The sequence below is a fragment of the Neoroseomonas oryzicola genome (genome assembly GCF_012163135.1).
Classification (GTDB): Bacteria; Pseudomonadota; Alphaproteobacteria; order Acetobacterales; family Acetobacteraceae; genus Neoroseomonas; species Neoroseomonas oryzicola.
On sequence record NZ_JAAVUP010000007.1, the window covers coordinates 112796 to 158156 of the forward strand.

Annotated in this window: 45 protein-coding genes and 1 tRNA gene (1 of these 46 only partly in view); 27 read left to right on the forward strand and 19 right to left on the reverse strand. The window is 72.3% G+C overall.

Translation table 11 applies throughout. The features are described 5' to 3' along the window. The 3 genes in view from dapD to GWK15_RS19300 are tightly spaced (at most 29 nt apart) and all read left to right on the forward strand, a layout consistent with a single transcriptional unit that may run on beyond the window. Nucleotides 1–435 carry the 3' portion of a 2,3,4,5-tetrahydropyridine-2,6-dicarboxylate N-succinyltransferase gene (gene dapD, locus GWK15_RS19290; RefSeq protein ID WP_168043009.1) on the forward strand. 402 nt of this gene lie to the left of the window's left edge, so only the last 435 of its 837 coding nucleotides appear in the window; its start codon lies beyond the left edge, outside the window; the stop codon is at nucleotides 433–435. An 8-nt stretch (nucleotides 436–443) separates the two neighbouring features. After that, the gene (gene dapE, locus GWK15_RS19295) at nucleotides 444–1583 is read left to right on the forward strand and encodes a succinyl-diaminopimelate desuccinylase (RefSeq protein WP_338147289.1); all 1140 of its coding nucleotides are present in this window, start codon (nucleotides 444–446) and stop codon (nucleotides 1581–1583) included. Nucleotides 1584–1612: 29 nt separating this feature from the next. Further along, nucleotides 1613–2164, forward strand: a complete 552-nt coding sequence (locus tag GWK15_RS19300; RefSeq protein ID WP_168043010.1) for a hypothetical protein — start codon at nucleotides 1613–1615, stop codon at nucleotides 2162–2164. On the opposite strand, the gene truA is transcribed toward GWK15_RS19300, so the two are convergent. The 3 genes from truA to def all read right to left on the reverse strand — a co-directional run bounded on the left by truA (nucleotide 2165) and on the right by def (nucleotide 4438). Next, nucleotides 2165–2926, reverse strand: a complete 762-nt coding sequence (gene truA, locus GWK15_RS19305; RefSeq protein WP_168043011.1) for a tRNA pseudouridine(38-40) synthase TruA — start codon at nucleotides 2924–2926, stop codon at nucleotides 2165–2167. Further along, on the reverse strand, nucleotides 2926–3831 hold the full coding sequence (gene fmt / locus GWK15_RS19310; RefSeq protein WP_168043012.1) for a methionyl-tRNA formyltransferase: 906 nt from the start codon (nucleotides 3829–3831) through the stop codon (nucleotides 2926–2928). The genes truA and fmt overlap by 1 nt, the downstream gene beginning before the upstream one ends. A gap of 79 nt (nucleotides 3832–3910) precedes the next feature. Continuing rightward, on the reverse strand, nucleotides 3911–4438 hold the full coding sequence (gene def / locus GWK15_RS19315) for a peptide deformylase (RefSeq protein ID WP_168043013.1): 528 nt from the start codon (nucleotides 4436–4438) through the stop codon (nucleotides 3911–3913). A 191-nt stretch (nucleotides 4439–4629) separates the two neighbouring features. Between def and GWK15_RS19320 the strand changes: the two genes are divergently transcribed. Together GWK15_RS19320 and GWK15_RS19325 are read left to right on the forward strand one after the other, a co-directional pair. Beyond that, nucleotides 4630–5028: an Hsp20 family protein gene (locus tag GWK15_RS19320; protein WP_168043056.1), complete on the forward strand. Its 399-nt coding sequence runs from the start codon at nucleotides 4630–4632 to the stop codon at nucleotides 5026–5028. A gap of 79 nt (nucleotides 5029–5107) precedes the next feature. Beyond that, on the forward strand, nucleotides 5108–5371 hold the full coding sequence (locus tag GWK15_RS19325) for a DUF1150 domain-containing protein (RefSeq protein ID WP_245211754.1): 264 nt from the start codon (nucleotides 5108–5110) through the stop codon (nucleotides 5369–5371). A gap of 12 nt (nucleotides 5372–5383) precedes the next feature. On the opposite strand, the gene GWK15_RS19330 is transcribed toward GWK15_RS19325, so the two are convergent. The 8 genes from GWK15_RS19330 to GWK15_RS19365 all read right to left on the reverse strand — a co-directional run bounded on the left by GWK15_RS19330 (nucleotide 5384) and on the right by GWK15_RS19365 (nucleotide 13372). After that, a complete protein-coding gene (locus GWK15_RS19330) occupies nucleotides 5384–7402 on the reverse strand; it encodes a hypothetical protein (RefSeq protein ID WP_168043014.1) in 2019 nt (672 codons plus the stop codon). After that, entirely contained in the window at nucleotides 7371–7949 is a 579-nt protein-coding gene (hpf, locus tag GWK15_RS19335) for a ribosome hibernation-promoting factor, HPF/YfiA family (RefSeq protein ID WP_168043015.1), read from the reverse strand. Before hpf ends, GWK15_RS19330 begins: the two co-directional genes overlap by 32 nt. A gap of 101 nt (nucleotides 7950–8050) precedes the next feature. Continuing rightward, on the reverse strand, nucleotides 8051–9526 hold the full coding sequence (gene rpoN, locus GWK15_RS19340; protein ID WP_168043016.1) for an RNA polymerase factor sigma-54: 1476 nt from the start codon (nucleotides 9524–9526) through the stop codon (nucleotides 8051–8053). Nucleotides 9527–9607: 81 nt separating this feature from the next. Then, nucleotides 9608–10360 (reverse strand): LPS export ABC transporter ATP-binding protein, encoded by a 753-nt coding sequence (gene lptB, locus GWK15_RS19345; protein ID WP_168043017.1) that lies wholly within the window; start codon nucleotides 10358–10360, stop codon nucleotides 9608–9610. Beyond that, the gene (locus tag GWK15_RS19350) at nucleotides 10357–11313 is read right to left on the reverse strand and encodes an LptA/OstA family protein (protein ID WP_168043018.1); all 957 of its coding nucleotides are present in this window, start codon (nucleotides 11311–11313) and stop codon (nucleotides 10357–10359) included. The genes lptB and GWK15_RS19350 overlap by 4 nt, the downstream gene beginning before the upstream one ends. Next, the gene (gene lptC, locus GWK15_RS19355) at nucleotides 11310–12014 is read right to left on the reverse strand and encodes an LPS export ABC transporter periplasmic protein LptC (RefSeq protein WP_338147290.1); all 705 of its coding nucleotides are present in this window, start codon (nucleotides 12012–12014) and stop codon (nucleotides 11310–11312) included. The genes GWK15_RS19350 and lptC overlap by 4 nt, the downstream gene beginning before the upstream one ends. Continuing rightward, nucleotides 12011–12994 (reverse strand): KpsF/GutQ family sugar-phosphate isomerase, encoded by a 984-nt coding sequence (locus GWK15_RS19360; RefSeq protein WP_338147291.1) that lies wholly within the window; start codon nucleotides 12992–12994, stop codon nucleotides 12011–12013. Before GWK15_RS19360 ends, lptC begins: the two co-directional genes overlap by 4 nt. Before the next feature lie 87 nt (nucleotides 12995–13081). Continuing rightward, complete coding sequence (locus GWK15_RS19365) at nucleotides 13082–13372, reverse strand: hypothetical protein (RefSeq protein WP_168043020.1); 291 nt, start codon at nucleotides 13370–13372, stop codon at nucleotides 13082–13084. A gap of 88 nt (nucleotides 13373–13460) precedes the next feature. Between GWK15_RS19365 and GWK15_RS19370 the strand changes: the two genes are divergently transcribed. The 17 genes from GWK15_RS19370 (at nucleotide 13461) to rfaE1 (ending at nucleotide 31591) form a co-directional block, all read left to right on the forward strand. Beyond that, nucleotides 13461–15497 (forward strand): protein-disulfide reductase DsbD family protein, encoded by a 2037-nt coding sequence (locus GWK15_RS19370; RefSeq protein WP_168043021.1) that lies wholly within the window; start codon nucleotides 13461–13463, stop codon nucleotides 15495–15497. Between the two features lie 3 nt (nucleotides 15498–15500). After that, nucleotides 15501–15692 (forward strand): hypothetical protein, encoded by a 192-nt coding sequence (locus GWK15_RS19375; RefSeq protein WP_168043022.1) that lies wholly within the window; start codon nucleotides 15501–15503, stop codon nucleotides 15690–15692. Nucleotides 15693–15881: 189 nt separating this feature from the next. Continuing rightward, nucleotides 15882–17081: a hypothetical protein gene (locus GWK15_RS19380; RefSeq protein WP_168043023.1), complete on the forward strand. Its 1200-nt coding sequence runs from the start codon at nucleotides 15882–15884 to the stop codon at nucleotides 17079–17081. A gap of 59 nt (nucleotides 17082–17140) precedes the next feature. Further along, on the forward strand, nucleotides 17141–17470 hold the full coding sequence (locus GWK15_RS19385) for an ArsR/SmtB family transcription factor (protein WP_168043024.1): 330 nt from the start codon (nucleotides 17141–17143) through the stop codon (nucleotides 17468–17470). Nucleotides 17471–17679: 209 nt separating this feature from the next. Continuing rightward, the gene (gene coxB / locus GWK15_RS19390) at nucleotides 17680–18588 is read left to right on the forward strand and encodes a cytochrome c oxidase subunit II (protein ID WP_168043025.1); all 909 of its coding nucleotides are present in this window, start codon (nucleotides 17680–17682) and stop codon (nucleotides 18586–18588) included. Nucleotides 18589–18610: 22 nt separating this feature from the next. Then, complete coding sequence (ctaD, locus tag GWK15_RS19395) at nucleotides 18611–20206, forward strand: cytochrome c oxidase subunit I (protein ID WP_168043026.1); 1596 nt, start codon at nucleotides 18611–18613, stop codon at nucleotides 20204–20206. Between the two features lie 25 nt (nucleotides 20207–20231). Then, on the forward strand, nucleotides 20232–21191 hold the full coding sequence (locus GWK15_RS19400) for a heme o synthase (RefSeq protein WP_168043027.1): 960 nt from the start codon (nucleotides 20232–20234) through the stop codon (nucleotides 21189–21191). Then, complete coding sequence (locus tag GWK15_RS26375; protein WP_272870068.1) at nucleotides 21188–21316, forward strand: hypothetical protein; 129 nt, start codon at nucleotides 21188–21190, stop codon at nucleotides 21314–21316. The genes GWK15_RS19400 and GWK15_RS26375 overlap by 4 nt, the downstream gene beginning before the upstream one ends. Nucleotides 21317–21355: 39 nt before the next feature. After that, nucleotides 21356–21961 (forward strand): cytochrome c oxidase assembly protein, encoded by a 606-nt coding sequence (locus tag GWK15_RS19405; protein WP_168043028.1) that lies wholly within the window; start codon nucleotides 21356–21358, stop codon nucleotides 21959–21961. A 149-nt stretch (nucleotides 21962–22110) separates the two neighbouring features. Further along, nucleotides 22111–22968: a cytochrome c oxidase subunit 3 gene (locus tag GWK15_RS19410; RefSeq protein WP_168043029.1), complete on the forward strand. Its 858-nt coding sequence runs from the start codon at nucleotides 22111–22113 to the stop codon at nucleotides 22966–22968. Between the two features lie 136 nt (nucleotides 22969–23104). Further along, entirely contained in the window at nucleotides 23105–23434 is a 330-nt protein-coding gene (locus GWK15_RS19415) for a DUF983 domain-containing protein (RefSeq protein ID WP_338147292.1), read from the forward strand. Between the two features lie 6 nt (nucleotides 23435–23440). After that, a complete protein-coding gene (locus GWK15_RS19420) occupies nucleotides 23441–24121 on the forward strand; it encodes an SURF1 family protein (RefSeq protein ID WP_168043031.1) in 681 nt (226 codons plus the stop codon). A gap of 7 nt (nucleotides 24122–24128) precedes the next feature. Next, entirely contained in the window at nucleotides 24129–25616 is a 1488-nt protein-coding gene (locus tag GWK15_RS19425; RefSeq protein WP_168043032.1) for a carboxypeptidase M32, read from the forward strand. A gap of 189 nt (nucleotides 25617–25805) precedes the next feature. Further along, on the forward strand, nucleotides 25806–27203 hold the full coding sequence (gene thrC / locus GWK15_RS19430) for a threonine synthase (protein ID WP_168043033.1): 1398 nt from the start codon (nucleotides 25806–25808) through the stop codon (nucleotides 27201–27203). 142 nt (nucleotides 27204–27345) lie between these two features. Continuing rightward, on the forward strand, nucleotides 27346–28617 hold the full coding sequence (locus GWK15_RS19435) for a M16 family metallopeptidase (RefSeq protein ID WP_272870069.1): 1272 nt from the start codon (nucleotides 27346–27348) through the stop codon (nucleotides 28615–28617). Nucleotides 28618–28726: 109 nt separating this feature from the next. After that, nucleotides 28727–30052, forward strand: a complete 1326-nt coding sequence (locus GWK15_RS19440; protein ID WP_168043034.1) for a TldD/PmbA family protein — start codon at nucleotides 28727–28729, stop codon at nucleotides 30050–30052. A 78-nt stretch (nucleotides 30053–30130) separates the two neighbouring features. Further along, a complete protein-coding gene (rfaE1, locus tag GWK15_RS19445) occupies nucleotides 30131–31591 on the forward strand; it encodes a D-glycero-beta-D-manno-heptose-7-phosphate kinase (RefSeq protein WP_168043060.1) in 1461 nt (486 codons plus the stop codon). A 235-nt stretch (nucleotides 31592–31826) separates the two neighbouring features. Here the strand turns inward: rfaE1 and GWK15_RS19450 are convergent, their stop codons facing one another. The 7 genes from GWK15_RS19450 to GWK15_RS19480 all read right to left on the reverse strand — a co-directional run bounded on the left by GWK15_RS19450 (nucleotide 31827) and on the right by GWK15_RS19480 (nucleotide 39934). Beyond that, nucleotides 31827–32288, reverse strand: coding sequence for an MmcB family DNA repair protein (locus tag GWK15_RS19450; RefSeq protein WP_168043035.1), 462 nt, complete (start codon nucleotides 32286–32288; stop codon nucleotides 31827–31829). A 30-nt stretch (nucleotides 32289–32318) separates the two neighbouring features. Continuing rightward, nucleotides 32319–32843: a dihydrofolate reductase family protein gene (locus GWK15_RS19455; protein WP_168043036.1), complete on the reverse strand. Its 525-nt coding sequence runs from the start codon at nucleotides 32841–32843 to the stop codon at nucleotides 32319–32321. Further along, nucleotides 32840–33415: a hypothetical protein gene (locus GWK15_RS19460; RefSeq protein ID WP_168043037.1), complete on the reverse strand. Its 576-nt coding sequence runs from the start codon at nucleotides 33413–33415 to the stop codon at nucleotides 32840–32842. The genes GWK15_RS19455 and GWK15_RS19460 overlap by 4 nt, the downstream gene beginning before the upstream one ends. Nucleotides 33416–33424: 9 nt before the next feature. Further along, nucleotides 33425–35086, reverse strand: coding sequence for a glucans biosynthesis glucosyltransferase MdoH (gene mdoH / locus GWK15_RS19465; protein WP_168043061.1), 1662 nt, complete (start codon nucleotides 35084–35086; stop codon nucleotides 33425–33427). Nucleotides 35087–35156: 70 nt separating this feature from the next. Beyond that, nucleotides 35157–35489 carry a thioredoxin TrxA gene (gene trxA / locus GWK15_RS19470; protein WP_168043038.1) on the reverse strand — a complete coding sequence of 111 codons (333 nt, stop codon included), beginning with the start codon at nucleotides 35487–35489 and terminating at the stop codon, nucleotides 35157–35159. Nucleotides 35490–35568: 79 nt separating this feature from the next. Beyond that, nucleotides 35569–38742, reverse strand: coding sequence for an efflux RND transporter permease subunit (locus GWK15_RS19475; RefSeq protein WP_168043039.1), 3174 nt, complete (start codon nucleotides 38740–38742; stop codon nucleotides 35569–35571). Between the two features lie 4 nt (nucleotides 38743–38746). Beyond that, on the reverse strand, nucleotides 38747–39934 hold the full coding sequence (locus tag GWK15_RS19480) for an efflux RND transporter periplasmic adaptor subunit (protein WP_168043040.1): 1188 nt from the start codon (nucleotides 39932–39934) through the stop codon (nucleotides 38747–38749). A 173-nt stretch (nucleotides 39935–40107) separates the two neighbouring features. Here GWK15_RS19480 and GWK15_RS19485 point away from each other — a divergent pair, with 173 nt between their 5' ends. From GWK15_RS19485 to GWK15_RS19500, 4 genes are all read left to right on the forward strand, one after another. Further along, entirely contained in the window at nucleotides 40108–40782 is a 675-nt protein-coding gene (locus tag GWK15_RS19485; RefSeq protein ID WP_168043041.1) for a lysophospholipid acyltransferase family protein, read from the forward strand. A 7-nt stretch (nucleotides 40783–40789) separates the two neighbouring features. Further along, nucleotides 40790–42103, forward strand: a complete 1314-nt coding sequence (locus GWK15_RS19490) for a 3-deoxy-D-manno-octulosonic acid transferase (protein WP_338147294.1) — start codon at nucleotides 40790–40792, stop codon at nucleotides 42101–42103. 64 nt (nucleotides 42104–42167) lie between these two features. Continuing rightward, nucleotides 42168–43157, forward strand: a complete 990-nt coding sequence (gene lpxK / locus GWK15_RS19495) for a tetraacyldisaccharide 4'-kinase (RefSeq protein WP_168043043.1) — start codon at nucleotides 42168–42170, stop codon at nucleotides 43155–43157. 61 nt (nucleotides 43158–43218) lie between these two features. Next, nucleotides 43219–43304, forward strand: a tRNA-Leu gene (locus GWK15_RS19500). A 20-nt stretch (nucleotides 43305–43324) separates the two neighbouring features. Here GWK15_RS19500 and GWK15_RS19505 read toward each other — a convergent pair. Further along, on the reverse strand, nucleotides 43325–43750 hold the full coding sequence (locus GWK15_RS19505) for a hypothetical protein (protein ID WP_168042922.1): 426 nt from the start codon (nucleotides 43748–43750) through the stop codon (nucleotides 43325–43327). Between the two features lie 119 nt (nucleotides 43751–43869). Here GWK15_RS19505 and GWK15_RS19510 point away from each other — a divergent pair, with 119 nt between their 5' ends. Further along, the gene (locus GWK15_RS19510; RefSeq protein ID WP_168043044.1) at nucleotides 43870–45273 is read left to right on the forward strand and encodes a phenylacetate--CoA ligase family protein; all 1404 of its coding nucleotides are present in this window, start codon (nucleotides 43870–43872) and stop codon (nucleotides 45271–45273) included. The last annotated feature ends 88 nt before the right edge of the window (nucleotides 45274–45361 follow it).

Genomic DNA, 45361 nt, shown 5'->3' on the forward strand with positions numbered 1-45361 from the left:
GTCGACGAGGGCACCATGGTCGACACCTGGGCCACCGTCGGGTCCTGCGCGCAGATCGGCAAGAACGTGCACATCTCGGGCGGCGTCGGCATCGGCGGCGTGCTCGAACCCCTGCAGGCCAACCCCGTGGTGATCGAGGACGACTGCTTCATCGGCGCCCGGTCCGAGGTCGCCGAGGGCGTGATCGTCGAGAAGGGCGCGGTGCTGTCCATGGGCGTCTTCATCGGCGCCTCGACCAAGATCATCGACCGCGCGACGGGCGAGGTCTTCATGGGCCGCGTCCCGTCCTATTCGGTGGTGGTGCCGGGCTCGCTGCCGGGCAAGCCGCTGCCGGACGGCTCGCCGGGTCCCTCGCTCTACTGCGCAGTGATCGTGAAGCGCGTCGACGCCCAGACCCGCGCCAAGACCGCGATCAACGAGCTGCTGCGCGACTGATCCGCGCCGTGAGCACCGATCCGGTCCCGATCGCCCAGGCGCTGATCCGCTGCCCCTCCGTCACGCCCGCCGACGAAGGCGCGCTGGACGTGGTGCAGCGGCTGCTCGAACCGCTCGGCTTCGATTGCACGCGCCTGGTCTTCGGGCCGGAGGACTACCGGGTCGACAACCTCTTTGCCCGCCGGGGCGGGGAGGGGCCCCATGTCTGCTATTGCGGCCATACCGACGTGGTCCCCCCGGGCAACCTTGCCGCCTGGACCGACGATCCCTTCGCCGGCGTGGTGCGGGACGGCGTGCTCTATGGCCGCGGCGCCTGCGACATGAAGGGCGGCATCGCCGCCTTCGTCGCGGGGCTGGCCGACTACCTCGCGGCCAAGCCGGACCATCGCGGGTCGATCTCGCTGCTCATCACGGGCGACGAGGAGGCGCGCTCGGTCGACGGCACCGCGCGCGTCCTCGAATGGATGGCCGCCAATGGCCACATCCCCGACATGGCGCTGGTGGGGGAGCCGACCAGCCGCGGCACGCTCGGCGACACCATCAAGATCGGCCGGCGCGGCAGCCTCAACGCCTTCGCCACCGTGACCGGCATCCAGGGCCACAGCGCCTATCCGGCCAAGGCCGACAACCCGATCCATCGGCTGGTCGCGGCGCTCGGGCCGCTGCTCGCCGCACCGCTCGACAACGGGTCGGAGTTCTTCCCGCCGACCACCTTGCAGGTCACCGGCTTCGATGTCGGCAACACCGCGACGAACGTCATCCCGGCGGTCGCCAAGGCGATGCTGAACATCCGCTTCAACGACCACCACACCAGCGCGGCGCTGACCGAACGGCTGCACGCCGCGCTGCGTGCCGCGGGCTGCAGCTACGACCTTGTCGCGGAATGCTCCGGCGAGAGCTTCCTCACTCGCCCCGGCCCCTTCGTCGACGCCCTCTCGCGCGCCATCGAGCGCAGCACGGGCGTGACGCCGGCGCTCGATACCGGCGGCGGCACCTCGGATGCGCGCTTCATCGCCCGCTACTGCCCGGTCGCCGAATTCGGCGCCGTCGGCGCGACGCTGCACCAGGTGAACGAGAACGCGCCCGTCGAGGAGCTCCGCCGCCTCGCCGACACCTATCGCGAGATCCTCGCGGAGCTGCTCGACTGAGCGCCCCCGCGCCCCCGACGGCGGGCCCCGTGACCCGGGGCATTGCCGGGGCGCTGCTGCTGGCGCGCGGCCGCGCGGCGGGCATCGGCGCCTTCGAGCCGACGATGGAGGATGCCCGCGCCTCCTTCCTCGCCGCGCTGTTCTGCCTGCCGATCTTCCTGCTGCTGCGCGCCGGCTTCCCGGCGCCGGGGGGCGCCGGGGTGGACCCGATGCGGGGCCTCGTCGCGGACCTCATCGCCTATGTCTGTTCCTGGGCCGGCTTCGCACTCGCCTCCCTGCCGCTGACCGAGGCGTTGGGCCGCCGGGCGATGTGGCCGCGGCTGATCGCGGCCTGGAACTGGGTGAACTTCGTCCAGTACCTCGTCCTCGGCGCGCTGGCCCTGCCGGCGATGCTGGGCGTGCCGGGCTCCGTTTCGGATGCGCTGGGGCTGGTCGGGCTCGGCTACGCGGTCTGGATGCAGTGGTTCGCCGCGCGCGCCGCGCTGCAGGTCAGCGGGCTGCGCGCCGCGGCCTTCGTGGCCGTCGACCTCGGGCTCTCGGTCTTCCTCTCGGGGCTGACGGCGCGCATCGCGCTGGGCTGATCAGCGCCAGTCGATCGCCGCGTCATACCGCACGCCGGTCAGGACCAGGCCCTCGGCCGGTGCGGTCTGCCCGGCGCGGGTGCGGTCGCGGCCGTCCAGGATGGTGCGCGGCCAGGAGACGGGCCGCTTTCCGAGGCCGACATCCGCCAGCGTGCCGACCATGTTGCGGACCTGGTGGTGCAGGAAGGATCGCGCCTCGGCGGTGATCACCACCTCCTCGCCCAGCCGCGCGACGTCCAGCCGGTCGAGGGTGCGCAGCGCCGACTTCGCCTGGCACGCCGCGGCCCGGAAGGCGGAGAAATCGTGCTTCCCCAGCAGCCCCTGCGCCGCCTCGTGCATCGCGCCCGCGTCGAGGCGCTTCTGCACGTGCCACACGCGCCCGAGGTCGAGCGCCGGCCGCGCCCGGCGGTTCAGGATGCGGTAGCGATAGGCCCGGCCGGTGGCGGAGAAGCGCGCGGACCAGTCCTCCGGCATCACCGCGGCGCCGAGCACCGCGACGGGGTGGGGGCGGGTGTGGAAGTTCAGCGCCTCCCGCACGCGCTCGGGCGGCAGGTCGCCGGTCAGCGTGACCTGTGCGACCTGGCCTTCGGCATGGACGCCGGCATCGGTGCGCCCGGCGGCCGTCAGGACGGGTTCCTCCCCGCCATTGAGCCGCGCCGCGGCTTCCTCGAGCACCTGCTGGACGGACAGGCCGGTGTCCTGCCGCTGCCAACCGACGAAGGGGGCGCCGTCATATTCGATGAGGAGCGCGTAGGAGGGCATCAGCCCAGCACCGTTCCACGAGCCAGCGCGAAGCCGCGCAGGAAGGCATCCGCCTCCATGGCCGCGCGCCCGGGGCGCTGCAGGCGGGTCAGGCGCAGCGCGCCCGAGCCGCAGGCGACCAGCGCCGCATCGTCCAGTGCCGTGCCCGGCGCGCCGCCGCCGGCTTCCACCCGCGCGGCGAGCACGCGGATCTGCTCGCCGCCCAGGGTGAAGAAGGTGCCCGGCCAGGGGTTCAGGGCGCGGACGCGGCGTTCCAGCGCCGCGGCATCCTGGGACCAGTCGAGCCGGCCGTTCTCCTTGGTCAGCTTCGGGGCGTAGGTGACGCCGTCCTCGGGCTGCGGGACCGGCGCCGGGTCATCGGCGAGCGCGCGCAGGATCAGCCGGGCGCCGATCTCCGCCAGCCTGTCGTGCAGGGCCTGGACGGTGTTGTCGGGGCCGATCGGCACGGCTTCCTTCAGCAGCATGGGGCCGGTGTCGAGGCCTTCCTCCATGCGCATGATGGTGATGCCGCTTTCGGCGTCGCCCGCGAGGATCGCGGCATGGATCGGCGCCGCCCCGCGCCAGCGCGGCAGCAGGGAGGCATGGATGTTGAGGCAGCCCCGCCGCGGCGCATCCAGCATCGCCTTGGGCAGGATCAACCCATAGGCCGCGACCACCGCCGCATCGAGGTCGAGTGCCTCGAAGGCTTCGTGTTCCGCGACGTCGCGCTTCAGCCGCGTCGGCGTGCGGACCGGCAGGCCGAGGTCCAGCGCCGCGCGGTGCACCGGGCAGGGCGTCTCCTTCTGCCCCCGACCGGCGGGCCGCGGCGGCTGGCAATAGACCGCGGCGATATCGTGCCCCGCGTCGTGCAGCGCGCGCAGCGCCGGCACCGCAAAATCCGGGCTGCCCATGAAGGCGATGCGCATGGCGGCACTCCGGTATTGGTTTCCAAAGGCCTCTGGGCCTTTGGCGGGTGGGGTCCGGGGAGGGCGGCGCCCTCCCCGCTCAATCCCGCGCCTTCGCCTTCAGCTCCTTCGCGAGCTTCCTCAGCAGCATGTTCCGCTTCAGCGCGCTCAGGTAATCGACGAAGAGCACCCCATCGAGGTGGTCGATCTCGTGCTGCAGGCAGGCCGAGAGCAGCCCTTCGCCCTCGACCTCCTTCTTCGCGCCCTCGAGGTCGAAGTAGCGCACCTTCACCCGGGCGGGCCGCGTCACGTCGGCATATTGGCCGGGGAGGGAGAGGCAGCCTTCCTCGCGCGTCGCGGTCTCGCTGCTCTCGGCGACGATCTCGGGGTTCACCAGCACCAGGGGCTGGCGGCTCTCCTCCTTCTGGAGGTCGATCACCACCAGGCGAAGAAGCTCCCCGATCTGCGGCGCGGCCAAGCCGATGCCGGGCGCGGCATACATGGTCGCGAGCATCCGCGGGGCGAGCGCGCGGACCCGGTCCGCATCGGCCGTGCCGACGGGCTTCGCCTTCGCACGCAGGCGGGGGTCCGGAACGAAGAGGATCGGGAGGGTTTCGGGCTCGGTCATGGCGTCGGGGAGCGCGTGTAGACCCCGCGGGACCCCCTTGCAACCGCGGGCCGGGCGGCCAAAATCTTCGGGCGGACCGGGTGCTTCGGGCCCGGTCCATCGCTTCGCTCTCGGATGAGGAGGCCCTGGTCTTGTCCCGTCAGTCGCTCTTCGGCTCGCCCCTGTTCCTCGGCTTCGACCACCTCGAGCAGATGCTCGACCGGGTCGGCAAGAATGCCGATGGCTACCCGCCCTACAACATCGAGCAGATCAGCGAGAACCGCCTGCGGATCACGCTCGCCGTCGCGGGCTTCGCGATGGACGACCTGCAGATCACGCAGGAGGACAACCAGCTCGTCATCCGCGGCCGGCAGAAGGACGATTCCGAGGGCCGGATCTTCCTCCATCGCGGCATCGCCGCGCGGCAGTTCCAGCGCGCCTTCGTCCTCGCCGAAGGGATGGAGGTGGAGGGCGCATGGCTGGACAACGGGCTGCTGCACCTCGAGCTGAAGCGCCCGCAGCCGGAAAGCCGGGTCAAGACGATCCGCATCGGGGCGAAGGGCAATGTCGGCCCGACGCAGCTTGTGGCGGGGCCCGGCGAGCGGGAGTGAACCCCTTCAGTGCAACCGGGCCCATCGGGGCCGGATTATCCGCACGGGCCTTCGGGACGTGCCGGAAGGAGACCATGACATGACCGACAACGACATCGACCGTGACGAGATCGAGCGCGACGAGGATGCGCTGCCGCCCGAGGCGCTGCGGTCCCTCTCCCCTCTCGCCTGGGCGCGCTACGGGGTCACGAGCATCGCCTACGCCCGTCCGGTCGTGGTGAACGGCCAGCGGGCCGTGTCGATCCACGCGGCCGACGGCACGCCGATCGGCGCGGCGCCGACGCTGGCGCTCGCGAACGCGGCGATCCTGCAGCACGGGATGGGCGCGGCCTCCGTCCACTGATGCCGCGACCGGTCAGGCCTGCCCCATTTCCGGCGGCAGGCCGAGATCGGCGAAGCTGACCGCAGGATCCTTCGCCACGGCGAAGGCGTGCGCGGCGGACAGCACGTTCTGGTCCACGAACCAGGCTCCGCGACCGGGCAGCGACGCAGCCTCGCGCAACCGCGCATCCATCACCTGCGCGAGCATGCGGGCGAAGCGGCGCGCGCCGTCGGTCGGCGCCAGGGCGCAGCACCAGGCGGCCACGCTCATCCAGGGCAGCGGCAGCGGATAGACGTTCACCGGATAGCCGAGCCCGGCCTTGCGGCCGAGGCGCACCCGCGCGCTCAGGGCGAGCCCGACATCGGCATCGCCCATGCGTCGCGCCAGGAAGCGCGCCGGATCCTGGTGCCAGCGGCCGTCGATGTCGGTGACGACGACCGGGCCGCCGAAGCGATCGAGCCATTCGGGCAGGCGCAGGAAGCGCGCACTCGCGAAGTAGAAGGGCGCGTCGATGGTGATCGGCTCGCTCGACAGGCTGACCGTGAGGCCGCGCGCGGCCGTGGTGACCTCTGCGATGTCCGGCCGGCAGGCGGCGGGATCGCCCACCAAGTGGACATGCAGCGGCGAACCGGGTGCGACCTCGGCCAGGCGGCGTGCGAAGCCGGCCGCGTGGCGGCGCAGATAGAGGTCGTTGGCCACGACGATCGCGACCGGCCGCGACGCGTCGTGCCGGCCGGCCAGCATCTCGAAGCCGCCACCCTCGCTGCCGAGCAGCGGCGCATCGCCGCGCGCGGCGAGGATCGCGGGGATGCGACGCATGTCGAGGAAGGTCGGCGCGCCCGGCCCCGACGGCGCCAGCCCGGCCGAAGCCGCGAAAGCCTCGGTGGCGAGGTCCTGTTCCCCGATCGCGAAGGCGAATTTCCCGCGTTGCCAGGACCGGTGCGGTTCATCGAGACACTCCGCCCCCGCGATCATCTCGCGCGAGGTCTCGGCGCGATAGGCTGCGTCCTCCCAGAAGCGTGCGCCCTCGGGCAGGAAGGCGCTGAGGCCGACCAGCAGCGCGCGGCGATGTTCCAGCGCCTGGCCGGGCCGCACGCAGGCCGCGCGCATTGCCACTGCCAGCGCCTGGCGTGCCGCCTCGGCCTCGGGCAGCGGGCAATGGCGGAACAGGCGTCCGGCGGCGAGCGCCTTCAGCAGCCGGACCTCGTCCTGCGGCGGCAGCGACGGCGCGAGGGCCAGCGCATCGTCCATGCGGGCGGCAATGTCGCGTTCGCTGTCCGGCAGCGAAGCGGCGAAGGGCAGGGTGGGCGCGGCCATGGCACAGGCGACGGCGCGGTGCAGCCGGAAGGCGGCCCAATGGTGGCCGCCGCTGGCTGCCATGGCATCGGGCACGGCGAAGGCGCGGCGGAAGGGCGCCTCGTCGGGCCCGTGGTCGAGCGCGGCGGCGAGCAGGCGCAGCCAGCGATCCAGCACCGGCGCGCCGGCCGCCGCCGCGGCGGCCAGGGTCTTCGCCGCAGCGGCCTGGCCGCGCGCGGCCTCGATGACGCGCGCGAGCGCGATGCGCGGGGCGCGTTCGCGTGGCAGCGCCTCGGCCAGGGCGCCGAGCGCGGCCTCCGCCCGCGTCCGCAAGGCGCCCGTGCCGGCCGCGTCCAGGCGCCCTTCCACATGCCCCCAGCGATCGGCGAAGGCCGCGACCTCGCCGAGCGCCCAGCGCCGGCGCGGGGAAGCCTCCCGCGCCAGGGCGCACAGCGCCTCGATCGCCGCGGCGGCATCCCGGCGCCGGCGCGCGAGCAGGACCTCGGCTTCCAGGACATCGGCGCGCGACCAGGCGGTGGCCTCCGCGGCAATCCGCGCGGCGAACGTCTCCGACTCCGGATCGGGGCGGTCGCGCCGCCAATCCGGGGCTTCGTCCGCCCCGCGCAGCAGTGCGAGCAGCGGCGGGACATCATCGGCGGTCGGCGCGGAAGGGGCCGGGACGGGCGTGCCGCCCCGGACCCAGGCGATGAAGCGCCGCCAGGCCTTACTCGGCGGTCGGATCGATCCACCCCACATTGCCGTCGCCGCGCCGGTAGACGACGTTCAGCGCGCGCGTCGACTTGTTGCGGAACATCAGCACCGGCACATGCGCGAGGTCCATGCGCATCACCGCCTCGCCGACCGTCAGCAGGTCGATCGCGGCCGGATGCTCGGCGATGATGGCGCCATGGTCGGCGCCGTTGGGCGGCGGGGCCTCTTCCTCCTCGGCGGCGATCTCGATGACGCGCTCCAGCCCGGCCGGCTGGTCACGCTCCGGGGCGGCGGAACGGGCATGCTCGTTCACCCGCCGGCGATAGCGGCGCAGGCGCTTGGCCAGGTGCTCGGCCGCTTCCTCGAAGGCGCGATGCGCGTCAGGGCCTTCGCCCTCGGCCCGCATGGTGAGCCCACGGCCGGCCTTGAGATTGATGTCGCAGGCGAAATGCGCGCGCGAACGGTGGAAGGTGACGTTGGCTTCCAGCGCATGGTCGAAGTACTTGCGCGTGATGGCGTCGAGCCCGTCGCGCACATGCGTCTTCAGCGCGTCTCCGGTTTCGACCTGCTTGCCTGCAACGGTGACATGCATGGGGCTTTGCCCTCCTTCCTCAGTGAAGGGGAGGGGCCGCCCCGTGGCGACCGTACGCCGGGTCCGCATCCTCCGCGCGGGCCCGCCCAGGCTGGGTCGGATCAGGCCGGGACGGCCTTCTCCCGTTTGCGCTGCACCGATGACGGTATCCGCAGCGCGTCCCGGTATTTGGCCACGGTCCGGCGGGCGATGTCCACGCCTTCCGCGCGAAGTCTGTCGACGATCGCGTCATCCGACAGGACGTCGGCGGCGGTCTCGGCCTCGACCATGGCCTTGATGCGGTGGCGAACGGCCTCCGCGCTCACCGCCTCGCCCCCCGCGGTGCCGGATATCGCGGTGGTGAAGAAATACTTGAGCTCGAAGGTGCCGCGCGGCGTCGCGATCGCCTTGTTGGAGGTGACGCGGGAGACGGTGCTCTCGTGCATCCCCACCTCCTCGGCCACGTCGCGCAGGATCAGCGGCTTGAGATGCGCGACGCCGTGGCGGAAGAAGCCGTCCTGCCGGCGCACGATCTCCGCCGAGACCTTGAGGATCGTGCTCGCACGCTGCTCGAGCGACTTCACGAGCCAGGACGCGGTCTGGAAGCGCTCCGCCACCCAAGCCTTCTCCTCGCGCGACTTCGCACCCACCGTGGCGCGGGCGTGGAAGCCGCGATTGACCAGGACGCGGGGCAGGGTCTCGGGGTTCAGCTCGACGATCCAGCCTTCCTGGGGCGCGCGGCGCATCAGCACGTCGGGCACCAGGGTCGGTGCCGGCGGCGCGTCGAAACTCGCACCTGGCTTGGGGTCGAGCCGCCTGAGCTCGGCCACCATCTCGGCCATGTCCTCGGCGTCCACGCCGCAGACGCGCTGCAGCCCGCGCAGGTCGCGCCGCGCAAGCAGTTCGAGGTTGTCGAGCAGCGCGGCCATCGCCGGGTCGAAGCGGTTGCGGTCCTGCAGCTGCACCATCAGGCATTCGCGCAAATCGGCGCAGAACATCCCGACCGGATCGAAGCGTTGCATGCGCCGCCGCACCGCGGTGACGACCGCTTCCTCGCAGCCCAGCGCGGCGGCGATCGCCGCATCCGGCACGGGGAGTCGCCCGGCGGGGTCGACCAGCGCGAGCAGGTTCGCCGCGATCATGCGTTCCTGTGGCGACGCGAAGGTCAGGCGCACCTGCTCGCCGAGATGCTCGCGGAGGTTCTTCTCCGGCGCGGCCATCGCCTCGATGCCGGAGAGGTCGTCCTCGAAATCCGACCGGCCGCCGCTGCCCATGGGCGGCGTGCCGGCGTCGTAGACATTGTCCCACTCGGTATCGAGCGGCGCGGCATTCTCGGCCGGCAGCGCGTCGGACCGCGCGGCCTCGGCGGCGTCGGGCGCCTCGGGCGCGGCGGGCAGCGGGTCGGTGGTGCGGCCGGCGTCGGGGCCGGGATCGACGCGCTCGTCGCGCTCGAGCAGCGGATTGCGCTCGAGCTCCTCCTCCACGAAGGCCGTGACCTCGAGGTTGGACGATTGCAGCAGCTTGATCGCCTGCCGCAGCTGCGGCGTCATCACCAGCTGCTGCGAATGGCGCAGGTCGAGACGCGGCGCGAGGGACATCAGGCGTGTCCGTGCCGCCGAGCACGCAGCGGCCGCGCCAATCCTAGGTGCATGGCGGCGAGGTCGGCGGGCGCGCGCAAATCAGAGACTGAACCGCTCGCCGAGATACACGCGGCGCACGCCCTCATGCGCGACGATGTCGCGGGGGCTGCCCTCCATCAGCACCTGGCCGTCGTGCAGGATGTAGGCGCGGTCGATGATCTCGAGCGTCTCGCGGACATTGTGGTCCGTGATCAGCACGCCGATGCCGCGGTCCTTGAGGTGCTTCACCAGGTCGCGGATCTCGCCCACCGCGATGGGATCGATGCCGGCGAGCGGTTCGTCGAGCAGGACGTAGGCGGGATGCGTCGCGAGCGCGCGGGCGATCTCGCAGCGCCGCCGCTCGCCGCCCGACAGCGCCAGTGCCGGCGCGCGGCGCAGGTGGGAGATGCCGAATTCCGCCAGCAGCTCGTCGAGCATCTGCTCCCGCCGGTCGCGGATCGGCTCCACCACCTCGAGCGCGGCGCGGATGTTGTCCTCGACGTTGAGGCCGCGGAAGATCGAGGCCTCCTGCGGCAGGTAGCCGAGGCCGAGCCGCGCGCGCCGGTACATCGGCAGCGTCGTGACGTCGTGCCCGTCCATGATCACCTGGCCTTCGTCCGGCGTGACGAGGCCGGTGATCATGTAGAAGGTCGTCGTCTTGCCGGCGCCGTTGGGGCCGAGCAGGCCCACGGCCTCGCCCCGGCGGACCGAGATCGACACGTTCCGCACGACCGGGCGCTTCTTGTAGCGCTTGCCCAGGCCCTTCGCGACGAGCCAGCCGGATCCCTCGACCACGCGGAGCGCCTCGCTCATCGCGGTGCCTCCTGGCCCTGGGGCGCGGGCTGGATGACCGGCTGCTGGCCCTGTTGCTGCTGCTGGCCCTGCTGCGGCACGACGAGGCCCTGCACCCGCGCGCCGGGGGCGGCGATCAGGCGCGAGACGCCGGTCTGCATGTTCACGATGGCTTCCTGACCGGTCAGCGTGTTGTCCCCGCGCACGATGCGAACATTGCCGAGCAGCCGCGCGAGGCCGGTCTGCGGGCTGTAGACGCCGCGGTCGCCGCGCACGACTTCCTCGGCGGTGCGGATCTCGACATTGCCGTAGGCCTCGACGCGCTCGAGGTTCGAGCCCTGTCCGGGCGAAGTCGTCCCCGAGGCTGCGGCCGGCTGCGGCCGCGGCGCGGCGGCCTGCTGCGCGCCGGGTGCTGCGCCTTCGGCGAAATACGCGACGAGGGTATCCGCGCGCACGCGCCGCCCGTCATTCGTCACCACCACGGCATTGCCGCGCGCGACGGCCATGCGGCGCTGCGACCAGTATTCGATGCTGTCGCGCGCGGTCAGCGTGTTGTCGGGGTTGGTGAGGCGCAGGTTCTGCCCCGTCAGCACCATCACCGACTGGTCCATGTCGTAGACGGCGCGGTCGCCCTCGGCGCGGTCCGTCGCGGTGAAGATGACGACGTTGCCCTCGGCCTCGAGCCGCCAGATCTCCCCGCCGCCCGCGGGTCCTTCGGTGGGCGCGCGGGCGGCCTGCGCCTGCGCGCCGCCACGCGGCCGGTAGCGGGCGATCAGCCGGTCGGATTCCACGGTGACGCCGCCGCGCACTGCGCGGGCCTCGCCGCGCGCGATCACCACCTGGTCGTTCTGGCGCCATTCGATGCCGTCGACGGCGGTCACCTCGACCGGGCCGCCCTGGCTGAGGTCGATGTTCTGCGCCGCGGCCGCGCCGGCGAGCAGCGCGAGGCCTAGGCCGATCAGCGGTGCCTTCACTGCCCGCCCTCCAGGATGGCGCGGGCGCGGCCGGTGAAGACCACGACCTGGCCGCGGTCGGTCAGGCGGAAGCCCTCGCTGGTCAGGGTCCCGAAGGGCCCCTGCGCGGCGACCGGCTTGTCGCCCGACGCCGAGCCTTCGTGCAACTGGATCTCCGCGGCCTCGGTGACCAGCAGGTTGCCGCCATCCTGCCAGAGAGTGACGTCGCCCGTGAGGTCGAGGAGGTTGCGCGCCTTGTCGAAGCGACCCTCCCGGCTCTCGAGCAGCACCCAGGATCCGTCGGTCAGCAGGATGTCCGCGCGGGGGCGGTCGAGATCGACGATGTCCGGCGCATCGGTCTGCGCCGCGACCGTGGCCGTGACGGTGTAGGGACGGTTCTGCTCGTCGATGCCTTGGTAGCGCGGGTCGACCACGCGCACGGCGTCCGGCGCGGTGCCGGCGACGCGGCGGAAGGACACGCGGGCGCGGTCCTCCATCCGGTCCAGTTCCGGCCAGACCGCGATGCCGACCAGCAGCGCGACGCCGAGCAGCGGGAACAGGAACTTCGCCAGCCGCACGGCGATCCGCCGGCGCGCGATCTGCGAGGCCGAGGGCGCCCAGCGTTCGCGCGAGGGCGGCAGCATCCGGCGCGGCGCGGCGGAGGCGCCGCCGGCGCGCAGCGGGCGTGCCAGCGGTTCGCGCGGTTCCTCGCGGCGGGTCACGCGACGCCCGCCCGCAGCAGGTCGTGCACGTGCAGGATGCCGACCGGCCGCCGCGCCTCGTCCACCACGAACAGGGTGGTGATGGCGCGCGCATTCATCTCGCGCAGTGCCTCGACCGCGAGCGTGTCGGGCGTGACGGTGCGCGGGGCGCGCGTCATCACCTGTTCGGCCGTGCGGGTCAGCAGTGCGCCGCCGCCCCCGGCCTCGAGCCCCCGGCGCAGGTCGCCGTCGGTGATGATGCCGAGCAGCGTGCCGTCGGCGCCCTGCACGCCAAGGCAGCCGAAGCGCCGCGCCGTCATGGCCACGATCGCCTTGTCCATCGGCGTGCCGGGCGGGGCGAGGGGCAGTTCCTCACCGCCGTGCATCAGGTCCTTCACGCGCGACAGCCGCGCGCCGAGCTTGCCGCCCGGGTGGAAGACGCGGAAATCGGCCGCCGTGAAGCCGCGACGCGTCAGCAGCGCGACGGAGATCGCGTCGCCCAGGGCCAGTTGCATCGTCGTGGACGTCGTCGGCGCGAGGCCCATCGGGCAGGCCTCCGGCGCCTCGGGCAGCACCAGCGCGACATCGGCGGCGCGGGCCAGCGTGCTGCCTGCGCGGCCGGTGATGCCGACCAGCGGCAGGCCGAACCGCTTCGCGTGGCCAACCAGGTCGGCGAGTTCCGGCGTCTCGCCCGAATTCGACAGGGCCAGCACGGCGTCGCCCGCGACGATCATGCCCAGGTCGCCATGCGAGGCCTCGGCCGGATGGACGAAGAGCGCGGGCGTGCCGGTGGAGGCGAGCGTTGCCGCGATCTTGCGCGCGACATGCCCCGATTTGCCCATTCCCGAGACGACGACGCGGCCGCTGGCGCCGGCCAGCAGCGTGCAGGCCTGGGCGAAGCGGTCGTCGAGCGACTCGGCGAGGGCGGCCAGCGCCTCCGATTCCAGGGTCAGGACACGGCGGGCGGCGACGAGGTCGGGGTGCAGGGACGGGGCGTTCACCCCGCCTGTATGGTGCCCGGACTCGGGCGGGTCAACCAAAGCCGCCATTGCCGAACAAGAATCGTGCCAGAACAGGGGTCCATGTCATCAGCGTGGCGGCGGCGCGCTGCCCGGCGCGACCCAGATCCCCGCCGGCGGCCCCCAGGGCTGGGCGGGCTGGATGGTCGGGTCGGGTGGGCAGGGCGGGCGGAGCGCGCTGCAATCCCAGGCGAAGCGGTCGGGCCGACCGGTCAGTTGCCCGCCGCGCTCGAAGCGGCAGGCGCACAGCGTACCGGCCATGCAGGCGACCTGCCCCTCCCGCGCCGGGCTGCAGACCGGGGGCGACTGGGCCGCGGCGGGCAGGGCGAGGACGAGGCAAAGGAAAAGGCTGGCGCGCATGCCCCGCATGCTGACCCGCAAAGATTGCGGGTCCGTGCATCGACGGCGCCCTTGCGATCCTTCGCCGGCCGGACCTTGTATGCGCCCGATGCTGAAACCCCTCGCCGCGCTGCTGATGCTGCTGCCCGCCGCCGCCCTGGGGGCGGAAAGCGCGCCGGTGCGCTCGGACCGCGCCGAGGCGGTGCTGATGGCCGACCAGGCCGCGGTGGCGCCGGGCGGGGAGGTCTCGATCGGCCTGAGGCTGCGCCTCGCCCCCGGCTGGCATACCTATTGGCGCAATGCGGGCGATGCCGGCGCCCCGCCCGAGATCGCTCTGAGCCTGCCCGAGGGCGCGACCGCCGGCCCGATCGCCTGGCCCGCGCCGGAGCGCATCGAATACGGCCCGCTAGTCAATTTCGGCTATCACGACGATGTGCTGCTGCCGATGCAGGTGCGCCTGCCGGCCACGCTGCCCGTCGGCGGCAGCCTGCCGGTCGAGGCGCGCGCCACCTGGCTAGTCTGCGAACAGGTCTGCATCCCTGAGGAAGGCACCTTCCGCCTCGACATCCCCGTCGCGGCCGAGGCGCAGCCGGACCCGGCGACCGCGCCGCTCTTCGCCGCGGCGGCAGAGGCCGTGCCGCGGCCCTCCCCCTGGCAGGCGCAGGCCGCGCTCGGGCCGGGCGGCGGGTCGCTGGCGCTGGAAGGCCCCGGCCTGTCGCGGGAGACGGTCCGCAGCGCGGTGTTCCTGCCTGCGCGGGAGGGCGTGCTCGACAACGTCGCCCCGCAGCGCCTGGCGATCGCGCCGGGGCGGCTGGACCTGGCGCTGACGCCGGTCGCGGGCGCCGCGGCGCCGGCCGCGCTCGAGGGCGTGCTGCTGCTGACCGATGGCGGCGGTCGGCGCGTCGCCTATGAGGTCGCCGCACCGGTCGCGCCCTTCGTCGCCTCGGCCATGCCGCTGTGGCAGGCGGCGCTGTTCGCCCTGCTGGGCGGGCTGATCCTGAACCTGATGCCCTGCGTCTTCCCGGTGCTCGCCATGAAGGCGATGGCGCTGGCGCGGATGTCGGGGGAAGCGCGCGGCAAGGTCCGCGCCCATGCGCTGTCCTATGTCGCAGGCGTGATGGTCTGCTTCGCCGCGCTGGGCGGGCTGATGCTCGGCCTGCGGGCGGGCGGCGCGGCGGCGGGCTGGGGCTTCCAGTTCACCGCGCCGGGCTTCGTCGCGGCCATGGCCTGGCTGATGCTCGCGGTCGGGTTGAACCTCGCCGGCGTCTACGAGGCCGGGCGGACGGTCGGCGCCGGGGCGGGGCTCGCGGCGCGGGGCGGGCATCTCGGCTCCTTCGCGACGGGCGGGCTCGCCGTGCTGGTGGCCACGCCGTGCACGGCACCCTTCATGGCCGCGGCGCTCGGCGCGGCGCTCGCGATGGATGCGCTGTCGGCGATGGCGGTGTTCCTTGCCCTCGGGCTGGGACTCGCGGCGCCCTATGGCTTGCTCGCGGTCTTCCCAGGCCTCGCGGCGCGGCTGCCGCGGCCAGGGCCGTGGATGGAGCGGCTGCGGCAGTTCCTCGCCTTCCCGATGTTCGCCGCGGCGATCTGGCTGGTCTGGGTGCTGGCGCAGCAGGCCGGGCCGGATGCCGTGCTTGCGGTGCTCGCCGGCGGGCTGCTGCTGGCCTTCGGCGCCTGGGCGCTGGGCCAGGCGCAGCGGGCGGGCGGGTCGCGCATCGCGCTCGCCGCCGCCGCCCTGGGCCTGGTCGGCGCGCTCGCCCTGCTGCCCCGCATCGCCGCCACCCCGGCCGAGGCCGCCGCGCCCGGCCCCGGCGCCGAGGCCTGGAGCGCCGAGCGCGTCGCCGCCCTGCAGGCCGAAGGCCGCACCGTCTTCGTCAACGCCACCGCCGCCTGGTGCATCACCTGCCAGGTGAATGAGCGCGTCGCCCTGCGCGCCGAGGCGGTCCGCGCCGCCTTCGCCGCGCGCGGCGTCGCCTATCTCAAGGCCGACTGGACGGCGGGCGACCCCGCCATCACGGCGCTGCTGCGCGCCCATGGGCGGGACGGCGTGCCGCTCTACCTCGTCTATCCGGCCGGCGGCGGGGCGCCCGAACTGCTCCCGCAGCTCCTCACCGAAGGCATCGTCCTGCGCGCCATCGGCGGCTGAGTCGTGGATCCCGTCCTCCGGATCCTGGTGCAGGCGGCGCAGTGGCTGCGCCATCCGCCCTCGCGCACCCGTCTTCGGATCATGGTGGTCGTGATCGCCGGGGCGATCGCGCTGGTCGCGATCGAGCGCTTCGTCGGCTGGCCCGATTGGGCGCGGGTCGATCGCGGCGCGCGGCCGGTGATGACGCGGCCGTGACACCGCCCCGCGCTTGACGCCCCCCCCGTCGCGCGGGATAGGAAGGATTGTCCGGCGTCAAGACCGGCACCGGCGTCCGGCCCCAACGGGGCGGCCGCCCGAGGATGGCTAGGCAGATCCTGCAGTTCGTCGGAACCCCTCCGGCGGCTGAACGAGGCCCCAATGGGCCGCCGCGCGACGAGGTGAGCCATGCCGAGTGCCGATCCGTCCCCGGAGTCTGCCATCCCCGCCGCCTTCCTGCGGCTGGCCGGGCGTCGCGCCTGGTCCTCGCGCCTGGCGGAACTCGGCCGCCGCGCGCAGTCGGGCCCGCTGTCGGGCCGCGCCGCGCAGCAGCGCCATGCCGTCGAATTCGTCCTGGCCCGGGTGGCCGAGGGGCGGGGCGCCGAGCGCCTCGGCACCGCCGAGCGCCGCGTTCTGGCCTTCGCGCAGGAGGCGGTGCGCCTCGCCCGCACGCTGCCGGAGGAACCCCGCGCCCGGCTGCGTGCCCTGGTGCATGAGGGCCTGGCCGGCGAGCAGACGCTGATCCCGCTGTTCCATCTGCTGCGCACCGCCGCGCTCTATCGCGAGCGCGGCTTCGCGGTGGAGTTCGCGGGCCTTGCCGAGGGCGCGCCTTACGACCTGCGGATCGCCCGCGCCGGGGCGGTCGCCGAGGTGGTCTGCGAGACGGTCTCAGCCGAGGAGGGCCGCCCGGTCCATCGCGGCGACTGGTGCGCCCTGGTCGACCGGGTCCATCCGGAGCTCCAGACCTGGCTCGCCGCCCATCCGGGCCGCTACCTGCTCAAGATGACGCTGCCCGAGGGTCTGGCCGGCCCGGACAAGGCGGCCGAATTGCAGTCGCGCATCATGGCTTTACTCGCCGACCGGCGGCGCCAGGATTCCAGCGCGGACGCGGTGCTGAAGCTCGATCCGCTGGTGCTGGCGGGCGCCCAGGCCGGCCCCGCGCTGCCGCGGCGGCTGCGCGAGCAGTTCGGCCCCGAGGCGCATCTGGCCGTCACCGGCGATGCCGCGGGCGGGTCGGTCTTCGTCATGGCCGCGCGGGCCGGCCGGGAGAATGCGGTGGCGGGCGCGGTGGTGGCGCGGATGCGACTCGCCGCCGAGTCGCGCCTGACCGGCGCGGCGCCGGGGATCCTCGCGATCTTCGTGGACGACCTCGAGAAGTCGGAGTGGCGGTCATTGCGCGAGACGCTCGAGCTCGAGGGCGCGGCGCGGCGCTTCCTCACCGAGCCCGCTGCGCGGCGCGTCGTGGCCGCGGCCTGCGCCTCCCGCATGGAGATGTTCGGCCTCGCGCCGCCCGACGCGGCGCCCGAGGGCGAGCTGCGCTTCCGCAACCCGTCCCACCCCGCGGCGAAGTCGCCGGGGCTGGCGCCGGCGGTGACCTCCTCGCCCTGACCGCGTCCTTGCCGCCGTCCGGGCGGCGGGCGAGGCTGGCGCGGGGAGGGATGGCGCCGATGGCCATGCGCGCCCGCGAGCGGGCCGGCGAGGATCTGGTGGTCGAACTGGCGGAGACCTTCCGCCTGATGAGCGACCCGACGCGGCTGAAGATCATCCTCGCCTGCCTCGACGCGCCTGCCGCGGTCGGAGAGATGGCCGAGGGGCTCGGCATCTCCGCCTCGCTCGCCTCCCATCACCTGCGGCTGTTGCGTGCGGCGCGCCTTCTGCAGGCGGAACGGCGCGGCCGGCAGGTCTTCTACGTGGTGGGCGACGAGCACATCAGATCGATGCTGGCCGACATGGTCGAGCATGTCGGCGAGGAGGATGCGGGCGAGGCCGATGCGTGACGCCGCAGGCCCCGATCGTTCCGCGCCCACAGCCATTGGCAGGAAGCGGGGCGTGCTCACTTGTGCGGTGCGGGGTGGGCCGACTATGGTCCGCGCGCGTCGTGCGCCGTCGGTGCGCGGCGTGCGCGTGGTCGCGCCGGTGGCACCGGCCTGGCCCGCGGACGCAGGATGGTTCAAGTCGGCGTGGCCAGCACGCCCGGGGAATGGTGATGCGGTTGAGCGACGGTAAGCGCATCTGGGCCGTGATCGGCGGGATCGCCGCGGTGGTCCTGGCGATGGCGGCGGCGCCGGCGATGGCGCAGGGCATGGTGGGTGCGCCGCATGCCTGGGGCATGGGTCTCCAGGAAGCGGGCGGGCCGATCAAGGAAGCGATCCACCACTTCAACAATCTGGTGTTCGGCATCATCGTCGTCATCACGATCTTCGTGCTGGCGCTGCTGGTCTGGTGCGTGTGGCGCTATCGCGCCTCGGCGAACCCGAACCCGTCGACGACCAGCCACAACACGCTGCTCGAGGTCGCCTGGACCGTCGTTCCCGTGCTGATCCTAGTGGTGATCGCGATCCCGTCCTTCCGCCTGATCTACTACGAGGACCGGACGCCGAACGCGGACCTGACGATCTCGGTGCAGGGCCGCCAGTGGTACTGGAACTACACCTACCCCGATAACGGCAACTTCAACTTCGACAGCTATCCGCTGACCGAGGACCAGCTCCCGCCGGAGCGCCGCCACCTGTTCCGCCTCGCGGTCGACAACGAGCTGGTGATCCCCGTGGGCGCCAACATCCGCGTGATCACGACCGGCCGCGATGTGATCCATTCCTTCTTCGTGCCGGCGCTCGGCGTGCAGCGCTACTCGATCCCGGGCCGTGCGCTCGAGACGTGGATGCGTGCGGACCGCGAGGGCGTCTTCTACGGCCAGTGCAACCAGATCTGCGGAACCAACCACTGGTTCATGCCGATCGCGGTGCGCGCGGTGAGCCGCGAGGACTTCGACAAGTGGGTCGCCGAGGCGCGCACGCGCTTCGCCAGCGCGGACGGCACCGAGGCGCCGGCGATCGCCGCCGCCCCGGCCCCCGCCCAGACCGAGACCCTGCAGATCGCGGAGGCGCGCCGCTAAGGCGCGACCCGGAGGAAGAACGATGGCGACCGCAACCGACGCGCATCACGACGACCACCACGACCACACGCCCGGCTTCGTGGCGCGGTGGCTCTTTTCCACCAACCACAAGGACATCGGGACGCTCTACATCATCTTCGCGCTCTTCGCGGGGGTGATCGGCGTCGGGCTGTCGGTGCTGATGCGCATGGAGCTGCAGCAGCCCGGCCTGCAGTTCTTCGCGAACGGCCAGATGTGGAACACCTTCGTGTCGGCCCACGGCCTGATCATGGTGTTCTTCGTCGTCATGCCGGCGCTGATCGGCGGGTTCGGCAACTGGTTCGTGCCGATCATGATCGGCGCGCCGGACATGGCCTTCCCGCGCATGAACAACATCTCGTTCTGGCTGCTGGTGCCGGCCTTCCTGCTGCTCGGCGCCTCGCTGTTCGTGGGCGAGGGCCCCGGCGCCGGCTGGACGATCTACCCGCCGCTGTCGGACGCCACCTACCACCCGTCGATGTCGATGGACCTGGCGCTGTTCTCGCTGCACCTGGCGGGCGCGTCCTCGATCATGGGCGCGGCGAATTTCATCACCACCATCCTGAACATGCGCGCGCCAGGCATGACCCTGCACAAGATGCCGCTGTTCGTGTGGTCGATGCTGGTCACCGCCTTCCTGCTGCTGCTCGCGGTGCCGGTGCTCGCCGGCGCGATCACCATGCTGATCACCGACCGCAACTTCGGCACGGCCTTCTTCCGCCCCGAGGGCGGCGGCGACCCGGTGCTGTTCCAGCACCTGTTCTGGTTCTTCGGCCACCCCGAAGTCTACATCATGATCCTGCCGGGCTTCGGCATCATCAGCCACGTGGTGTCGACCTTCAGCCGCAAGCCGGTGTTCGGCTACCTCGGCATGGCCTACGCCATGGTCGCGATCGGCTTCGTCGGCTTCATCGTGTGGGCGCACCACATGTTCCAGTCGGGCATCGACGTGGACACCCGCGCCTACTTCATGGCCGCGACGATGGTCATCGCCGTGCCGACGGGCATCAAGATCTTCTCCTGGATCGCCACGATGTGGGGCGGGTCGATCGACCTGCGGACGCCGATGCTCTTCGCGATCGGCTTCATCTTCCTGTTCACCGTGGGCGGCGTCACCGGCGTCGTGCTGGCCAATGCCCCGCTGACGCAGATCCTGCACAACACCTACTACGTGGTGGCGCACTTCCACTACGTGCTCAGCCTCGGCGCCGTCTTCGCGATCTATTCCGGCTTCTACTACTGGATCGGAAAGATGAGCGGGAAGCAGTACCCCGAGTTCTGGGGCAAGGTGCACTTCTGGATGACGTTCATCGGCGTGAACCTGACCTTCTTCCCGATGCACTTCTCGGGCAACCAGGGCATGCCGCGCCGCTATCCGGACTATCCGGACGCGCTGTGGGGCTGGAACATGCTGGCCTCGATCGGGGCCTACATCTCGGCCGCCTCGCTGCTGCTCTTCATCTACGTGGTGTGGCTGACCTTCCGCTCCGGCGAGAAGGCCGCGGCCAACCCGTGGGGCGAGGGCGCGACGACGCTCGAGTGGCAGGTCTCCTCGCCGCCGCCCTTCCACACCTTCGACGAGCTGCCCCGCGTCCGGTGACGGGCGCGGCCTGAACGGAGCGACCATGAGCGACACCGCCATGGAACCGGGACAGGGGGGCGCTGCCCCCCTTCCTGCTTCCTACGACATGTCGGAGGTGAGCGACTGGGTCGCGCTGCTGAAGCCGCGCGTGATGTCGCTCGTGGTCTTCTCGGGCCTGGTCGGGCTGCTGGTGGCGCCGGGCGCGCTCGCCATGCACCCCGTGATGGCGGTCAGCGCGATCCTATGCATCGCCGTGGCCTCGGGCGCGGCGGGTGCGATCAACATGTGGTACGACCGCGACATCGACGCGGTCATGCGCCGCACCGCGCGGCGCCCGATCCCGGACGGGCGCATCGCGCCGGGGGCGGCACTCAGCTTCGGCGTGCTTCTCGCCGTCGGGTCCGTCACGGTCATGTGGATGGTGACCAACACCGTCGCCGCGCTGGTGCTGGCGGGGTCCATCGCCTTCTACGTCTTCGTCTACACCATGTGGCTGAAGCGCCGGACGCCGCAGAACATCGTCATCGGCGGCGCCGCCGGCGCCTTCCCCCCGGTGATCGGCTGGGCCGCGGTGACTGGCGACGTGACGCTGGTGCCGGTGCTCCTGTTTGCCATCATCTTCGTCTGGACGCCGCCGCATTTCTGGTCGCTGGCGCTGTGGGCGCATGACGACTACGCGCGGGCCGGCGTGCCGATGCTGCCCGTGACGGCGGGTGCCAGGGAAACCCGCCGACAGGTGGTCATCTACACCGGGCTGCTCGTCCCCCTGAGCCTCGCGCCCTGGCTGGTCGGCTTCTCGAGCTCCGCCTATGCCGCCGTCGCCGCGGTGCTTGGCGCGATGTTCCTCCGCCACGCCATCGCCGTGCTGCGCGATTCGCAGGACGAGGCCGGGCGCAGCCTGACCCGTGACGCGCCGGCGCGGGCCTGCTTCCGCTTCTCGCTGTCGTACCTGTTCATCCTGTTCGCGGCCCTGGCCGTCGACCGGCTGGCGCTCGGCGGATGACGCCGGAGGAACGCGCCCTGTTCGAGAAGCGCCGACGCGGGCGCAACATCGCCATCATGCTCGCGCTGCTGGCGCTGACGGTGATCTTCTACTTCGTCGGCATGGCCCGGATCCTGCGCGGTTGATGCTTGCGCCGGCGGGGCCGAAGCACCATTGAAGGGCCGATGGACCGCGACGACCTCTCCCGCAAGAACCGCCGCACCGCCCTGATGGCCTTCGGGACCGTCGGCGGCATGGTCGGGCTCTCCTTCGCCGCGGTGCCGCTCTACAACCTGTTCTGCCGGGTGACGGGCTACAACGGCACCGTCCAGCGCGGGCAGGAGGCGCCGGGCGCCACCGACCGGACGATCACGGTCCGCTTCGCCGCCACCACCCATCCGAACCTGCCCTGGCGCTTCCAGCCCGAGCAGCCCGCGATGACGCTGCGCCTGGGCGAGGAAGGGCTCGCCTTCTACACGGCCGCCAACCGGGCCGAGACGCCGGTGACCGGCATCTCGGTCTACAATGTGACGCCCGAGAAGGTCGGCCGCTACTTCCACAAGGTCGCCTGCTTCTGCTTCGACGAGCAGACGCTCGAGCCCAACCAGCGCGTCGACATGCCGGTGTCCTTCTGGGTCGATCCGAAGATCGCCGAGGATCCCAACACCCGCGACGTCACCACCATCACCCTGCACTACACCTTCTTCCGCACTATCGAGGACGCGCAGCGCGCCGGTGCGGTGGCCAGCGCCGGGCCGCATGTCGGCCGGGCCGGTTCGCGCACGAACTGACCCTGCGGCCAACCGGCCGCGTCCTGCACAAAACCTGCCCGTCATGACGCTGCCGGGCTTGATCCTCCGGGCCTTTTCGGGATTGATGCGGCGCGATGCGCACCGGTGGCCCCGGCCGTCGGCGCGCGACCCGGAGTCCAGGATACCCGATGGCCAGCACCCCTTCCGCCGACGCGGCGCACGGCAACGGCGCACCCCATTACAAGCACCCCTACCACCTGGTGGATCCGTCGCCGTGGCCGCTGGTCGGGTCCTTCAGCGGCGGTGCGCTCGTCCTCGGCATCGTGCTCTGGGCCCATAATGGCATCCACTGGGTGTTCGGGCTCGGCGTGCTCGGCGTGCTGGCGACGATGTTCTTCTGGTGGCGCGACGTGGTGCGGGAATCGCGCACCCCGGGCCTCCATACGCCGGTCGTTCAGCTGGGCCTGCGCTACGGGATGACGCTGTTCATCGCCTCCGAGGTGATGTTCTTCGTCGCCTTCTTCTGGGCCTGGTTCCACTTCGCGCTGTACCCCGAGCACGTCTCGGGTTCCGCGGTGCCGCATGTGTGGCCGCCGCACGGCGTCATGACCTTCGACCCGTGGGGCCTGCCCTTCCTTAACACCATGATCCTGCTGCTGTCGGGCACCACGGTGACCTGGGCGCATGCCGCGATCCTGAAGAACGACCGCAAGGCGTCGATCCAGGCGCTGACGATCACCGTGGCGCTGGGCCTGATGTTCACGTCGCTGCAGGCCTGGGAATACTCGATGGCGCCCTTCGCCTTCTCGGGCGGCGTCTATCCCTCGGTGTTCTTCCTCGCCACCGGCTTCCACGGCTTCCACGTGATGGTCGGCACGACCTTCCTGCTGGTCTGCCTGTTCCGCGCCATCAAGGGCCACTTCACGCCGGAGCGGCATTTCGGCTTCGAGGCGGCGGCCTGGTACTGGCACTTCGTCGACGTGGTGTGGCTGTTCCTCTTCGTCTGCATCTACTGGCTCGGCGCCGGCGAGATCGCGCACCACTGACCGCCCCCGGGCGGGACGCCGTCGGCCGCAGGCCGGCCCTTCGGCGCACAATGTTTCCCGGCCGGGCCTGTGGGTCCGGCCGGTGTCGTTTTCGGGCTCCTGCTGGAGGCTTCCGGTGGCTGAAGGATCTTCCCTGGTGACGGCCGCGCTGCTCGGACGCTGCCCGCGCTGCGGCAAGGGCAAGCTGTTCCGCGGCCTGCTCGACATCCGCGAGACCTGCGACCATTGCGGCCTCGACCTGCGGGGCCACGATGCGGGGGACGGGCCGGCGGTGGCGGGCATCTTCGTCATCGGCGCCGTGACGGTGATCGCGGCGATCTGGGTCGACGTGAAGTTCGAACCGCCGCTCTGGGTCCATGCGGTGCTGTGGCCGGCGCTGGTGCTGCCGTTCTCGCTGCTGACCATGCGCGTCGCGAAGGCCGCGCTGGTTGCGCTGCAGTGGCGCCACCGCGGCCAGGACCGCTGAGGCCGCATGTCGTTCTTCCGCGCCGCGCGGCGTCTCGCGGTCCCGGCGGCAACGACGCTGGTGCTGCTGGCCGTGCTGCTCGGCCTCGGCACCTGGCAGGCGCATCGGCTGGCGTGGAAGACCAACCTGCTCGCGCGCATCGATGCGGCCGAGGCCGGCCCGCCCGTCCCGCTCACCGACCGGCCGGAACCCTTCGCCAAGGTCCAGGCCATCGGCCGCTTCGACAATGCGCGGGAGGCCCTGGTCGGCCTCGAGGTCCGCGGCACGACCCTCGGCGCGCGCCTCCTCGTACCGCTGCTGCGCGAGGGCGCGCCCGCGCTGCTGGTGGACCGGGGCTGGGTGCCGCTCGAGCGCGACCGCCCCGTGGACCATCCCGAAGGCGAGGTCGCCGTCGCCGGCTGGGTGCGGCCCGGCGAGACCGCCGGCTTCTTCGCGCCTGCCGACGATCCCGTGGCGCGGCGCTTCTACACCTACGACCCTCAGGCGATCGGCGCGGCGCTGGATCTCGGCCGCGTGGCGCCCTTCACCCTGGTCGCGATCGGCGACCGGCCGGGCCTGCCCGAGGCCGACCGCGCCCTGCCGCGGCCGACCAACAACCATCTCGGCTATGCCATCACCTGGTACGGCACCGCGCTCGCCCTGGTCGGGGTCTTCCTCGTCTGGGCGCGGCGGCGGCTGAAGGAGTGACGCGCCCATGCAGAACCCCGCCTATCTCCGCCTGAAGGCCCGCTTCGCGCGCATCGCCGCACTCGGCGAGGCCGCCTCCATGCTGCACTGGGATGCCAGCGCCATGATGCCCCCGGGCGGCGGCGAATCGCGCGGGGAGCAACTCGCCGCGCTGGCGGGCCTCGCGCATGAATTGCTGACCGCGCCGGTGGTCGAGGAGGACCTCGAGATCGCGCATCCCGAAGGCGCGTGGGAGGAGGCGAACTACGCCCTCATGGAACGCGCCCATGCGCGCGCCACCGCCCTGCCGACCGAACTCGTGGAAGCGACCGCGCGCGCCAATTCCGCCTGCGAGAAGCTGTGGCGCGAAGCGAAGGCGCGCGCCGACTTCGCCCTTGTCCGCCCCGCGCTGACCGAGGTGGTGCGCCTCCAGCGCGAGACGGCTCGGGCGCTCGGCGCCGCGCTGTCCATGGACCCCTACGACGCGGTGATGGATGGCTACCAGCGCGGCGTGACGGCCGCCGACGTCGAGCCGGTCTTCGCCGCCTACGAGCTGTTCCTCAAGGACGCCCTGCCGCGCGCCGAGGCGATCCAGGCCGCGAAGCCGGCGCCGCTGCCGCTGAACGGGCCCTTCCCGGTCGAGATCCAGCGCCGGCTCTGCCGCGATCTCTCGGCGCGCATCGGGCTCGACTACGACCATGCGCGGCTCGATGAATCGCTGCACCCGTTCTGCGGCGGCACGCCCCAGGATGTGCGCCTGACGACCTTCTACGACGAGCACGACGTCGCGAAGGCGCTGCTCGGCGTGCTGCACGAGACGGGGCACGCGCTCTACGAACGCGGCCTGCCCGCGGCCCATGCCCGCCAGCCGGTCGGCGAGGCGGCCGGCATGGCCGCGCACGAATCCCAGTCCCTGATCGTCGAGATGCAGGCCTGCCGGTCCGATGCCTTCCTCGCCTTCCTGGGCCGCGAGCTGCACGCAGCCTTCGGCGGCGAGCCTGCGTCCGTCGAGGCGGCGAACCTCGCCCGCCATTGGCGCCGGGTGGAGCGCGGCTTCATCCGCGTCGACGCCGACGAGATCACCTACCCCGCCCACGTCATCCTGCGCTTCCGCCTGGAACGGGCGCTGATCGGCGGGACGCTGGAGGTCGCCGACCTGCCGGCCGCCTGGAACGAGGGGATGCGGGCCATGCTCGGCATCACCCCGCCGGACGACGCCAAGGGTTGCCTCCAGGACATCCACTGGCACGATGGGGCCTTCGGCTACTTTCCCTCCTACACCCTCGGCGCCATGGCCGCGGCGCAGCTGATGAAGGCGGCACGGGCGGCGGAACCGGGGCTGGATGCCGCGCTGGCGCGGGGGGACATGGCGCCGCTGCTTGGCTGGCTGCGAACGAACGTCCACTCGAAGGGGTCGTTCCTGGGGTTCCAGGACCTGCTGCGGTCCGCGACGGGCAAGCCGCTCGATCCGCAGGATTTCATCGACCACCTGACGGCGCGGTACCTGACGGCCTGACGCGAGGAGAGGGGGGCTTTGCCCGCCTCGACCCCCCCCACCAAAGGCCGAAAGGCCTTTGGCAACCGTCACCCGGCGTCGCGCCTCGGAAGGTGATGGGGTGCAGGGGGCCTTTCGGCCCCTGCCGGGAGAGCGCGAGAGGGCGGCGCCCTCTCGCCCCCACCGCGCCAAGCCGGTAAAGACCCCGCCATGCGTTACATCTCCACCCGCGGCCAGGCCGCCCCGCGCGACTTCGAAGCCGTCCTCCTGGCGGGCCTCGCCGAGGATGGCGGGCTCTTCGTGCCGGAGACCTGGCCGACGCTGACGCCGGCCGAATGGCGCGCCCTCCGCGGCCTGCCCTATGCGGACCTCGCCGCGCGCATCCTCTCCCTGTTCGGCGCCGGCGGCCTGCCGCTCGAGGCGATGTGCCGCGACGCCTATGCCGGCTTCGGCCACGCCGCCGTGGTGCCGCTGGTGCAGCTCGACCACCGGACCTTCGCGCTCGAGCTCTTTCACGGGCCGACGCTCGCCTTCAAGGACATGGCGCTGCAGCTGCTCGGGCGCATGTTCGACCATGTGCTGGAAAAGCGCGGGGAACGCGTGACCATCGTCGGCGCGACCTCCGGCGACACCGGCTCGGCCGCCATCGAGGCCTGCCGCGACCGCAGCGCCGTCGACATCGTCATCCTGCACCCCGAGAACCGCACCTCCGAGGTGCAGCGCCGGCAGATGACCACGGTGCTGGCGCCGAACGTGAAGAACATCGCGGTCCAGGGCGACTTCGACGCCTGCCAGGACCTGGTGAAGGCGATGTTCAACGACGCGCCCTTCCGCGCCGAGATGAAACTCTCGGCCGTGAACTCCATCAACTGGGCGCGCATCGCCGCGCAGATCCCTTACTACGTCGCGGCAGCCCTCGCGCTCGGCGCGCCGGACCGGGAGGTCGCGGTCAGCGTGCCCACCGGCAATTTCGGCAACGTGCTGGCGGCCTGGGCGGCCCGGCGGATGGGCCTGCCGATCAGCCACTTCGTCATCGGCTCCAACCGCAACGACATCCTGGCGCGCTTCCTGGCGTCGAACGACATGAGCGCGAAGCCGGTCGAGCCCTCGCTCTCGCCGTCGATGGACATCCAGGTCTCGTCCAACTTCGAGCGGCTGCTGTTCGAACTGCTCGGCCGCGACGCCGCGGCGACCGCGGAGGCGATGACCCGCTTCCGCGCCGAGGGCCGCATGCCGGTGCCCGACGGCGCCTGGAAGCAGGCGACCGCGCTGTTCCGCGGCTTCACGCTGGACGATGCCGGGACGCTTGCCGAGATCCGCCACCTCTGGACGTCCTCGGGCTACCTGGCCGACCCGCACACCGCGGTCGGCACGGCGGCGGCGCGGGCGCTGGCCCCGGCCGACCCGGCCGTGCCGGTCATCGTCGCGGCCACCGCCCATCCCGCGAAGTTCCCCGATGCGGTCGAGCGCGCCACCGGCTTCCGCCCCCCGCTGCCTGCGCGCCTTGCGGATCTCTACGAGCGCGAGGAACGCTTCGGCGTGCTGCCGGACGACCTAGGCGCCATCGAGGCCGCGGTCCGCGCCCATGCCCGCCGCAACGCGGCCTGATGCGGCCGTGCCGGCTGATGTCGTCATCCGCCCGATGAAGGGGCCGGCACCTGGGCGGGCCGGCCAGCGCGACCCCCTGCGAAACCCGGCCCGACGGGCTACATAGGGGGACTGCACCAGTCCCCCCACGAGGAGCATCGCCTTGACCGCCAGCGACGCGATCCGCGTCACCCGCCTGCCCAACGGCCTGACCGTCGTCTCCGAGACCATGCCGCGCGTCGAGACCGTCTCGGTCGGCGCCTATGTCGCCGCCGGCACGCGGCACGAGACCGCCGACGTGAACGGCGTCTCCCACTTCCTCGAGCACATGGCCTTCAAGGGCACCGCGCGTCGCGACGCCGCGGCGATCTCGCGCGAGATCGAGAATGTCGGCGGGCACCTCAACGCCTATACCGCGCGCGAGCAGACCGCCTTCTACGCCAAGGTGCTGAAGGAGGACACGGGCCTCGCCGTCGACATCATCGGCGACATCCTGACGCACTCCACCTTCGTGCCCGAGGAGATCGAGCGCGAGCGCGGCGTGATCCTGCAGGAGATCGGCCAGGCGAACGACACGCCGGACGACATCGTCTTCGACCACTTCCAGGAAACCGCCTATCCGTCGCAGCCCATGGGCCGTCCCGTCCTCGGCACCGAGGACACGATCAAGACGATGAGCCGCGAGGCGCTGACCGGCTACATGCGCACGCATTACGGCCCCGGGGCGATGGTCGTCGCCGCGGCGGGCGCGCTGGAGCATGACGCGCTGCTCGACCTGGTGCGCACGCATTTCGCCGACCTGCCGCAGACCGCCTCCGCGACCCCGGAGGCCGCGCTCTATGCGGGCGGCGAGTTCCGCGAGACGCGCGACCTCGACCAGGTGCACATCGTGCTCGGCTTCCCTTCGGTGAAGCATGGCGATCCGCTGCACTACCCGACGCAGCTGCTCTCGACGCTGCTCGGGGGCGGGATGTCCTCGCGCCTGTTCCAGGAGATCCGCGAGAAGCGCGGCCTGGTCTATTCGATCTACTCCTTCGCCTCACCCTTCCGGGACCACGGCCTGTTCCAGATCTACGCCGGCACCGGCGAGAAGGAGGCCGGGGAACTGATGCCCGTGACGATCGAGGCGTTGCGCGCCGTGCAGCGCGACGTCACCGAGGAGGAACTGGCGCGTGCCAAGGCGCAGCTGCGCGCCTCGCTGCTCATGTCGCTCGAGAGCACCGGCAGCCGCTGCGAGCAGCTCGCGCGCCAGCTCCAGGTCTTCGGTCGCGTCATCCCGGTCGAGGAGACCAAGGCGAAGATCGCCGCCGTCACCGTCGAGCAGGTGCAGGAAGCCGCGGCGCGCATGTTCCGTGCGCGCCCCACGCTCGCGGCCATGGGTCCGGCGGAGCATGTGCCGGGCGTGGACGCGATCATGGAGCGGCTCGCCGCCTGAGGCCTGCCTCCCTCAACTTTCCTCGTCCGTTGGGGGACGGCGCCAAGAGTCAGAAAAGGTTGAGGGGGTGCGGGGGAGAAGTTCCCTTCTCCCCCGCCAAGGAGCCGAGATGGATCGCCTCTCCACCCTGTCCGACCTGATCGCCGCCGCGAAGCGCGCTGGCGCCGACGCGGCGGATGCCGTCCTCGTCGCCTCGACCGCGCTCTCGGTGAAGCGTCGTCTCGGCGCCATCGAGCAGCTGGAACGCGCCGAGGGCTTCGACATCGGCCTGCGCGTCTTCGTCGGCAAGCGCCAGGCGATCGTCTCCTCCAACGATCCGGACCCGCGCAGCTTCGCCGCGCTCGCGGAGCGCACCGTCGCCATGGCGCGCGTGGTGCCCGAGGATCCCTTCGCCGGCCTGGCGGACCTCGTAACCATCCCGCCGGTGGACCTCGACCTCGAGGACCCCGTCGAGCCCAGCGCGGAATCGCTGCTGGAGCGCGCGGCGGCGGCCGAGGAGGCCGCGCTGGCCGTGAAAGGCGTGACCAACAGCGAGGGCGCGGATGCGAGCTGGGGGCGCTTCGAGATTGCCCTCGTTGCCTCGACGGGCCTCGCCGGCGGCTATGTCCGCAGTTCGCACACCATCTCGGCGACCGCGCTCGCGGGCAGCGGGACCGGGATGGAGCGCGACTACGATTGGGGCAGCACGGTCTACCTCTCGGACCTCGAGGATCCGGCCGCGATCGGCCGCCGTGCGGGGGAACAGGCGGTGCGCCGGCTGAACCCGACCCGGCCGAAGACCGCGCGCCTGCCGGTGGTCTACGACCCGCGCGTGTCGGGCAGCCTGCTCGGCCACCTGTCGGGGGCGATCAACGGCGCCTCGGTGGCGCGCGGGACGTCCTTCCTGAAGGACCGCATGGGCCAGCAGGTGCTCGCTGCCGGGCTGACCGTGCGGGACGATCCGTTCCGCCGGCGCGGCCTGCGCTCCCGCCCCTTCGACGGGGAAGGGATGCCGGGTGAGGCCCGCGACATCGTCGCCGACGGCGTGCTGACGACCTGGTTCATGGACTGGCGCAGCGCGCGGCAGCTCGGCCTCGCCTCGACGGGCCACGCGGTGCGTGGGACGGCGGGGCCGCCCGGCGCGGCGCCGTCGAACCTCTGGCTGCTGCCCGGCAAGGCGACCCCGGCCGAACTCATGGCCGATATCCGCGAGGGCCTTTACGTCACCGAGATGATGGGATCGAGCATCAACGGCCTGACCGGCGACTACAGCCGCGGCGCCGCGGGCTTCATGATCCGCGACGGGCAGCTGGCCGAACCGGTCAGCGAGGTCACGGTCGCGGGCAACCTCAAGGACATGTTCCTCAATATGACCCCCGCGGACGACCTGCGGTTCCGCACCGGGATGGACTGCCCGACCCTGCGGATCGAGGGCCTGACCATGGCGGGGTCGTGAGCGTTACCTTGCGTTGCAACACGATGGCAGGGTAGGGCTGTGAGCATGGAAGGCCCCGCGCCCGAGACCGACCGGCCGATGCCGGAAATCCCCGTGGCGGACCTCGTCGCCGCGGTCCGGGCGCTTCGGCGCGCCTCCGTGCTGGTGGTGGGCGACGCGATGCTCGACCGCTACGTCTACGGAACGGTCAAGCGCATCAGCCCCGAGGCGCCGGTCCCGGTCCTGGCGGTGGAGCGCGAGGTCGCGATGCCGGGCGGCGCGGGGAACGTGGTGCGGAACCTCACCGCGCTCGGCGCCGCGGTCGCCTTCGTCTCGGTCGTGGGCGACGACCAGGCGGGCAGCGACCTCACGGGCCTGATCGGCGGCCAGCCGGGCGTCGAGCCCTGGCTGCTGGTCCAGGGCGGCCGCCACACCACGACGAAGACCCGCTTCATCGCCAATGGCCAGCACATGCTGCGCGCGGACCAGGAGGTGGTGCAGGGCATCCACCCGCGCCTCGCGGACCGCATGGTCAAGATCGCCGGCGATGCCGTCGCTGCGACGACCGTCCTGGTGCTGTCGGACTACGGCAAGGGCGTGCTGGACGGGACGACGGCCAAGCGCCTGATCGATGCCGCCCACGCCGCCGGCCGGCCCGTCGTCGTGGACCCCAAGGGTCGCGACTATTCGCGCTACGCCGGGGCCGACCTGGTCACGCCGAACCGCGCCGAACTCGCCGAGGCCACCGGGATGCCGGTGGACACCGAGGAGGCGATCCTCGACGCGATGCGCACGCTGCAGCAGGCCCACGGCTTCCGCGCCGTGCTGGTCACGCGCAGCGAGGACGGGATGACGCTGCTCGAGGACGGGCGCATCCACCACTTCCCCGCCGAGGCCGAGGAGGTGCACGACGTCTCCGGCGCCGGGGACACGGTGGTCTCGACCCTGTCGGCGGGCCTGGCGGCGGGGCTGAAGCTGCCGGTCGCGGCGCGGCTGGCGAACATCGCCGCCGGCATCGTGGTCGGCAAGGTCGGCACGGCCGTCGCGCGCGAGGAAGAACTGCTCGAGGCGCTGACGCCCGAGCGCGGCGCGTTGCGCAAGGTGATGAACCGTTCCGCGGCGCTGGAGCAGGTGGAACGCTGGCGCCGCCGCGGCTGGCGCATCGGCTTCACCAATGGCTGCTTCGACCTGCTGCATCCCGGCCATGTGCATCTTCTGGAACAGGCGCGGTCGTGGTGCGACCGGCTGGTCGTGGGGCTGAACACCGATGCCTCGGTGAAGCGGCTCAAGGGCCCGGCGCGGCCGATCCAGTCCGAGGCGGCGCGCGCGGCGGTGCTGGCATCGCTCGCGACGGTCGACTGTGTGACGCTGTTCGACGAGGACACGCCGATCGAACTGATCCGCGAACTGCGCCCGGACGTGCTGGTGAAGGGATCGGACTACACGGTGGAGCAGGTTGTCGGGGGCAACATCGTCCTCGACTACGGCGGGCAGGTGAAGCTCGCGGAACTGCTGCCGGGGAATTCGACGACGGCGACGGTCGCGCGGATGAAGGGGTGATTGGGGATCGAGAGGGCGCCGTCCCTCTCGGGCCCTGCCTGCCACGGGGGCCCATCGGCCGAAGCGCCTGTGGGAACGCGGAATTGGCCCCGGTCAGCCGCGGCGCCCGGATACCCCCCCCCCCGCATGCGCCAAGCTCTCTCGCGGGTTCCTGCCCGCCCTGCCTCGCGCCAAGTGATGGTTTCCAAAGGCCTTTCGGCCTTTGGCGGGGAGGTTTGGAGGGGCGGAGCCCCTCCTATTCCACCCTGAGCGCCGCGCGCATTTCCGCCGCCCCCGCCGGATCCGCGAGCGCCGCGAGCCTCCCCCCCGCCAGCATCGCGTACCGATGCAGCAGCGACCTCCGCCGCGCCGGCGCCAGGCGATGTTCCGGCGCGTCCCGCAGCAGCGCCGCCTCGCGGTCCTCGGCGACGATCAGCCCGATGTCGTCCGGCAGCAGGTCCTGCGGGAAGTCGAGGTCCACGGCGAAGTAGAGCCGGTCGCACCAGGCCCGGTAGTCCGGCCATTTGCCGTCGGACAGGTAGTCCCGCGCGCAGGACTTCACCTCGATGATCGTGAAGTCGCCGGTCGGCTGCAGGGCGAGGATGTCGGCGCGCCGGCCGTCGGGCAGGGGCACCTGCTCGACCGGCGCCCAGCCGCGCAGGGCGCAGAAGCGGGCGGCGGCGCGGGTGACGGCAAGGGTGCGGGCCGGGGCGTCCATGCCCCAAGTTCGCGCTTCGTTCGCGCTCGATCAAGCCCGGCGGTAGGTCAGCCCCACGACGCCGTTCGCGAAGGTCGTCGCCGCCTCCAGCCGCCAGCCCTGCGGCATGCCGCCGGGCGAGAACAGCCGCAGCCCCGCCCCCAGCACCAGCGGGATGACGAAGAGCTCGAGCGTGTCGACCAGGTCGAGCGCCAGGCAGGCCTGCGCCACCGCCGCGCCGCCGAGCAGCCATATGTCGCCCGTCGTCTCGGCACGCAGGCGCGCGACGACGGATCCGACCTCGCCCTGCATGGCCTCGACGCCGGCGGGCGGATCGGCGTCCAGCGGGCGGCGCGTCAGCACCACGACGCGCTTGCCGGCATAGGGCCAGTCCCCGAAGCCGCGGGCCTGGTCGTAGGTCGCGCGGCCCGTCAGCACGGTGCCGATGCCGGCGAGGAAGCCGGCCATGCCGTAGTCCTGCGCGTCGAAGGGATGCAGCCAGCCGACCTCGCCGCGGTCGTCCGCGAGGCAGCCATCGAGGGAGATTGCGGCGTAGAGCCTCAGGCGCGCGGTCATGCCGGACCGCGCCAGGTGCGGCGGACCGAACGTACGCGCTCGAGCAGCGAGGGTGCGCCGCCGAGCACCGCCAGCCGCACGCGCCGTGCCGCCGCGTGGATCGCGGCCTTGGCTGCCTTCACCGCGCGGCGCACGGCCTGCCAGGACGGCGAGGAATCGAGGAAGGCGTGTGCCCGGGCGAGCAGCGCGACCAGCCAGTTCCGCACCTTCGCGAAGATCGGGATGGTCATCAGCTTCGGTTCCGCGACGACATAGAGCCGCGCCGAGAAGGCCGTGCCGATCGTCTTGGCCGCGAGGAGCACGAGGAGCCCGCCGAGCGGTTGCCCGTTGGTGATCAGCCACAGGGCGGCGATCTTTACCGGGAACAGCAGCGCGATCGGGATGGCGAAGATCAGCAGCACCAGCCGCGCGTCGAGTCGCAGGATCAGCCGCTCGAGCAGCGCGAAGACCGGAATGCGCGCGATCAGTCCGCCGAGGGCCTTGGACCAGGACCACAGCGTCTCCTCCAGCACCACCCAGAGGAAGGCGAGCAGCAGCAGGGGCGGGCGCAGCAGGGCCTTCAGCGAACGCATCGCGGCATCCTAGCGCATCGCTCCGTCGATCTCCTCGGGCAACGCGCAGATCCCGGCCTGGCGCAGACGGGCGGAGAAACCGGGATCGGCGGTGACCACCGCGAAGGGGATGGCAAGCAGCAGCGAGGCCAGCACGGGTAGGGCCAGCAGCAGCGCGAGCGGCGAGGCCGCGGCGAAGAGCCAGGCCAGAACCAGGCCCGCCACCGTCGGCGGCCAGAACTGGCGCGCGGCGTCGGCCCAGGTCACGCCGCGATCGGCCCGGTTCTGCGCCGTCCAGCCGACCTTGAGACCGAAGGGCAGGGCGAGCAGGAACAGCGTCTGCGCCATCAGCCGCGCCGGTTCCATCAGCGTCGTGAAGGCAATCTCGGCCGCCGCGCCGCGGGCGAAGGCGGCACCCCCGCCGTAGCGTTCGGCCAGCGCCGGCTTCAGCAGCACCTCGGCATAGCCAGCCAGCTTGGGGGCGTAGTGGCAGGCCCAGGTCGCGGCCAGCAGCGCGACCAGCGCCCAGGTCGGGGTCGTGGCCCCGCCGCCGGTCAGGGCGTTGCCGGCGGCCAGCACCAGGATGGCGCACCACAGCGGCGCGCCGAGGAACAGCAGGATCGCCTGCACCAACTGCCACCGCGCCATCGGCGTCATGCCCGGCAGGCGCAGCAGCGCGAGGTACTGCATGTTGCCCCCCGCCCAGCGCAGGTCGCGGGTGACGAAGTCGCCGAAGGTGGGCGGGTTGCCTTCGGCGCTGCCGGTGTCGTCGGGCAGCACGCGGACCTTCCAGCCGGCGGCGTGCAGGCGCGTCGCCTCGACCTGGTCGTGGGAAAGGATGCGCGACCCGTCGGGCAGGGGTTCGAGCCGGCAGAGCTCGCGGAAAGGCGCGATGCGGATCAGCGCGTTGTGGCCCCAATAGGGGCCCTCGTCGCCCTGCCACCAGGCCTGCCCCGTGGCCCAGCTCCGCATGCCCTGGCGCATGCCGAACTGGAACAGGCGCGGGAAGGCGGCGGTGGCGGGCCGGCCATGGATGAGCTGCTGGACGATGGCGAGCCGGTCGTCGGCCTCCATGCAGGCGACGAGGCGCAGCACGGCGGCCGGCGTCATCTCCGAATCGGCGTCGAGGCAGAGGAAATAGTCGAGGCCGGCCGCGTGATGATCGAGGAAATCCATCACGTTGCCGGCCTTGAAGCCCTCGTTCACGGACCGGCGGCGGTAATGGACATTGGGGCGATCGGCGGCGAAGGCGCGGACGGCGGCTTCCTCGGCGTCCGCCACGGGGCCGCCGGGCGTGTCCGACAGCACCCAGAGCGCGAAGAGGTCCGGCGGCAGCCCATCGATCAGCCGGCCGAGCGGGGGCAGGACGGCGCCCATGTCCTCGTTGCGGACGCAGATGGCGATGGCGGTGCGGCCGGCCGGCGGGCCGGGGCGGGCCGCGCGCAGCGCCGGCAGCACGAACGCCGGCGGATCCTTCGTGGCGAGCAGGATGACCAGCCCGACCAGCGCATTGGCCGCCGACAGCGCGCTCCAGGGGACGGTGCCGAGGTAGCAGAGGAGGATCAGGACTTCCCACGCCGTCCAGCCGCCCGGCGCCAGCACGGCGGCGGCGAGCGCGACGAGCCCCGCCGTGATGGCGAGCGCGAGGGCGAGGAAGAGGCTCCGTCGGAGCAGCGGCGACTCGGTGGGCAGGCGCGGCCTCCTGCGCCGCGGCGGGGCCGGGCGGGCGAACCCGGGGCGCGCGGGGCGCCCCGGGGCGGGATCACTCGCCGATGGCGCCCGAGATCCAGGCCTTGAGCTGGCCCTTCGGCATGGCGCCGACCTTGGTGTCGAGCGGCTTGCCGTCCTTGAACAGGATCATGGTGGGGATGCCGCGCACCGCATACTCGGTCGGCGTCATCGGGTTGTCGTCGATGTTCACCTTCGCGACGGTCAGCTTGCCGGCGTATTCGGCGGCGAGTTCATCGAGGATCGGCGCGACCATGCGGCACGGGCCGCACCACTCGGCCCAGAAATCCACGAGCACCGGTCCCGGCGCCTCCAGCACGTCCTGCTTGAAGGTGTCGTCCGAGACGGGCTTGGTGAGGTCACCCATCGGGGGGATGTCTCCATGTGGGGGCGGGGGCGGAAGGCCCCCGCGGTTGTAACAGAGATCGTGCGCCGCACGCGCCGGGTCAAGCGTGCGGCGCAGCACCCGCCTCGGGCGCCGGGGCCGGCTCGGGCGGCTTCCAGCCCAGCAGCCGCGACTTCAGCTTTTCGCGAACCGTCTGGAACACGACGTAGAGCATCGGGATCATGAAGATCCCGATCGAGGAAGCGGCCAGCATGCCCCAGAAGACCGGCGTGCCGACCGCGCGGCGGCTGATCTCGGATGCGCCCTCGGCCACCACCAGCGGATAGAGGCCGAGGATGAAGGCGAAGGAGGTCATCATCACCGCGCGGAAGCGCAGCTTGGCGCCGAGGGCTGCCGCCTCCCGGATCGACTTGCCCGCATGCTCGCGCTGTTCCTTCGCGAATTCGATGATCAGGATGCCGTTCTTCGCGGCGAGCGCGATGAGCACCACGATGCCGACCTGGGCATAGAGGTCGAGTGCCAGGCCGGCCGGCCCGATCGAGATCATCGCCCCCAGCACGCCGACCGAGACCGAGAGCAGCACCGGCACGGGGATGGTCCAGGATTCATACAGCCCGACGAGGAAGAGGAAGGCGAAGAGCACCGCGAGCGCGAGGATCGTCCCCGTCTGGCCGGCGGCCGCCTTCTCCTGGAAGGCCGTGCCCGTCCATTCGTAGGAATAGCCGGTGGGCAGCGTGGCGTTGGCGACCCGTTCCATCGCCGCGAGGCCGTCGCCCGAGGAGCGCCCCGGCGCCGGCTCGCCGTTGATCGTCAGGCTGCGGACATTGTTGTAGCGGATGATGGATTGCGGGCCGAACTCGATGCGCGCATCGGCCAGGGCGCGGAGCGGGATCATCTCCCCGTCCCGGTTGCGGACATGGACGCGATAGATGTCCGGGATGCCCGCGCGGTCGGCCTGCTCGGCCTGCAGGCTGACCTTCCAGGTGCGGCCGAACAGGTTGAAGTCGTTCACATAGGCCCCGCCCATCGCCGAGGAGAGGGCGGAGAAGATGTCGTTGAGCGACACGCCGAGCACCTGCGCCCGGTCGCGATCGATGTCGAGGAAGACCGACGGCGTCGAGGCCGCGAAGGTCGAGAAGACGCGGGTGAGGTTCGGATCCTCGTTCGCCGCGAGCACCATGGCGCGCATCACTGCCGCCATCTCGGACACCGGCCGGCCCTCGAGGTTCTGCAGTTGGAACTCGAAGCCGCCGGCGGTGCCGAGGCCCACGATGGGCGGCAGGTTGAAGGGAATGACGCGGCCCGGCACCTCGGCCGTGCGCGCGAGCGTGGCGGCAATCAGCGCGTTGACGTCCGTGCCCGGCGCCGTCCGCTCCGAGAAGGGCTTCAGCGTGACGATGAGGATGGCCGAGTTCGACTGGGCGAGCCCGTTCAGCATCGAGTAGCCGCTGACCGTCATGACGTCCTGCACGCCGGGCAGGTCGCGGATCGCTGCCTCGACCTGGCCGGCGATGAAGCGGGTGCGGTTCAGGGAGGCGCCGTCCGGCAAGGCCACTTCCGCAAAGAAGGCGCCCTGGTCCTCCTGCGGCAGGAAGCCGGTCGGCGTGCGGGATCCGACGCCGACGATGCCCGCCGCGAAGACCGCCAGCAGCACGATGGACAGCGCGGCCACGCGGACCAGCCGCGCCACCATCGCACCGTAGCCGTCGCGCACCCAGTCGATGCCGCGCGAGATCCGCCCCATGATCCCCTTCTTGGGGCCGTGATGCGCCGACAGCAGCACCGAGCAGAGCGCCGGCGAGAGCGTCAGCGCGTTGATCGCCGAGAAGAACATGCCGACCGAGACGACGACGGCGAACTGGCGGAACAGCTCGCCCGAGATGCCCGGGATGAAGGCCAGCGGCACGAAGACCGACAGCAGCACCAGCGTGATGGCGATGATCGGCGCGGTGATGGTCTCCATCGCCGCCTTGGTCGCATCGGCGACCGAGAGGGAATGGTCCTCCTCCATCTTCGCCTCGACCGCCTCGACCACCACGATGGCGTCGTCCACCACGATGCCGATGGCGAGCACCATGGCCAGCAGCGAGACGGTGTTGGCCGAGTAGCCCATCGCGTTCATCACCATGAAGGTCGCGATCAGGCTGACCGGCACGGCGATGAGGGGAATGAGCGTCGCGCGCACCGAGCCGAGGAAGATGAACACCACCAGCACGACGAGGACGAAGGCCTCGATCAACGTGTGGATCACCACCTCGATGGTCAGCTTCACGAAGCCGGTGGTGTCGTAGGTGACGGCGTACTCGACGCCCTGCGGGAAGCGGGCGGCGAGGCCGCGCATGGTCTGTGCCACCGCCTCCGCCGTGCCGACCGCGTTGGCCCCGGGGGCGAGGTAGATCTGGATGCCGATCGCGTCCTGCCCGTTCAGGGTCATCGCCTGGTCCTGGTTCCAGGCGCCGAGCTCGATCCGGGCGACGTCGCGCACGCGCAGCACCGACCCGTCGGGGTTGGCGCGCACCAGGATGGCGCCGAACTCCTCCACGCTTTCCAGCCGGCCGGTGGTGCGGATGTTGAGCTGGTAGGAGGTGTCGTTCGACGACGGCTGCGCCCCGATCCGCCCGAGCGGCGCGACCTGGTTCTGTGCGCGGATGGCCGAGACGATGTCGTTCGGCGTGAGGTTGAGCGCGGTGAGGCGGTCCGTCTCGAACCAGATCCGCATGGCGTAGTCGCGCGCGCCGAACATCGCCGCGTCGCCGACGCCCGGGACGCGCTTGAGCACGTCCATGATGTTGATGGTCGCGTAGTTCGACAGGAACAGCGGGTCATGCTCCCCGCTGACCGAGCGCAGCGTGATCACCTGCAGCAGTGCCGAGGACTTCTTGCGGACCGTGAGGCCCTGGCGCTGCACTTCCTCGGGCAGCTGCGCCAGCGCGAGCTGCACCCGGTTGTTCACGTTGGTGGTGTTCTGGTCGGGGTCGGTCCCGACGCGGAAGGAGACGGTGAGGTTGTAGGAGCCGTCGTTGCCGCTGGTGGACCGCATGTAGATCATGTTGTCCACGCCGTTGACCTGGCTCTCGATCGGCTGGGCGATGGTCGCCTCGACCACCTCGGCCGAGGCGCCCGGGAAGAAGGCCGTGACCGAGACCTGCGGCGGCACGATGTCCGGGAACTGCGCGACCGGGATCTGCTTCAGCGCCACCAGGCCGGCGATGGTCATGACGATGGCGATGACGACCGCGAGCCGCGGCCGGTCGACGAAGACCTTGCTGATCATCGGTTCAGCCGCCGCGCGCCGGGGTCGCGGGCGCCGCGCCGAGCGGCGGCGCCTCCTGCGGGCGCGGCGTCACGGGCTGGCCGGGCCGGGCGCGCTGGGATCCCTCGGTGATGATCAGCTGGCCGACCTCGAGCCCCTCGGCCACCACGACCTGGCCGGCGGGGCCCGGCGTGGTGCGGATGCGCTTCACCTCGACCTTGTTGTCCGCGCCGACCACGAGGACGAAGGGCCCCTGCTGGTCGATCTGCAGCGCGGATTGCGGGATGACGATCGCCTGGCGCTGCTCGGACGCCTCGACCACCACGGCGACGGCCTGGCCGTCGGTCAGCAGCCGCTGGGCGTTCGGCACCACCGCCTGCACCAGCACCGAATCGGTCGAGCGGTTGGCGGTGACGTCGACGAAGTCGATCCGGCCCGCCGCGTCCATCAGCGTGCCGTCGGGCAGGCGCACGCGCACCTGCACGCCCTCGGGCGTGGCGTTGCTGCCGCTCGCCCGGCGCACCCGCAGCAACTCGCGCTGCGTGACGGGGAAGTTCACCCGGATCGGGTCCTCCCGCACGATGGTGACGAGGACGCCGGTATCCGGCCCCACCACATTGCCCGGGCTGAGGGGGGACCGCCCCGCCCGCCCGTCGAAGGCGGCGCGGATCTCGGTGTAGCCGTACTGGATGCGCGCCTGCTCGAGCTGCGCGCGCGCCGCCTCGATCTCGGCCTTGGCCTGGGCCTCGGCGGCGATGCGTTCGTCGAGGGTCGATTGCGGGATGGCGTTGGTGCGCACCAGTTCCCGCCCGCGCTCGACCTGGGCGGTGGCGTAGTTCAGGTCGGCGACGCCGCGGTCGACCTGCGCCTGGCGCAGCGCGACCTCGGCGGCGAAGGGGGCCTGCTCGATCGTGAAGAGCAGGTCGTTCGCCTTGACCGCGTCGCCCTCGTTGAAGTGGCGGGCGTAGAGGAAGCCGGTGACGCGCGCGCGGACATCGACCTTGTCGATCGCCTCGACGCGGCCGATGAACTCGGCGCCCTGGGAGATCGACTGCATGGCGACGCGCTGCACGGCGACCGCCGGGGGCGGGCCGGCCTCGCGCGGCGGCGGGGCCGATTCCTTGCAGCCGGCGAGAGTCAGCACCGCCGCCAGCCCCGCGGTCGCCCAAGTCCCGGCACGCCAAGAAAGCTGCCACTTACGCGCCTCGACCATGCCGCCTGACCCTCGAACACAGGATGATGTCCGGGCGAGATTACGCGCCCTGCGCGCGCGCCACCATTGCCGTCGCATGGCGATTTCCCGACGCCGCCGCGGGAGGCCTGCCTTCGCCGCCGCGCTCCGCCGTGCTAGGGCCGCGCAGTGACCCGCTCCGCACGCATGACCCGATGGCGAAACGACTGATCCGCCACCCTGCGGTGCAGGGGCTGCTGGCGCGGCTCGTGGCGCTCTACCTGCGGCTGGTCTGGGCGACGACGCGCTGGACCCTGGTGGGGGAGGACCATGCCCGCCCCTTCGCCGACCAGCCGATGATCCTCGCCTTCTGGCACGAACGGCTGCCGCTGGCCGCGCTGGGGTGGCATCTGCTCGCGAAGCGCGTGCCGCAGGCGGGCGGGCGGCGGGCGCAGGTGCTGATCTCCCGCCACCGGGACGGGCGGCTGATCGCGGCCGCGGTGCGGCCCTTCGGGATCGACGTCGTGCACGCCTCCTCCTCGAAAGGCGGGGCGGCGGGGCTGCGCGGCCTGGCGCGGATCCTGTCCAATGGCGGCGTCGCGGTGATCACGCCGGACGGGCCGCGCGGGCCGGCTCGGATCGCCGCGCCCGGCGTCGCGCAACTCGCCGCCCTCGCCGGCGTGCCGGTGCTGCCCTGCGCGGTGGCCTCGACGCGCATGCGGCTCGCGCGGTCCTGGGACCGGATGCGCTTCCCGCTGCCTTTCGCGCGCGGCTTCGCGGTGATGGGCGCGCCCATCGCCGTGCCGCGGGACGGGGCGGAAGCCGCGCTGCCGGCCATCGCCGCCGCGCTGACCGCCGCCTGCGACCAGGCGGATGCGCTCGCGGCATGAGGCGCCGGTGACCGTCGGGGGCTGCGTCTGGCACTGGGGCACGACGGCGCTCGCGCCGGTGCTGCCGCTGCATCTTCGCCGCCGCGTCGCGCGCGGCAAGGAGATCGCGGATCGCCTGCCCGAACGCTACGGCCTGCATGCCGAGCGACCGGCCGGGCGGCTGCTGTGGCTTCATGCGGCGAGCGTCGGCGAGACCCTGTCCGTCCTGCCGCTGATCGAGGCGCTGGCCGCCGCCGATCCGGCGCTGACCATCCTGCTGACGACCGGCACGGTCACTTCGGCGACGCTGCTGGCGCGGCGCCTGCCGGCGGGGCTCGCGCCGCGGGTGCTGCACAGGTTCGTGCCGCTCGACGTGCCGCGCTGGGTGGCGCGGTTCCTCGATGGCTGGCGGCCGGATGCCGCGGTGCTGGTCGAATCCGAGCTCTGGCCGAACATGATCGCCGCCGCGGCGGCGCGCGGCATTCCCCTCGCGCTGATCAACGGGCGGATGTCGGAACGCTCGGCGCGCTGGTGGGGGCGGGCGCCGGGACTGGCGCGCAGCCTGTTGTCGAAGTTCCGCGTCGTGCTCGGCCAGACCGAGGCCGATGCCGGGCGCTTCCGCGCGCTTGGCGCGGCTGGCGCAACCTGCTGGGGCAACCTGAAATACGCCGCCCCGCCGCTGCCGGTGGAGGATGCGGAGCGCCGGCGCCTCGCCGCCCTGATCGGGGACCGGCCGGTCTTCCTCGCCGCCAGCACGCATCCGGGGGAGGAGGCGATCGTCCTCGCCGCCCATCGCCGCATCGCCGCGGCCCATGCGGGACTGCTGACGGTGATCGTCCCGCGCCACCCCGAACGGGGGGCGGAGGTCGCCGCCCTTGGCGCCGGCCTTGTCCTCGCGCGACGCGCGGCGGGGGAGGACCCGGCACCGGACACGGCGGTCTATGTCGCCGATACGCTGGGCGAGCTCGGCCTGTTCTATCGCCTGGCGCGGCTCGCCTTCGTCGGCGGGTCCCTGGTGCCGCATGGCGGGCAGAACCCGCTGGAGCCCGCGCGGCTGCACTGCCCCGTGCTGACCGGTCCGCACACCTGGAACTTCGCCGAGATCCTCGCGCGGCTCGAAGCCGTGGGCGGGGTCACCCGGATCGACCCCGGAACGGAGCCGGCCGCCGCGCTGGCCGAGGCGGTTTCCGCCATGCTAACGGAGTCGGACCGGGGGCGGGCTCAGGCCGAGGCCGCCGCCGGGATCGCGGCCGAGGAGGCCGGATTGCCCGGGCGGGTCGCGGCGGCGCTGCTGCCGCTGCTGTCTGCGGAGGGGAAGGCGGCGGCCGCGTCGGGCGGCTGATCGCGGGCGGTTCCGGAAGCCTCCGGACCGCGGGGGCTATTGTGAAGGTGGACGACACGGACTGATGCGCGCTCCCGAGTTCTGGAGCGGCGGTGGCGGGGGGCTCGTGCCTTTCCTGCTCTCGCCCGTCTCCGCCCTGTATGCCGCCACCACGGCGCGGCGCATGTCGCGCCATGGCTGGACGGCGCCGATCCCCGTGCTGTGCTGCGGCAACGCCACCGCCGGCGGGGCCGGCAAGACCACCGTCGCGCTCGATATCGGCCGGCGGCTCGGCAATCGCGGCATCAACGCGCATTTCCTGCTGCGCGGCTATGGCGGGCGGATCAAGGGCCCGGCCCGCGTGGACCCGGCGCAGCACGACAGCACGGCCGTGGGCGACGAAGCGCTGCTGCTCGCCGCCGAGCGCCCGACCTGGGTCGCGGCCGACCGCGCCGCCGGCGCGCAGGCGGCGATCGCCGGGGGCGCGCAGGCCATCGTCATGGATGACGGGCTGCAGAATCCGACGCTCGAGAAGGATCTCTCGCTGCTGGTGATCGACGGGTCCTACGGCTTCGGCAATGGCCGCGTGATCCCGGCGGGGCCGCTGCGCGAACCGGTCGCGTCCGCGGCCGCGCGCAGCCGTGCGGCGGTGCTGATCGGGGATGACGAGACCGGCGCGCTCGCGCAATTGCCCGAGGCGCTGCCGGTGCTGCGCGCGCGGCTGGTGCCGGGGCCGGAGGCGGAGCTGCTTTCCGGCCAGCCGGTCTTCGCCTTCTGCGGCATCGCCAATCCGCGGAAGTTCTTCGCCACGCTGCAGGAAGCCGGCGCCTTCATCGCCGGCCGGCAGGCCTATGCCGACCACTACCCCTATGACGAGGGCGACCTGCGCGACCTCTTCGCCGAGGCCGAGGCGCTGCGCGCCACGCCGGTGACGACGAAGAAGGACTGGGTCCGCCTGCCGCCCGCCTATCGCAACCGAGTCACGGTCGTGACGGTGCGGCTGGAATGGGAGGAGCCGGCGGCGATCGAGGGGCTGATCGACCCGCTCGCAGCCCGGGTGCCGATGCCGGCCTGACGTCGCGGCCCGGTTGCATGAGGCCGGGCCGGCCTTACCCTGCAAGTGCGCGATTCGGCACGCCCGCCTGGCGGAATGGTAGACGCAGCGGACTTAAAATCCGCAATCTGCAAGGATGTGCCGGTTCGAGTCCGGCGGCGGGCACCAGTCGCGCCCGCGCCCTGTCCCTAGAACCGGAAGTTCAGGCTGACGCCCGGTGCCGGCACGTAATAGGCCGGGGGCGGCGGCGCGTAATACACGGGCGGCGGCGGCGCGTAGTAGACCGGCGGCGGCCGGTAGTACCGGGGCGGCGGGGGCGGCGCGTAGTAGTAGCCCGGCGGCGGACCCCAGCCCGGATAGGCGTAGTAGCCGTCGCGCCAACGGCCACGGCCGCGCCCGCCTTCGCCGACGGGCACGATCTCGGCGGTCTCGGCCCGCGGCGCGGCGAGGAAGCTGCTGGCGCCGGCACGTGCCAGCGTCGCGCCCGTGCCGCCATCGGCGATCGCCGCCGGCACGGCTGTGGCCGGGGCCGCGGGCGCCGCTGCGGCCGGGCCGGCCGCGAAGGTCACATGCGCGACGCCGAGCAGCACCGCGCTGATCGCACCCTGTCGCATGGCGTCACTCCTTTGCTTCAGGCAGGACATGAACATCTGTTCATAACTCTTGCGGCCGCTTGTGGCCATGTGATGGCAGGAATCGAGGCAGCCCGCATGGCTGCCGACGGAGGTCCGGATTGCACAACGCCCCGCCCATCGACCTGGTTTCAGCGGTGCCGGGCGTTTCCTGGCCGGCGCTGCCGGATGCGGCGGGGTCGGCGCTGCTCGCCTTGCTGTTCCAGATCGAACGCAGCCAATGGTGGCCGGCGGCGCGAATCGAGGCCGCGCAGCGGCGCCAGCTCGCGACGCTGCTGGACCATGCGCGGCGGGCGGTGCCCTTCCACGCGGCTCGGCTGCCCGCCGCCATGCCGGACCCCGACGACGCCGCCGCCTTCGAGGCCGCCTGGCAGGCCATCCCGATCCTCACCCGCGCTGAGATCCAGGCCGCCGACGCCGAAGAATCGCTGATCGCGGGATCGCTCCCGCCTGGCCATGGCGAGTACCGGGAGATCTTCACCTCCGGTTCCACCGGCCGCCCGGTGCGCGCCATCCGCAGCCAGCTCTGGGAGCTGGTCTGGAGCGCCTTCACCCTGCGCGACCACCTGTGGCACCGGCGCGACTTCGCCGGGACGCTCGCCGTCATCCGCGACAGCACGCCCGGCGCCGCCCCCTGGCCCGAGGGCGCGACCACGCCCGGCTGGGGCGGCGCGGGCGGCGGGCTCTTCGCGACCGGGCCGCTGGTCGGGCTGAACGTCATGACGCCGCCGGCGCAGCAGCTCGACTGGCTGCTGCGGCGGGATCCGGACTACCTGCTGTCGCATCCCTCGATCCTGGCGCGCCTTGCCGAGGAATCGCGCCGCGCCGGAAGGCGCCCAACGCGCCTGCGTCAGGTCATGGCCATTGCCGAGACGCTGCGTCCCGAGACGCGCGCCGGGATCGAAGCCGCCTTCGGCGCGCCGGTCGCCGAGGTCTACAGCACGCGGGAGGCCGGCTACCTGGCCCTGCAATGCCCCGACCATCCGCACCTGCACATCCAGTCCGAGGCGGCGCGGGTCGAGGTGCTGGACGAGGCCGGTCGCCCCTGCGCGCCGGGCGCGATCGGTCGCGTGGTGGTCACGCCGCTGCACAACCTCGCCATGCCGCTGATCCGCTACGACATCGGCGATGCGGCCGAGGTCGGCCCGCCCTGTCGCTGCGGGCGTGGCCTGCCGGTGCTGAACCGCGTGATGGGCCGCCGGCAGAACATGCTGCGCCTGCCGGGCGGGGAGCGGCGCTGGCCGTTGCTGTCGTCGTCGGACCTTGCGGCGCTGGTCGCGGCCGTGCCGGGGCTGCGCCAATACCAGGTGGTGCAGACGGCGCTCGACAGGCTGCTGTTGCGGCTCGCGGTGGAAGGGCCGCTGTCCGCCGCCGGGGAGGCGGCCGCGATCGCCTGGGCGCGCGGCAAGTTCGGCGCGGAGTTCGCCGTGACGGTCGAGACCCGCCCGGAGGTCCCGCGCAGCGCGGCCGGCAAGTTCGAGGATTTCGTCTGCGAGGCGCCTTAGGCTCCAAACCCAATCAGTTCTCGCTGCGGCGCGGTGGGGTGTGATTCAAGCTGCTGGGTAGCGGAGCTTGGATCATGTCGGGTGAGTT

What these genes read in the sequence shown, in the direction of transcription:
- rpoN (WP_168043016.1), bottom strand. Translation starts at nt 9,526, where the DNA reads ATGTCCCTCGCGCCGCGTCTCGACCTGCGCCATTCGCAGCAGCTGGTG.
- GWK15_RS19330 (WP_168043014.1), bottom strand. Translation starts at nt 7,402, where the DNA reads ATGTGGGGTGGATCGATCCGACCGCCGAGTAAGGCCTGGCGGCGCTTC.
- GWK15_RS19400 (WP_168043027.1), top strand. Translation starts at nt 20,232, where the DNA reads ATGAGCGACACCGCCATGGAACCGGGACAGGGGGGCGCTGCCCCCCTT.
- def (WP_168043013.1), bottom strand. Translation starts at nt 4,438, where the DNA reads ATGACCGAGCCCGAAACCCTCCCGATCCTCTTCGTTCCGGACCCCCGC.
- GWK15_RS19410 (WP_168043029.1), top strand. Translation starts at nt 22,111, where the DNA reads ATGGCCAGCACCCCTTCCGCCGACGCGGCGCACGGCAACGGCGCACCC.
- GWK15_RS19385 (WP_168043024.1), top strand. Translation starts at nt 17,141, where the DNA reads ATGGCCATGCGCGCCCGCGAGCGGGCCGGCGAGGATCTGGTGGTCGAA.
- fmt (WP_168043012.1), bottom strand. Translation starts at nt 3,831, where the DNA reads ATGCGCATCGCCTTCATGGGCAGCCCGGATTTTGCGGTGCCGGCGCTG.
- trxA (WP_168043038.1), bottom strand. Translation starts at nt 35,489, where the DNA reads ATGGGTGACCTCACCAAGCCCGTCTCGGACGACACCTTCAAGCAGGAC.
- GWK15_RS19460 (WP_168043037.1), bottom strand. Translation starts at nt 33,415, where the DNA reads ATGCGTTCGCTGAAGGCCCTGCTGCGCCCGCCCCTGCTGCTGCTCGCC.
- hpf (WP_168043015.1), bottom strand. Translation starts at nt 7,949, where the DNA reads ATGCATGTCACCGTTGCAGGCAAGCAGGTCGAAACCGGAGACGCGCTG.
- GWK15_RS19475 (WP_168043039.1), bottom strand. Translation starts at nt 38,742, where the DNA reads ATGATCAGCAAGGTCTTCGTCGACCGGCCGCGGCTCGCGGTCGTCATC.
- GWK15_RS19440 (WP_168043034.1), top strand. Translation starts at nt 28,727, where the DNA reads ATGGATCGCCTCTCCACCCTGTCCGACCTGATCGCCGCCGCGAAGCGC.
- rfaE1 (WP_168043060.1), top strand. Translation starts at nt 30,131, where the DNA reads ATGCCGGAAATCCCCGTGGCGGACCTCGTCGCCGCGGTCCGGGCGCTT.
- GWK15_RS19365 (WP_168043020.1), bottom strand. Translation starts at nt 13,372, where the DNA reads ATGCGCGCCAGCCTTTTCCTTTGCCTCGTCCTCGCCCTGCCCGCCGCG.
- lptB (WP_168043017.1), bottom strand. Translation starts at nt 10,360, where the DNA reads ATGAGCGAGGCGCTCCGCGTGGTCGAGGGATCCGGCTGGCTCGTCGCG.
- GWK15_RS19320 (WP_168043056.1), top strand. Translation starts at nt 4,630, where the DNA reads ATGCTCGACCGGGTCGGCAAGAATGCCGATGGCTACCCGCCCTACAAC.
- GWK15_RS19425 (WP_168043032.1), top strand. Translation starts at nt 24,129, where the DNA reads ATGCAGAACCCCGCCTATCTCCGCCTGAAGGCCCGCTTCGCGCGCATC.
- GWK15_RS19380 (WP_168043023.1), top strand. Translation starts at nt 15,882, where the DNA reads ATGCCGAGTGCCGATCCGTCCCCGGAGTCTGCCATCCCCGCCGCCTTC.
- ctaD (WP_168043026.1), top strand. Translation starts at nt 18,611, where the DNA reads ATGGCGACCGCAACCGACGCGCATCACGACGACCACCACGACCACACG.
- GWK15_RS19370 (WP_168043021.1), top strand. Translation starts at nt 13,461, where the DNA reads ATGCTGAAACCCCTCGCCGCGCTGCTGATGCTGCTGCCCGCCGCCGCC.
- GWK15_RS19420 (WP_168043031.1), top strand. Translation starts at nt 23,441, where the DNA reads ATGTCGTTCTTCCGCGCCGCGCGGCGTCTCGCGGTCCCGGCGGCAACG.
- thrC (WP_168043033.1), top strand. Translation starts at nt 25,806, where the DNA reads ATGCGTTACATCTCCACCCGCGGCCAGGCCGCCCCGCGCGACTTCGAA.
- GWK15_RS19480 (WP_168043040.1), bottom strand. Translation starts at nt 39,934, where the DNA reads ATGGTCGAGGCGCGTAAGTGGCAGCTTTCTTGGCGTGCCGGGACTTGG.
- coxB (WP_168043025.1), top strand. Translation starts at nt 17,680, where the DNA reads ATGCGGTTGAGCGACGGTAAGCGCATCTGGGCCGTGATCGGCGGGATC.
- truA (WP_168043011.1), bottom strand. Translation starts at nt 2,926, where the DNA reads ATGCCCTCCTACGCGCTCCTCATCGAATATGACGGCGCCCCCTTCGTC.
- GWK15_RS19405 (WP_168043028.1), top strand. Translation starts at nt 21,356, where the DNA reads ATGGACCGCGACGACCTCTCCCGCAAGAACCGCCGCACCGCCCTGATG.
- GWK15_RS19505 (WP_168042922.1), bottom strand. Translation starts at nt 43,750, where the DNA reads ATGCGACAGGGTGCGATCAGCGCGGTGCTGCTCGGCGTCGCGCATGTG.
- GWK15_RS19325 (WP_245211754.1), top strand. Translation starts at nt 5,108, where the DNA reads ATGACCGACAACGACATCGACCGTGACGAGATCGAGCGCGACGAGGAT.
- GWK15_RS19450 (WP_168043035.1), bottom strand. Translation starts at nt 32,288, where the DNA reads ATGGACGCCCCGGCCCGCACCCTTGCCGTCACCCGCGCCGCCGCCCGC.
- lpxK (WP_168043043.1), top strand. Translation starts at nt 42,168, where the DNA reads ATGCGCGCTCCCGAGTTCTGGAGCGGCGGTGGCGGGGGGCTCGTGCCT.
- GWK15_RS26375 (WP_272870068.1), top strand. Translation starts at nt 21,188, where the DNA reads ATGACGCCGGAGGAACGCGCCCTGTTCGAGAAGCGCCGACGCGGGCGC.
- GWK15_RS19485 (WP_168043041.1), top strand. Translation starts at nt 40,108, where the DNA reads ATGGCGAAACGACTGATCCGCCACCCTGCGGTGCAGGGGCTGCTGGCG.
- GWK15_RS19455 (WP_168043036.1), bottom strand. Translation starts at nt 32,843, where the DNA reads ATGACCGCGCGCCTGAGGCTCTACGCCGCAATCTCCCTCGATGGCTGC.